Genomic DNA, 40606 nt, shown 5'->3' with positions numbered 1-40606 from the left:
GGTCTGGACGGTGAGGAAGCGGGGGGTGGGGAGGGCCTGGACGTGGGTGGGCTTGGTGGTCCACTCGCAGCCGCCGGCCTCGTGGCGGAGGTAGACGAGCCCGGCGAGGGTGTCCATGTAGACGGCTTCGAGGGGCTTGCCGGAGGTGTCCAGGTGCGCGAGGTCGCGCACGATCTCCCCGACGGCGGGCTTGTACACGGGAATGAGGGGGTGCGAGGGCATGTTGGCTCCATTGGTTGCGCAGGGTCCCGGATCTCTCACGGGGTGTAGCCATCGTGCCCCCCCTGTGCTTACGATGGCCAGGGTCTGAACGTTGACCAATCGGGCGTGTGAAAGGTGCCGACGTTCATGGATGAGCCTGTAATTGACGAGATGTCATCTCCGGCTGTGCGCTTCGGCCAGGAACTTGCCAGGCTGCGGGAGGCGCGGGGCTGGTCGCAGGTCCGGCTGGGGAAGCGCATGGGGTACTCCAACACCCTGATCTCGTACATCGAACGAGCGAAGCGTCCTCCAACAAAAAACTTCGCTGTTAAAGCCGATGTGGTGTTCGAAACCGGAGGTACGTTCTACGAACTCTGGTGCAGGCACGCGAAAGAGGGCCTGTTGGAGGGCTTTGAGGAGTTCGCCGACGAGGAGGCGAAGTGCCGGCGCTTGCGTGAGTTCGCGCTGACCATCGTCACCGGCCTGTTCCAGACCCAGGAGTACGCCGAGGCGCTGGCATTTGCGGCGGTCGCGCGTGGGGCGATCAGCCAGTCCGAGGCCGAGCAGCGTGTCGAGTTCGTGCTGGCTCGTCAGCGTGTGCTCGATCGGAAGAAGCCGCCGCGGATCCATGTCGTGCTCGATGAGGACTGCCTGGTGCGCACGGTCGGCGGACGGGCCGTGATGCTTGGGCAACTGGACCACATCGTGGAGCTGGCTGCCCGCCCCAGCATCACCATCCAGGTGGCGCCGTTCTCTTTGGGGGAGAACCTGCCGTTCACGATGCCGCTCACCCTGCTGGACCTGCCGGACGGGGCGGTCGTCGGCTATGCCGAATCGCATGCCCGTGGGCACCTTGAACGAAGGCGTGAAATCGTCTCGGTATGGGAGAGGGAGTACGATCAGTTGGTGGTGGAAGCCCTGCCCAAGGCGGCATCCCTGGCACTGGTCCACAAGGCTCGAAGGGAGCTCACTCCATGACCTCGAACACGTCTGGTGCGTCCTGGTTCAAGTCGTCGTACTCCAACAACGGCGGTCAGTGCGTGGAGGTTTCCGCGAGCTTCCCGGGCGCTGTCCCCGTCCGCGACTCCAAGGACCCCGAGGGCCCGGCCCTCGTCTTCCCGGCCGACGCCTGGAGCGCGTTCGTCGCTGGTGTGCAGGCGGGCGAGTTCGGCACCGTCTGACTCGAACTGACCGTGGGCCCCGACCGGATTCCCGGTCGGGGCCCAGGCGTTGAGGCTGCCGCGCTACCGTGGGCGGTATGACCCCTGCGAACTGGCGCAAGAGTTCCTACAGCGACAACGGTGGCCAGTGCGTCGAGGTTGCCCCCGACGTCCCCGGTCTCGTCCCGGTCCGTGATTCCAAGGACCCGTCCGGCCCCGCTCTCCTCTTCGCCTCCGATGCTTGGCGATCCTTCGTCAGCGCCATCCAGGCCGACGAGTTCGGCGCGGTCTGACTTGATGTCGTCGTGGGTCCCCGGCCGGATTTCCGGTTGAGGTCCAGGTGCTGGGAGGCGGCGCTACCGTGGGTGGCATGACCTCTGTGAGCTGGCGCAAGAGTTCCTACAGCGACAACGGCGGCGAATGCGTCGAGGTGGCACCTGACGTCCCCGGTCTCGTTCCTGTCCGCGATTCCAAGGACCCCTCCGGTCCCGTCCTGCCCTTCCCCGCCGACGCCTGGAACGCGTTCGTCGCCGCCGTGCAGGCGGGCGAGTTCGGCACCGTCTGACCCGTCACAGGGCCGACACCGCCCGCCGCTCCCGCCGGTACGCCCCGGGCGGGGCGCCGAAGTGCCGCTTGAACGCCTTCGCGAACGCGAACTCCGAGGTGTAGCCGGCGTTCTCGGCCACATCACTCAACGACGCGCCCGTCTCGCGCAGCATCCGCGCCGCGATCGCCATCCGCCACGTCGTCAAATAGCTCAGCGGCGGCTCGCCGACCACCGCGGTGAACCGGCGGGCGAACGCCGCCCGCGACAGTCCGGCCCGGCCGCCCAACAGCTCGACGGTCCACGGATGTGCCGGGGCGTCGTGGATCGCCTTCAGCGCGGGCGCGATCAACGGATCGTTCAGCGCGGACGCCCAGCCCTGTGTCTGCTCCCTCGGCAACTCGGCGTACCAGGACCGCAGGATGTACAGCAGCAGCAGATCGACGAGCGCCGTGACCACCGAGTCCGAACCCGGTTGCGGCCGGTGGATCTCGGCGCAGAGCTGGTCGACCGCCGAGCGCAGCGCCGGATGGCGGCCAGGACTGGCCGGGAGGTGGATGACCTCCGGGAGGTCGCCGAGCAGCGGATGCGGCCGGTCGATGTCGAGGTGGTAGGCCCCGCACACCAGCACGCTGCGAGCGCCGCCGTCCCCGACGGTGAAGGACCCGATGGGCGAGGAGTTGTCGACGCGGTCGGGTTCGAAGGCCACCAACTCGCTCGCGACCGCGTCACAGATGGCGTGATCGGTGCCGCGCCGCAGGAACACCACATCGCCGGGACCGAGGGCGATCGGATCGCCGCCGACCGGCAGCAGAAAACAGCGTCCTTCGACGACGACATGGAACCCGGCTCCCGCGATGGGCTGGAAGCGCACACCCCACGGCGCCCGCGCCTCGGTGCGGACGACGGACGGACGCCCGGTGCGCAGGGCGGCGAGCGTGTCGCTGAGGATGTCCATGAGCTCATCTTAGTGCGCCATCGCCGAGACGATCGGACAGAGAATCGAGACTTCATGTCATTCACTGTCTCGACCAGCGACCCGTAGCGTCCTCGTCATGAACAACACAGCGGACACCCAGCGTGTCGTCGTCATCGGTGGCACCTCCGGCGTCGGATTCGCCGTCGCGCAAGCCGCAGCGGCCCAGGGCTCGAACGTGGTCGTCGCCTCCAGCAAGCAGGACCGGGTCGACCTGGCGGTGAAGAAGCTCGGCGCGCCGGCCGAGGGCATCCTGTTGGACGTCGCCGACGAGGCCGCGCTCGCCGCCTTCTTCGACCGGGTCGGCGAGTTCGACCACCTCGTCTACACGGCGGGCGAGCCCCTGCTGCTGAAGCCGCTCGCCGACCTCGGCGCCGAGGAGTCGCGGGTGTTCTTCGAACGCCGCTTCTGGGGCGCCCTGCTCGCCGCGAAGTACGCGACGCCGAAGCTCCGTTCCGGCGGCTCGATCACCTTCACCTCCGGGGCCTTCGCCACCCGGCCCGTCCCCGGGGCCCTGCTCGGCGCGAGCATCACCGCAGCCGTCGAGGGCGCGACGCGGGCCCTGGCCCTGGAACTCGCCCCGCTGCGGGTCAACGCCGTCCGCCTCGGCGCGGTCCGCACCGAGCTCTGGGACAGCACCGTGCCGGACCCGGAGGCCTTCCTCCAGGCGCAGGGCAGCGGCCTTCCCGTGCAGCGCGTCGGCACCCCCGAGGAGGCCGCGGTGGCCTACCTCTACCTCCTGAACAACGGCTACGCGACCGGCACCGTGCTCACTCTCGACGGGGGAGCGGCGCTGTCCTGACCTCCGTGGTTGTCGGACCGGCAGGCCCGGTCCGACAACCACGGGCCCGGTGTGCGGCGGACAGCGCGCCACCACCGGGGGTCACGTCACCCGATCGGCCGCTGCGCGTATCCCATGGCCAAGAAGCCGCGTTGGTATGGCACCGAGTGGCAGGGCGGTGCTCAACCGCTCCCGACGGCATCTGATCACGACAGCAGCAAAAGAGGGCAGCATGCTCCAGATCTCAGTCGAGGACTCCGAGATCGGCCCAGGTGAGGCCCACCGGTGGCATCTTGTCCCGCTGACCGGTGCCGAGGGACCCGCCCCGCGCCGGATGACCGGCTACAACCAGGCGAAACATTTCACCGTTGCCCAGTACGCGCAGAGCGTCGACGATCCGATCCGGTCGTACGTGGCAGCGAGCTTCGAACTCACCGGACAGGTGGACCTGGACGCTCTGGCCGCGGCGCTGCTCCACCTGGTGCAGCGGCACGAGGTGCTGCGGGCGATCTACCAGCCGCTGGCGGGGGACCTCGGCTGCGAGGTCCTCACCCCGGACGAGGTGGCTCTCAAGCACGTCTACGGCGGCCCGTTGGAGACACCGGCGCAGGTCACCCGGCACCTCCAGGAGGCGTTCCAGGAGGTGGACACCCTCTCCTGGCCGCTGATCACGATGGGTGCGGTGGTGCGCGCCGAGTCCACCACCGTGTGGTTCTCCTGCGACCACCTGGTGACCGACGGCCTCTCCAGCGCGATCGCCATCAACGACATCAACACGGCGTACCGGAACCTCACGTCTGCGGCCGAGCCCACACCGCCGACCGACCCCGCCGTCCCCGCGGCCACCCCGGGTACGGCCCGGCAGCCGGGGAGCTACCTGGAGTTCAGCCGCACCCAGCGCCGCGCCAACCGGGCGATGCGTGCCGACGACGCCCGGCTGGACCACTGGCGGGCGTTCCGCGACCGAAACGGCGGACTCTTCCCGCCCTTTCCGCTCGACCTCGGGGTCCGGCCCGGGCAGCTGTACGCGCCGGTGGCCAGCACCGAAAGGTTGCTGACCACCCACCAGGTCGAGGAGTTCGGCACCGTCTGCCGGGAGTTGGGCGGGAGGCTGTCCATGGGGCTGCTCGCGGGCCTCGCGCTCGCGCTCCGGCAGCTGGGCGGGCCGGCGGTGTACCGCGGACTGATGCCGTTCAACGAACGCGGCCGGGGCGACTACGCGGAGTCGATGGGGTGGTTCATCAACACCCTGCCGATCGAGTTCCCAGTCGGGTCGGGGGCCGGCCTCGGTGACGTGCTCGCCGACGCCCAGGACGCCTACGCGCAGGTGCAGGCCCATTCCGCGGTGCACTTCGTCAAGGCGTGGAAGCTGCTCGCCCCGGTCGAGTACGCGTCACTGCGCTACTGGCCGTACGCGGTGAACTTCTTCTCCTACATCGACTGCCGCAGGCTGCCCGGCGCGGACCGGCACGTCGCCCAACAGGCCCGGATGCATGTGTGGGTGTCCGGCTGCAACGGGATCCTGCACTGGCTGCACCGCACCGACGAGGGCCTGTTCGTCAACACCATCCATGCCGACACGCCGCAGGCCCAGGCGGTCAACCGGGCTCTGCTGGAAGGTTTCGCCCAGGTGCTCACCGAGCCGCTTGCGATGTGACGCCCCAGGCCGGACGGGCCGGTCCGGAACCCGCACCGGCCCGTTCGGGACCGCACCGGCCCGGCCGGAGCGCCCGCAGTCAGCTGTCGACGCGGACGACGGCCGGGGGCGCGTAGCGGCCGGTGAGGATGTCGGGGGTGGGCAGGTACTGGCGCAGGATGAGGCGGAACAGGACGCCCGCTTCGGTGGTGGGCAGCCAGTTGCTCTCCTTGTCGGGGCCGGGGTTCTCGCGCTGGAGGTAGAGGGTCAGGGAGCCGTCGGGTCCGTGGAAGAGGTCCTTGGTGAGGCTGCCGAGGTGGTAGCGGCCGATCGGGTTCTCGACCAGGAAGCCCTGCGGGTTGAGGTACATGGTGACCGACCAGAAGGCGTCGACGGGCGGGAAGTCGTCGGGGCCGAAACGCAGTTCGTAGCGGTGCTCGCCGGAGAGCGGGTTGCCGTCGCCGTCGAGGACGGCGCCGATGTAGTAGGCCTCCTTCGCGCTGTTGGCGAGCAGGCCGAGCTGGGCGATCTCCAGGCGGGAGAAGTAGTCGGTGCCCCAGTCGCCGATGGTGTCGACGTCGACCATCACCCAGCCGTTGCGGGACGGGCCGGCGAACGGCATGTCCGCGTACAGGTCGTGCAGTCCGTCGGCGACGGCCCGCCGCAGTCCGTCGACGGCCGCGGGGTGCAGGCCGGAGGGGTCGAAGGACCGGTGCGGGGCGATGCCGATGCGGGCGAGCAGGCCGAGGACGCCGGCGTCGGCGGCCGGCGGGGGGCTCGCGCTCAGGCAGTCGGCGAGCATGCGGTAGAAGTCCAGCGGGTCGCCGTCGGCCGATCGCCAGTCGCGGGCCCGGGGGTTGGCCGAGGGGTCGGGCTTGGCGGTGGCCGGGTCGGCGGGGCGCAGGGCGATCCGCTGCTGGAGGGCGACGGCGGCGGGGACGTCGTCGTCGAGGATCGTGACCCGGGCGAGCAGGCAGACGAGGGGTGTGGGGGTGGTGATCACCCGGGTGATGCCGTCGGGGACGGTGCCGCGCCAGCCGGGTCCGGCCAGCAGGTAGTCGCCGCCGGTGGTGTCGCCGGTACGGGTGCCGACGTAGGCGAAGCTGTTGGTGTACATGTCCAGGAGCTGGACGGTGAAGTAGCGGTCGGCGACGGGCGGGACGGTGAGGACGACCGCGTCACCGGACAGGTCCACGAAGGTCCGGGAGTACGGGGCGTCGACGATCGGCGTGACGAAGTAGGTGTCCCTCGGCTCCGCCCGACGCGGTGTGTGGTGGATCTCGTTGATCGCGCCGAGGTGCGTGGGCGCGGAGGTGTCGACGTGCCACTCCCACAGGCTGCGGTGCATCTCCAGGAGCGGGAAGCCGTAGCGGAAGGCCGCCATGCCCAGCCAGTGGCCCTCGTCGGCCCGGGCCTTCTCGTGGGCGGTGGCGATCTGCTGCTTCAACGTCTGCGCGTCCATGCGGACTCCGATCGGGTGCACGGGGACGTGGGTCCTCCCACGGTCATCGCTGCCGGACCGGCCCGCAACCGCGCTCCTCGGGCCCGGACGCCGGCCGCGGTGTGTTCACCCGTTCGGCCGGGCCCTCGTTGCGGTCGCCCGGGCGAGTGGGAAGGCTCGGGGTCACCGCCTGCCCGGCGGGGGTGGACCGGTCCGGTGCCGAGGAGGCAGCGATGGGCGACGCCGTCGGACAGATGCTGGCGTCGGCGGTGGGCATCGCCATCAGCCCGCTGCCGCTGATCGCCGTGGTGCTGATGCTGGCGACCCCGCGCGGCAAGGTCAACGGCACGGCGTTCACGCTGGGCTGGATGGTCACACTCGGGGTGATCACCACCGCGGTCGTCCTGGCCAGCTCGGGTGCCGGCGCGGACGACGCGGGCACGCCCGCCCGCTGGACCTACTGGCTCAAGCTCGCGCTCGGCGTGCTCTTCCTGCTCATGGGCGCCAAGCAGTGGAAGGACCGGCCCTGGGAGGGGCAGGACCACGCGCTGCCCGGCTGGATGCGGGCGATCGACCACTTCACCCCGGTCCGGGCCGCCGGGCTGGCGGCCCTGCTGTCCGGGGCCAACCCGAAGAACCTCGTCCTGGCGATCGGCGGCGCGGCCTCCATCGCGAGCAGCACGGCGAGCGGCGGCGGCAAGGCGGTGGCGGGCGTCCTGTTCGTGGTCGTCGGCTCCGCGTGCGTCCTGCTGCCGCTGCTCGTGTTCGTCTTCGGGGGCAGTCGGTCGGCCGCGGTGCTCGGCGGCTGGAAGACCTGGATGGGCGAGCACAACAGCGCCATCATGACGGTGGTGCTCGCCGTCCTGGGCGCCAAGTACCTGGGGGACGCGATCAGCGGACTCACCTCGTGAGGTCCGGGGCCGCGCGGGCCCGGCCGCGGCTCCGGTTGCGGGCCGGGTTGCGGGCCGGGTCGCGAGCCCGGTTGTGGGCCCGGCTGCGGGCACTCGGCAGGCCGAAGGGCTCGGACGTGTCCGCCGGCCTCGTGACCGGCCTCTTCTCCATCCCGGAGGGCATGGCCTACGCGGCCATCGGCGGCTTCAACCCGGTCGCCGGCATCTACGCCGGCGTCGTCCCCACCCTCCTGGGCTCCCTCTTCGCCCGCACCGTCCTGATGGTCACCACCCTCACCTCGGCCCTCGCCCTGACCTCGCAGAGCGTCGTCAAGGAGGCCGGACTCGACGCCCTGGAGCCGGGCAACGTCGCCACCCTGGCCGTGCTGGCCGGAGCGGTCATGCTGCTCCTCGGCGTGCTGAGGCTCGGGGTGGTCATGTCGTTCGTCTCCAACGCCGTGATGACCGGCTTCTCCACCGGCATCGCCCTGCAGATCATCACCGGCTCCCTCAAGGACGCCACCGGCTACAAGCCGGCCGGCCACAACAAGCTCTTCCAGCTCGGCGACTGGATCGCCCACATCGGCGACTGGAAGCCCGCGGCCGTCCTCACCGCCCTCGCCGCGGTCGCCGTCTGGGCGCTGGTGCGGCTGATCGAGCGGCTGAAGCCGGTCGCCGTCCTGGTCGCCCTGCTCGTGGTCAGCGTGGCCGTCGGCGTTCTCGGCACACACGTGGAACTCGCCGGCGACATCGCCCCGATCCCCGGCGCCCTGCCCGCCTTCACCGCCCCCGACCTGTCGGCCGTCGGCGCGCTGCTGCCCGGTGCCTTCGCCGTCGCCCTCGTCGGACTCGCCCAGGCCGCCTCCATCGGGCCCAGCGTGCCCAACCCCGACGGCACCAGGTCCTCCGTCAACGGCGACTTCGTCGCCCAGGGCCTCGGCAACATCGGCGGCGGCCTGTTCGGGGCACTGCCCACCGGCGGCTCGATGTCCCGCACGGGCGTCGCCGTCAGTGCGGGCGCCCGCACCCGATGGACCGGCGTCTTCGCCGCACTGTGGCTCGCGCTGCTCGTCCTCACCCTCGGTTCGCTCGCCGAACGCATCCCGATGCCCGTGATCGGCGGCCTGATCATCGTGATCGGCTGCGAACTGATCGTGGGCCGCCTTCCGGACATCGCCCTCGTCCTGCGCACCTCCCCGCTGTCGGCCACCGCGATGATCGCCACCTTCCTGGCCACCACCCAGCTCCCGCTGCAGCAGGCCATCGTCATCGGGGCGGTCCTCTCGCTCCTCCTGTACTGCGTCCAGGCGGCCCGGCAGAGCCGGCTCCACCAGCTGGAGGAGGACGGCGACGGCCGGTGGCGGATCTCCGACGTCCCGGACCGGATCGAACCCGGCACCCTCACCGTCCTCCACTACGACGGCGTCTCGCTGTTCGCCGAGACGCCCCGGATCGACGAACAGTGGCCCGACACCACCGACGCGCGCGGCGCGGCCGTGGTCCTGGGCCTGCGCGGAGTGCCCGACGTGCCCTCCTCCGCCGTACTGAAACTGCTGCGACGCTACGCGCGCGACCTGCGGGCCCGGGGCGGCCGGCTCTACCTCGCAGGCGTCGAACCCCGGCTCCGGACCGTCCTCCGGCGGACCGGCCTCACCGCGGAACTGGGCGAGGACGCCGTCCTGCCCCCCACCAGCGAGATCTTCGGCGCTCAGCGGGAAGCCGCTGCCCGGGCCAGGCAGTGGATCGAGGAAGCCGCACGCAGGACACCGGAGGCGTGATCGGCGAGTCGACGGTGACGATCCGGCCGACGCCGCCGTCGGTGCCCGCCGTCGGGGTACCCGAGTCCGTCCGGTGATCGGGAGCCTCCCCGTCTCGCCGTCCCCCCGCCTCGCTAGGCTCCGCATCTCCGACACCCCACCAGGGGCAAGGTCGGACGGGCGGACGACGAGAGGGTCATGGACGTGACGATCACCGCGGGGCAGCTCAACCGGGCCACCCTCGAACGGCAGTTGCTGGTGCGGCGGGAGGAGATCGGCGTCGCCGAGGCGGTGCGGCGGGTGGTCGCGCTCCAGGCGCAGCAGACGGCCTCGCCCTACCTCGCGCTGTGGAACCGGGTGGCCGGCTTCGACCCCGCCGAGCTCGACCGGGCCTTCGCGGAGCTGGGGATCGTGCGGTCCACGCTGATGCGGATCACCCTGCACGCCGTGCACGTCGACGACTTCGCGACGTTCCGGGAGGCCGTCCATCCAACGGTGCGGGGCGCCCGGCTGGGCGACGACCGGTTCACGGCCTCCGGCCTGACCGCCGCGGACGGGGACGCGCTGGTCGCGGACGTGCTGGACTTCGGCGACCGGCCGCGCGCCGCACCGGAGTTCGAGCGCCGGCTCGCCGAGCGGCTCGGCGCCGAGGCGGCGGCGCCGGCCTGGTGGGGCCTGCGGCAGGTGGCGCCGCTGCTGCGCGCGCCGGGGGAGGGGCACTGGTCGTTCGGCCACCGGCTCTCCTACGTCGCGCCGCCGGTCCGCCCGGTGCTCGGCGATCCGGAGGTGTACGCGGCCTCGCTGCGCACGCTCGTGCGGCGCTACCTCGCCGGCTTCGGACCGGCCTCGGTGGCGGACGTGGCGCAGTTCGCACTGGTGCAGCGGGGCCGGGCCAAGGAGGCCCTGCGGGGGTTGGCGGCCGGGGGCGAGGTCGAGCGCCTGGAGGGGCCGGGCGGCGTGGAGCTGTTCGACCTCGCGGGGGCGCCGCTGCCGGACGAGGACCTGCCGGTGCCGGCCCGGCTGATGGCGATGTGGGACAGCGTCCTGCTGGCCTACGCCGACCGGAGCCGGATCATCCCGCCCGAGTACCGCGCCCTGGTGATCAAGCGCAACGGCGATGTGCTGCCGACCCTGCTCGTGGACGGCCGGGTGGCCGGGGTGTGGCGCACGGTCGAGGGCGGCGTCGAGGCGACGGCGTTCCACCCGCTGCCGGACGCGGCATGGGAGCAGCTCGCCGCCGAGGCCCGTTCGCTGACGGCGCTGCTCGCCGACCGCGAACCGCACGTCTACCGCCGCTACGACCACTGGTGGAGCAAGCCGGGCGCGCGGTCGGACGGCGCCGAGGTCCGGCTGCTCGCCGGGGCCTGAAAAGGGTCGCGAAGACGGCCGCGCGACGGAACGATCAAGGAATGCGAAGCCCGACGACGATGGATTCCGGCTCAGGCGAACGCCGCGACGGCGGCGATCAGTGCGATCCAGGCGACGAGGGGGACGCCCAGGGTGACGGCGAGCGGAAGCGGCAGCTGCAGCAGCATGGAGCCGCCGACGAAGGCGAGCAAGCCGATCCCGGGGCCGGAGAGCAGGCCGGCGTCACTGTGGCGCGACCGGACCAGGCCGTGCACCATCAGGGCCGACCCCACGGCGACCAGGGCCGCCACCTCCAGGGCGGGCAGGTGGGGGTCCTGGAGGCTGTCGGCGTGGTGCCCGCGCTCGGAGATCTCGACCGCTCGCGCGTGGAAGAGCGTCACCCGCACGTTCGTACCGATCTGCACGTCGTCGTAGAAGTCCTGGTCGACGTTGTAGGTCTCCGTGGGTGCCGTTTCGCGCGCCACGGTCAGCCGGTACTCGCCGTCGTTCTTCCGCGCCGTCACCCTGCCGGTCTCGTAACGGTTGCAGTCCGCTCCCGGTCCGGCGGCCGTGTCGCAGGCCGGTGCGGTTCGGCAGCCGTGCATCTCGTCGTGGGCGTCGAGGAACAGCCCGAAGCCGAGCGCGGTGACGGCCAGTCCCGCCAGGACGAGCACCCACTGGATCAGGGGAGCACCCGTCAACAGGGAGGCCCGCCGGCTGCAGCCGGATGCCCCCGGGTCCCTCGTCCACGTCCGTCACTCCACGAAGCCGCTCAATTGCCCAACACTTTCCGAGCCGCCCCGCCCGCCCGCCGCTCGGAGTGGAATGTCGACGGCGCCGACTTTCCACTCCGCGGGGCCGGCGCGGCGAGGTGCCGCCCAAATGACGCCCAGTCACCGAAGGATCACGTTATTCGGTAATTGAGGTGTACCTGCGGCTGTTCGCGGACCAATTCCTACGGGCGCAGTGCCGTGGCCGGTTCATCACGCTTCGCGTTCGTCCGGTCCGGATTTCCGGAACGAGAACGGATCAGAAGGCGAACCGGACGACGGATCGGACGGCGGCTCAGACGTCGAGCGAGGTCTCGATGCGCTTGAGGCCGTGCCGGGCGAGCGCCAGGTTCGCGCGCGAGCGGTCAAGCGCCAGGTAGAGGAAGAGCGAGCCGTGGCTGCGCGCGAGCGGGCGGATCAGGTGGTACTGGGTGCCCAGGGTGATCAGGATGTCCTCGATGACGTCATCGATCGACAGCGCGGCCAGCGCCCGCACCTTGGCCCGCACGACCTCGGTGTTGGCGGCCGCCGCGACCTCCAGGTCCAGCTGCTGCCCCCCACCGAGGAATCCGAGTGACATACCGCTCTCGTAGTCGGCCACGGCGACGCCGATCGCGCCCTCGATGGCCATCGCGTCCTTGAGTGCGTCGTCAATGTTCATGCGCTGTTCGTCCTTTGCGTAACTGCGGGGCAGAACTCCCGTGTGCGGGAACAAAGTAGCAAGAAGTCCCCCTCGTCGGCCCCGACGCGGAAATGATGGAATAAAGTACGCTGCCAACAGTTCAGAACACGAAGGGGTACCGGTGCGCGCACTCGAAGCCTCCCTCTCCGATGTGCTCGGCTCTCCCGGCGTGGTCGGCGCCGCGCTCGTCGACGCCGCCACCGGCCTCACCTACGCTGCCGGCGGGGACCAGCGGCTGCTCGGCCCCGGGGCCGAACTCGCGGACCTGGCCGCCCTGATCGGCGACCGACTGTGCGAGGCCGGGGCGGATGGGGAGCTGGAGAGCGTCGTCGTCACCAGCACCCGGCACCACGAGGTGGTCCAGGTGCTGCCCCGTCAGGGCGATCCGCTGCTGCTCGCCACCGTGCTGGACCGGACGCGGGTCAATCTGGCACTGGCGCTGCGCCAGACCGCCGACAGTGCCCGGGGCTTCGTGGCATGAGCCCCGACACCCGCGGCCCCGCCCACGACCTCGCTCAGAACGGTGGGCGTCCGGCCCGCAATGTGCCCGCGCTGCTACTGGCACTGCGGGAGGAGGACTTCACCGGCTCGGTCGTCGTCTCCAGCGCACCGGGCGGCACGATCCACCTGGAACGCGGCCTGATCACGGCGATCGAGACCCCCGGCGCCCCGACCGCCGAGACCCTGCTGCTCAAGTCGGGGCGGATCGGCCAGCCGGACTGGGCGGCGGCGGAGACGGCCGCCTCCTCCGCCGGAGCAGCCGCGTCCACCGCCGGCGACCTCGGCGCGGCCCTGGTCGCCCGGGGCTCGATCGGCGCGGCCGAACTCGAAGCGGTCTGCGCCTCCGCCGTCTTCGACGGTGCCTTCGCCCTGGTGCTGAGCCCGCCCGGGGACTGGGAGGCCGTCGAAGCGGCCCCGCCCGCGGGGCTCGCGGTGCGGCCCGGGATCGAGCCGAAGCGGCTGTTCGAGGAGACCGCCCGCCGGACGGCCCTGCTGACCCGCCGCTGGGGCCCGCCCGGCGAACTGGCGCGCACCCGGATCCGGCCCGCCGCCGCGCCGGCCGGGGGCGCTGGGCCCGCCGCCGCCGGGATCCCGGCCCGCCACCGGGAGATCCTGGCCGCCGCGACCGGCCGCCGCACCGCGCGCGACATCGGCTTCGCGCTGGGGCGGGGCGTGTTCGCGGTGCTGCTCGACCTCGTCCGGATGGACGCCCGGCAGCTGCTCCACCGGGAACGGGCCGACACCGTCCCGATGGCGCCGAGCGTCGCGCCCCGGACGGCGCCGGGCGAACCGCTTCCGGCCGACACCGGGCAGCCCCTGCCGCGCCGCGTCCCCGGCGCACGGACCCCGGGCGGAGCGGTGACCGGGGGAGCGGTGACCGGGGGAGCCGCGACCGCTCCCAGTGGTCCACCGCGCGCCGAACATGCCGACCGCACCGAGCGCGCCGCAACGACAGAGCCGACCGACACGACCGTGACGACCGAGAAGAGCACACCATGAGCAGCCAGACGCCGACCGCCGTGCTGGTCGACGAGTTGAAGTCCCTCCGCGAACGCGTCATGGGCATCTCGGAGAGCGTCGTCTCCACCGCCGACGGCCTGCTCGTGGCCGCCGACACGGCCGCCGTCCACCCCGAGTCGGCCGCCGCCCTGTCGGCCGCCATGCTCGGCCTCGGCCGCCGCACCGCCGCCGAGGTCGGCGTGGGCGGACTGCGGGACGTGGTCACCCGCTGCGACGGCGGCTACGTCGTGGTGCTGGCGATCGGGGACCGGGCGCTGCTGATGGTCCTCGGCGACGAGGGCCTCGACCTCGCCGGACTGCACCGCGAGTCGCCCGCCACGGTGCGTCGGCTGGGCGAGCTGCTCGGGATGGTCCCGGTGGCCTGAGTCGCCGACCCTCCTCCTCCGCACCCCGGCCGGAAGCACCCGGCCGGGCGTGCGCGGGCCTGCCTCGGTGCTGGTGGGCTCCCGTACTCAAGTGCCGCGGGTTCGGGACGAGTGCAAGGAGTGCTGGTCGCTGTCCGTTCCGGCCGGCCGTCGGCGGCGGATCAGTGGCCACGACTCGGGGACGACGACTCGGCGATGACGATGTAGAACGTCACCGCCGCGAGGAAGGGTCCGGTGGAGAGGTGCTCCAGCCAGCGTCGTGCCGCTTCCTCGGTGAGGTGTCCGGCGGCGACGGCGCGCCGGGTGGTGCGTTCCAGGCCAAGGATCTTGTCGGCTTCCTGGGCATCCCGGAAGACGGGGGTGATCGGGACGATCGAGGGCACCGTGTATCCGGCCGCTGCCGCCAGTCGGGGAAGTTCCCTGCCGATGCGGGCGTTGCGGACGACCTTGTCCGTGACGTACCGGGTGTAGGCGCGCGAAAGCTCGCTGTCCGGATGGTCGACGGCCAGGGTGTCCCAGTCCGGCTCGCCCATGACGAGTCGCCCGCCGGGCCGTAGCACGCGGTGGAACTCCCGGAGCGCCCGGGCGGGATCGGCGACGTGCTGCAGTACCCGGTCGGTACGGGCACGGTCGGCGGCGTGGTCCGGCAGCGGCAGGTCGTGGATGTCGCCGAGCCGCACGGTGACGGTGTGCCGGTCGGCCGTGCGCGCCCTGGCGGTCTCGACCGCGGCCGGGTCGTGGTCGACTCCGATCACCGTGCCCGTCCCGGTGACAGCTCGGGCGAGCGAGGTGAGATCGGTGCCGGGGCCACAGCCCAGATCGAGCACCGTCTGGCCCGGGCGGATGTCGAGCTCGTCGAGCATGCGCGCTTTGTAGGACCGGCCGAGGTCGGTCGCGGCCACCCGGTCGAGGTAGACGATCGGGTCGGGGGCGGCGGTCTCGAATTCCGTTGACGTCATGGAAGCAGTCAATCAACTCCCGCAAGCCCGGCGGTTCTTCGGAGGCCCCGCCCGGTGCACCCGCCTGGGCTTCCGCGAACCTTTCCACCGGAATCGCCGACTGTCCCGGTGAGACGACGGGAAGACGGAGAGCGGAGGCGCGATGGGCGGCGGAGGTGCTGGCGGACGTGCCGGTGGAGGTGCCGGCGGACGTGCCGGTGGTGACCGGCGGCGCGATGCGCTGTTGGTGGTGCGCTGCCAGCTCGGCGAGCGGGAGGCGTTCGGCGAGCTGGTGGACGTCTGGCACGCGCCGCTGCGACGCTACCTGCGGGGTGTGGCCGGGGGATCCCCGGACCTGGCCGACGACCTCGCCCAGGAGACGTGGGTCGCCGTGGTGCGCGGGCTGCCCGGGCTCCGGCATCCGGAGCGGTTCGCGCCGTGGCTGTTCACCATCGCCCGGCGCGCGCTCACCAATCACCTCCGGCAGGCGTACCAGGCGCCGGAGACCTCGCCGCGAGCCGCCAGGACCAGGACCGGGACCGGGATCGGTGCCGGTGCCGCAGCGGACGTCGAGGCCGAGGCCGGGGCCGGTCCTGAGGCCGATCACGCGCTCGACGACGTCCTCACCACGATGCAGGTGGAGGCAGGACTCAACGACCTCCCGCCGCAGGAGCGCGAGGTGCTGATCCTCTTCCACCTGGAGGACCTGCCCCTGGCCGTGTGCGCCCAAGTCCTCGGCGTTCCGACCGGCACCGTCAAGAGCAGGCTGCACCGGGCCCGCCGCATGCTGCGGAGCGCCCTCGTCGAGAAGGGGTACGGAGCATGAGCGAGCGGAACGCCGCCGACCGACGGGCCGGTGTGCCGGAGGGGCTGGAACGCGCGCTCGCGGCGGAGGTCTCGCTGGCCGCCCGGGTGCGGAACCTGGCCGTGGGCCTGGCGGGCGGTGGCGCGGCGGCCCTGGTCGCGGTGCTGTGGGCCACCGAGCCGCAGCCGTTGCCGGTCCGCACCCGGATCGCGTTCGCCGGACTGATCGCCGTCGGCCTGGCCTGGGCGGCCTTCGCGGCCTGGACGCTGACCAGGAGGCGGCCGCTGTACGCCCGGGACCGGGTGCTGGCCGGCCGGCTCGCGCTGGCGGCGGCCACGGCGACCGCCGGGGCGGGGACGGTACTGGCCGTGATCCGCGGCACCCCGGTGGAGGTGCTGGCCACGGCCGTGACCGGCCTCGCCCTCGTCGCCGCAGCCGGGATCGCGCTGGGGCGCGCGCGAGCCCGCCACCGCGAACTGCTGCGCCTGCGCGATGCCCTGCGGCAGGAGATCCTGTGATCCGGAGTCAGCCCCCGTGGACCACCTCCTGCTCCCAGTCCGCGCGCGGCTGGGTGTGCAGCCGCCAGTAGTGCTCCGCGATGTCGTCCGGGTCGAAGGCGGTGCCGGGGGCGACCGCACCGGCCACCGTCACGCTGGCCGCGTGCACGCCCGCGGCGCCGTAGGTCTGGTCCAGCAGTGTGACGAGTGCGCGCACGCCCGCCTTGCCGAGGGACAGGCTGACGTACTCCGGCTTCGGCTCGGGCATGCCGCCGGTCACCAGGACGGTGCCCTGCCCGCGCTCCGCCATCCCCGGTGCGATGTGCGCGGCGGCGGTCAGCGCGCCCACCACATTGACCGCCCAGGCGTCCAGCTGATCACGGGCGGACGTCTCCCCGACGGCGTCCGGCCGGATCAGGGCCGCGTTGTAGACCAGGACGTCCGGCTGCCCCAGCTCCTCCGCCAGCCCGTCGAGCGCGGCCCGCAGCGCCTGCTCGTCCGTGCTGTCGGCGGTGCGCACCGCGACCTTGCCGCCGATCCGCCGGACGGCCCCGGCCACCGCCTCGGCCGTCGCCCCGCTCCGCGCGACCAGGCCGACCGGCAGGCCCTCCCGCGCGAACCGCAGCGCCACCGCCTGTCCGATGCCCGGCCCCGCTCCGACGATCACTGCTCCGGCCATGCCGTCCTCCCCGTTCGTACGATCCTTGACACCGCCAACACCCCGGAGTCCCAGGCGCATTCCCCCGCCCCGGGAGTTCACTCGTGCGAGTGGCCCGAGCCGGACCGGGAACCATTCGGACGGCCGACGGCGCAGGTGGGAGCGGTGCCGGGCCCGGGCGTCCGCCGCTGTCCACGGCTGTCCATCGCTGTCCGCAGTTGTCCGGACCTGTCCGTCCCGGGGGTCGTCGAACGGTTCGTCCGCACCCCCGGAACAGGCAAGGTACGAACCATCCTTGGCACCTGAACTCGCAGGTCGTGCCGCTCGGGCTTCGGGTTATAGTGCCCACGTCAAACGCCCGGGGGAGGGCCGGCCGAGGGCTGCCGTCCCCACGGCGGACCCGACCGGACCCGACCGGTTCCGCCCGGGTTCCGCCCCGGGACCGCCCCGGCACCGCCCCGAGACAGGAACCGACGACGTTGCCCCGAGAGCGAGTTGCCGGCACGGCCGCGACCCGGAGCCCAGCGCTCCGAGGCCGGGTCGCGCCGTGCGGAGCCCCGGGCCGTCGTCGTCCACGTCCGCCCGCGGCCTCCGGCCGGCCCGGCCGCCGGAGATCCTCGTTCCCCCTGACGCCGGCCTGAGTGCCCCGCCGGCGGATCCCGCCGCCGGCCCCACGCCCGCCGCTTCCCTGAGCGTCGCCCACCAGCACCCGAGCACACGTCACCCGCACCCGAGCTCACGTCACCCGAGCTCACGTCACCGACGCTCGGCGCAGCCAGAGTTCGCCGCCCCCCGATCTCACGTCACCGACGACGCCGGTCGTCCCCCAAGCACCTCGTCGTCCCCACACTCCCCGGCCGCCCGTTCCCCCGAGAGGTCCGCCCCGCCCATGGCCGAGTCCCGCTTCAGCATCCTGTCCGAGGAGTTCGCCGCCGCCCCCGAGCGGTACTTCGGCCGGCTGCGCGAGCACGCACCGGTGCACCACGAGCCCGCCGCCGACGCCTGGTTCCTCTCCCGCCACCGCGACGTCCGCCGCGTGCTGACGGACCATGAGGCATTCAGCACCGAGACGCTCCAGGTCCGTGCCGAGCCGGTGATGCGCGGCCCGGTGCTGGCGCAGATGACGGGGGCCGAGCACACCGCGAAGCGGAGGATCGTCGTGCGGGCGTTCACCGGCCCGGCGCTCCAGGAGCAGGTCCGCACCCTCCGCGCCAACGCCGTCGAACTCCTCGCGCCCCTGCTCGCCCGGGGCCGGATGGACCTCGTCAACGAGTTCGGCAAGCCCTTCGCCGTCCGCGCCGCGCTGGACGTGCTCGGCCTGGACCGCGAGGACTGGCGGCGGGTCGCCGGATGGCTCGCCGGGGTCGGCGAGTTCGTCACCACCGTCACCCTCACCGAGGAACGCCGCCGGGTCTGCCTGGAGCTCGCCGGGGAGCTGGAGGCCCACCTCGCCCCGATCGTCGAACAGCGCCGCCGCCACCCCGGCGCCGACCTGATATCCGCGCTCTGCACGGCCGAGTTCGACGGCGTGGCGATGAGCACCCGCGAGGTGGTCGCCCTGATCGTCAACGTCCTGGTGGCCGCCGTCGAGCCCGCCGACAAGACCCTCGGCCTCCTCCTCAAGCACCTGATCGACCACCCGGAGCAGCTCGCGGACGTCCGCCGGGACCCGTCGCTGCTGCCCGCCGCCATCGCCGAGACCCTGCGGTTCACCCCGCCCGTCCAGCTGGTGCCCCGGCAGGCGGAGCGCGACGCCGAGTTCGCCGGCACCGTCGTCCCGGCCGGCGCCACCGTCTTCTGCCTGATCGGCGCGGCCAACCGCGACCCCGAGGTCTTCACCGACCCGGACCGCTTCGACCTCCACCGCCCCGACCTCGGCGCCGCCCGCTCGTTCACCGCCGCCGCCCAGCACCTCGCCTTCGGCACCGGCCTGCACCAGTGCGTCGGCGCGGCCTTCGCCCGCGCGGAGATCGAGACGGTGGCCGCGCTGCTGCTGCCGCTGCTGGACGAGGTCCGCCCCACCCCCGGCTCCACCTACCGGGAGACCGGCCTCTACACCCGGGGCCCCGCCGCGCTGTCCCTGGACTTCACCCCCGTCCGCACCCCGGCAGCCCTCGTGCACCACCACTGATCCCCCGCCCCCGACCCTCCTGGAGGAACACCCAGATGACCGCCACCGACATCACCCGGGCGCTCGACGACCTGCTGTTCGCCCCGGACCCGGACCTCCCGCTCGACGAAGCGGTGGCCCGGCACTTCACCCCCGACTACCGCCAGCGCACCAACGGCGTGTGGAGCGACCGGGCGGGCTTCGTCGAGCACATCGCCAAGCTGCGCTCCCTGGTCCGCGAGGGCCGGGTCGAGGTCCACGACGAACTCCGCGACGGCACCCGCTACGCCGACCGCCACACCGTCACCGTCACCAAGCACGACGGCCACACCTCCCGCATCGAGGTGTACCTCTTCGCCGAACTCGCCGCCGACGGGCGGTTCGAGCGCGTCGAGGAGACCACCCTGCTCCTCTCCGGCGACGAGGACGACCGCAACCTGGGCTCGATCAGGTGAGCCCGCGCGGATCGGACCACGACGACAGGACGCGGGGCCCCGCGACGGCAGCGGCGGCGGCCGCGGCCCGGCGCCGGCACGAGGGGAGGGGAGCCGTCATATGGCCTCCGTCAAGCAGAGACTGAGCAGCGCGCGGGTCCAGTCCTTCGTCGGCCGCGACGAGGAGTTCGACGGCTTCGCCCGGGCGCTGGCCGGCGACCCGAAGGCGCCGTTCGCGTTCTACCTGGTCGGCCCGGGCGGCATCGGCAAGTCGACCCTGCTGCGCCGCCTCGCCGACCACGCCAGGTCGACCGGCCGGCTGCTGCTGGAACTGGACGGCCGCTTCGTCGGCCGCGACCCGGCCGACTTCGAACGCGCCGCCGCGCCGTTCCTCGACATCCCCGGCACGGTCCTGTTCGTCGACTCCTTCGAGCACTGCCAGTGGCTGGAGAGCTGGCTCTGGCAGCGCTTCCTGCCCCGCGCGGCCGACGACACCCTGGTGGTGCTGGCCGGGCGGCTCGCCCCGCAGCCCCAGTGGACCGCCGACCCCGCCTGGTCCGGGCTGCTGCGGGTGCTCGAACTGGGACCGTTCTCCGAGACGCAGGCCCGCAGCCTGCTGAGCACCGCCCGGGTGCCGCCCCAACTGCGGGAACGCGTCCTGCGGTTCGCCGGCGGCAACCCGCTGGCGCTCTCCCTCGCGGCCGCCGCCAGGGAGGACGACTGGAGCCGCGAGGGCGTCTGGGCCCCCTCCGCCGACGTCCTGCGCACCCTGCTGTCCGGCCTGGTCGGCGAGGTGCCGACCGCCGCCCACCGCCGGGCCCTGGAAGTGGCGGCGCAGGCCCGGTCGACCTCCGAGGAACTGCTCGCCACCGTCCTGCCCGAGGAGGACGCCCACCTGCTCTTCGGGTGGCTCCGGAGCCTGCCGTTCATGGAGTCGAGCCACCGGGGCCTGTACCCGCACGACGCCGCCCGCGAGACCCTGGCCGCCGACCTGCGCTGGCGGGCCCCCAACGCCTTCGTCGAGATGCGCCGACGGCTGGCCGAGGAGTACCTGCGGCTGCTGCGCGAGGGCCCCGAGGAACAGGTCTGGACCGTCACCGACGAGCTCTTCCACCTGTTCCGGGACGGCGAGCTGGTGGCCCGGCTGCGCACCTGGTCGCGCGAGGACGAGGTGCACGACCGGCCGCTGCACCCCGAGGACCTCGACACGGTGCTGCGGATGGCCACCGAGACCGAGGGGCCGGAATCCGCCGAACTGGTCCGCTACTGGGCCCGGCGCCAGCCGCAGGCGTTCAGCGTCTACCGGCTGGTGAACACGGGCCGGGTGGTGGCGTTCACGGCCCGGCTCGCCCTGCCCGCGCCCGCCGACCCCGAGGACCTCGCCACCGACCCGGTGGTGGCCGCCGCCTGGGCGTACACCGAGGCCACCGCGCCGGTGCGGCCCGGCGAGCACATCGGCGTCAGCCGGTTCACCGTCTACCCCGAGCGCTACCAGGTGCCCTCGCGCGTGATCGACCTCAGCTCCTCCCGGGCCCAGGCCGAGTCCGCCCGCGCCCGGGCCCGCGCCTACGGCTTCGCGGTCTGGCGCGACGCCGACACCTGGGCCGCCCGGGTCAGGGGCAGCCTCACCGACACCGGCGCCCGGCCCCGGGTCGGCGCGCACACCTACGGCGTGTTCGGCGTCGACTGGCGGCAGCTGCCGGTCGAGACCTGGCTGCGCCACCTCATGACCTCGACGCCCGTACCCGCCCAGGCCGGTCCGTCCGGGGTCTCCCGGACCACGTTCGACCAGGCGGTGCGGGAGGCGTTCACGCACTGGCGCGACCCGGGCGCGTTCGCCGCCTGCGCCCTGCTGCGCACCCGGCTCGCGGCCGACCTGGACGAGCCGGTCGAGGAGTTGCGGGCGCTGCTGCGCCAGGCCGTGGACGACCTCGCGCAGGACCCGCGCGGCGCCCGCGCCCGCGAGGCCCTGACGGCGGGCTACTTCTCCGGCGCGCCGACCCAGGAGGGCGCGGCCCGCCGGCTGGGGCTGCCGTACGGGACGTACCGGCGCCACCTGCGGCAGGGGCTGGACCTGCTGTGCGAGGCGCTGTGGGAGCAGGAGCTGCACGGCTCGCGCTGACGGGCGCGGCCTCGGGCCCCGTACCTCCGGGTGCGGGGCCCTGCGTCATCCTGGGGGCCGCGTCGTCCGGCGGGCCGGGCGGTGGACAGTCGTGGACAGCGGTGGACAGTCCCCGGACCCCGTCGGGCCTGGCAACTGGACAGCGAGCGGCCCGAATCTGTGGCCATGAACGTTGCACCGACACCACAGGCACCGATACCCGAAGCACCAGTACCGGAAGCAGCGGCCGCCGGCCGCCCCCGCTCCCCGGGAGCGGCACTCGCGGCGCTCGCCGGGGCCCAGTTCACCGTCATGCTCGCCACCTCGATCGTCAATGTGGCGCTCCCGCAGATCCGGGCCGGGACCGGCCTCTCCGACGGCGCCGTCACCTGGGTGGTCAACGCCTACGGCCTGGCGTTCGGGGCGCTGCTCCCGGCCGGCGGGCGGGCGGCCGACCTGCTCGGCCGCCGCCGGGTCCTGGCCGCCGGGGTCGCGCTGTTCGCGGCGGCCTCGCTGGCGGCGGGCCTGGCCACCGCCCCGGCGCCGCTGATCGCCGCCCGGGCGGTCCAGGGCCTCGCGGCGGCGGCGATCGCCCCGGCGGCGCTGGCGCTGGCGATGACGCAGTTCCCCGGCGGGCCCGGGCGCGGCAGGGCGCTGGGCGTGTGGGGCGCGGTCTCCGGCGCGGGCGGGGCGGGCGGCGTCCTGCTGGGCGGAGTGCTCACCCAGGCCTGGGGCTGGCCGTGGATCTTCCACTCGGTCGCGCTGGGCTCGGCGCTGGTGCTCGCGGCGGTGGTGGTCCTGGTGCCGCCGGAGGCCGCCCGGCCGTCGCTCCGGAAGACGGCTTCCGGGCCCGGGCAGCGGGCCGCGGGAGTCGGCGGAGGGTTCGACCTGCCCGGCACCGTGACCGTCACCCTCGCCCTGACCTGCCTGGTCTGGGGCCTGACCACCGCACGCGGCGCCGGCTGGGGCGACGGCGGCGTGCTCGTCGCCCTGGCCGCCGCCGTCGTCCTGCTCGCCGCCTTCGTCGCGATCGAGCGCCGCCGCCCGGACGCGCTGGTCCCGCCCGGGCTGCTCGCCACCGGCCGGGTGGCCGCCGGCAACGTGCTGATGGCGCTGCTGGGCTCGGTCTGGATCGCCCTGTTCTTCTTCCTCCCGCTCTACCAGCAGCAGGTCCTCGGCTCGGGACCGCTGGCCACCGGGGCGGGCCAACTCCCGCTCGCCGCCGCCAATATGCTCGGCGCCACGCTGGCGCCGCGACTGGCCCGGCGGGTCGGTCCCACCGCGACCGCGGTCGCCGCCCTGCTGACCGAGGCGCTCGGCCTGCTGTGGCTGTCCCGGATCGACGCCGACGGCGGCTACCTCACGGACATCCTCGGCCCGAGCCTGCTGGTCGGACTCGGCCTCGGCATCGCGTTCGTCCAGCTCACCGCGCTCGCCGTGGACGGCGTCCCGGCGCGGCAGGCCGGGCTGGCCGGCGGACTGGTGAACACCACCCGGCAGGTCGGCGGCGCGATCGGGCTCGCCGTCCTGACCACCCTGGCCGGCTCCGTGACCGGTGGCGCCGCCGCTCACGGGTCCCACCTGGAGGCGCTGACCGCCGGTTACCGCGCCGCCTTCGCGGTCTCCGCCGCCGTCCTGGCGGGCACCGCGGTCCTCGCGGTCCTGCTGGCCCGCTGCACCGGCCGCCGGAAGGTCGCCGCCGCGCCGGGGGCCGTCCGTACCGAACCCGCCGTCTGACGGCAACCCGCCGTCTGACGGCGCACCACGAACCACTCGTCACCTCATCCCCACCGAAAGGAACATGTCATGAACACCCCCAAGAAGCCCCCGTACCTGACCGGCCACTTCACCCCCGTCGTCGACGAGGTCACCGCCACCGAGCTGACCGTCGAGGGCACCCTGCCGCCCGAGCTGAGCGGCCGGCTGCTGCGCAACGGCCACAACCCCAAGCCGGGCGTCACCCCCACCCACTGGTTCAAGGGCAGCGGCATGGTGCACGGCATCCAGCTGCGCGCGGGCCGCGCCGAGTGGTACCGCAACCGCTGGGTGAAGACCCCGGCCCTGGACGGCGCCCCGTACATGACCGAGCGCGGCCCCGACCTGACCGCCTCCGCCGCCGGCACCCACGTCATCGAGCACGCCGGCCGGCTGCTCGCCCTGTGCGAGGCCAACCTGCCGTTCGAGCTCACCCGGGAGCTGGACACGGTCGGCGCCTACGACTTCGAGGGCAAGCTGCGGACCGCGATGACCGCCCACCCGAAGGAGGACCCGCTCACCGGCGAGCTCCACTTCTTCGCCTCCTCGCCTCTCCCGCCGTTCCTCACCCACTACGTCGCCGACGCCTCCGGCACGATCGTCCACAGCGCCGAGGTCCCGGACGCGACCGGTGCGCTCAAGCACGATTTCGCGATCACCCGCAACCACGTGGTCTTCGTCGAGGGCAACGTCACCTTCGACCCCACCGACCACTCCGGCATCCCCTACGGCTGGAACGACGAGCACCCCGCCCGGATCGGCGTCATGCCGCGCGGTGCGGACGGCGCCGCGCGGATCCGCTGGTTCTCGATCGAGCCGGGCAACATGCTGCACGTCTCGAACGCCTACGAGGACGAGCGGGGCCGCATCGTCCTGGAGGGTCCGACGGTGGACCGGGAGGGCTTCCGGCTCTCCTGGAACTGGTGGATCGGCGCGCCCGGCCGCGGTTCCGAGCCAGTCTCCCACTCCTACACCCGGCGCTGGGTGGTCGACCTGGCGACCGGCAGCGTGGACGAGCGGATCGTCGACGACCTGCCGGTGGAGTTCCCGAGCCTCAACGAGGCGTACCTGGGCGCCGAGAACCGCTACCAGTACGCGGTGGCCTTCCCCGACCAGCAGGGCTTCGGCAGCTACGGCATCGTCAAGTACGACCGGGTCACCGGCGCCCGCCGGATCCGCCGGGTCGGCGACGCCCGGATGCCGAGCGAGGCCCTGTTCGTGCCCGCCGCCGGATCCACCGGCGAGGACGAGGGCTACCTGCTCACCGTGGTCTCCGACCTCAAGCAGGACGCCTCGCAGCTGCTGGTCCTCGACGCGGCCGGGCTCGACACCGTCGCCACCGTCCACCTGCCCCACCGGGTGGCCGCCGGCCTGCACGGCTCCTGGATCGCCGACGCCGACGCCGACGCCGGCACCGACACCGGCATCGGCACCGACATCGGCGCCGACCGTGGCTGAGCCCCTTCCCTCCGAACCGTCACGTCCCGAGGAGCCCACGATGTCCCGTGTCACCCGCGCCGCGATCCCGCTGATCGCCGCAGCAGCCCTCTCCGGCGCCCCCGCGGTCACCGCCGCCGCCTCCGCGGCCACCGTCTCCGCGGCCACCGCGTCGCACACCCAGCCGTGCCCGCCGAGGATCGTCGCCGACTGGGCCCGCGCCTGGAACGGCACCGACCCCCGAGCGCTCGGCGCCCTGTTCACCGCCCGCGGCGTCTACACCGACCTGGGCGTGGGCGTCACCTTCCACGGCCGGGAGGAGATCTCGGGCTGGAAGGCCCGCGCGGACCGGCTGATCGACGGCGTCCACGTCACCGTGCGCGCCACGCACCGCGACGGCGGCCGGATCACCGTCGAGACCGTCTACGCCGGCCACCTCAAGGGGGCGCCGGAGGCGTTCGCGGTGCCGATGACGACCCTGCTCGACCTCGACGGCCACGGCCGGATCGCCTCGGACCAGGACCACTACAGCCTGGCCGAGGTGCTCACCCAGTCCGGCCTGCCCGCCGACTGGACCCCGCCCGCCTCCTGATCGCGTCATCCCGGTCCCACCCCGGCCGGCGGCAGCTCCCCTGCCGCCGGCCGTTGGCGCGCCCGCTTCCCCGGCCCCACTCCGCCGCGCCTCACCGACAAGAATTCTTTCCTTGACAATTTTTCTTGTCGGCACGATCCTTGAACCATGTTGGACGTCGCCGTGATCGAAGAACCCGCAGCGGCCGAGGCGTCGCTGGACCCGATCCGGCGCCGCATCCTCGCCGCCCTCGCCGAGCCCGGCTCGGCCGCCGCGCTGGCCGCCCGGCTTGGGCTGGCGCGGCAGAAGGTCAACTACCACCTGAAGGAGCTGGAGCGGCACGGCCTGGTCGAACTCGCCGAGGAACGGCGTAAGGGCAACGTCACCGAACGGGTGTACCGGGCCACCGCCGCCTCCTACGTGATCTCGCCCGCCGTCCTGGCCGCCGTGAGCCCGGACCCGTCCCGCTCGCCGGACCAGCTCTCCGCCCGCTGGCTGCTGGCCCTCGGCTCCCGGCTGGTGCAGGAGGTCGGCACGCTGCTGACCGGCGCCGCCCGGGCGCAGCGGCGGGTCGCCAGCTTCGGCATCGACGCGGAGGTGCGGTTCGCCTCGGCGGCCGACCGCACGGCCTTCGCCGACGAACTCGCCGAGGCGGTCGCCACCCTGGTCGCCCGCTACCACGACGAGTCCGCCCCCGGCGGGCGCAGCCACCGGGTGGTGGTCGGTCTGCACCAGATTCCCGCCGCCCCCGCCCCCGCTGCCAGTCCCGCTCCCGATTCCGATACCGATACCGGTTCCGCCCCCGACGCCGTCCCCGATTCCGGGCCGGGACAGGAGAACGCACGATGACCCACCCGTTCGAGATCGAGCTGGAGACGGTGCTGCCGGCGAGCCCGGACGAGGTCTGGGCGGCGATCGCCACCGGACCGGGCATCGACTCCTGGTTCATGGGCCGCAACGAGCTGGACCCGCGCGAGGGCGGCACCGCCGCGATGGAGATCGGCGGCCACCGCGAGGACGCGCTGATCACCGCCTACGAGCCCGGCAAGCGCCTGGCGACCCGGACCGCCACCGCCGAGAACGGCCGCTTCATGGCCTTCGAGTACCTCGTCGAGGGCCGGGAGGGCTCCGCCACCGTGCTGCGCGTCGTCCACAGCGGCCTGCTGGGCGACGACTGGGAGGACGAGTACGACGCGCTGCGGCGCGGCTGGCCGTTCCACCTCCACACGCTCGTCGAGTACCTCACCCACTTCCGGGGCCGTACCGGAGCACCCGTCTTCGGTATCGCGGCGGTGCCCGGCCGGCCGGCGGCGGAGCTCCGGGGCGTGCTGGCGGGCGCGCTCGCGCTGCCCTCCCCGCCCACCACCGGCACCGGGGTGGCGGCCCGCCCGGCGGGACTGCCGCCACTGGACGGCGAGGTGGTGTGGGCGGACGACGAGCGCTTCGCGATCCGCACCGGCGACGGCCTGTACGGCTTCCACCACAGCGCCGGCCTGGTGCTGATGTTCCATCACCTCTTCGGACCGGACGCCGAGGGTGCCGAGACCGCCTGGCAGCAGTGGCTGACCGGCGTCCTCGCCTGACCCCGTCCCCGGACAACTCCCTCAGACAGCCCGCACACCCGAACACCCGCACACCCGCACACGCACCCCGAGGAACCATCATGCGCACGCTGATCAGCACCGCCTTCGTCTCCCTCGACGGCGTCGTCGAGGCCCCGGGCGGCGAGTCCGGCTACCGCAACGCGGGCTGGACCTTCAAGGACATCGATTTCCTCCCCGAGGCCTTCGAGATCAAGGGCCGCGAGCAGGAGGAGGCCACGGCGATGCTGCTGGGCCGGGTCAGCTACCAGGCCTTCAGCCCGGTCTGGCCGGACATGGCGGACTTCGCCCACTACAAGACCCTGCCGAAGTACGTGGTCTCCACCACCCTCGCCGAGGGCGACCTGGTGTCGAACTGGGGCGAGACCACCATCCTGCGCTCGCTCGACGAGGTCGCGGCCCTGAAGGAGACCGAGGGCGGCCCGATCATCGTCCACGGCAGCGCGTCCCTCAACCGGGCCCTCTCCGACGCCGGTCTGATCGACCGCTACCACCTGCTGGTCTTCCCGCTGCTGCTCGGCGCGGGCAAGCGCCTCTTCAGCGAGACCGACAAGGACGCCCAGAAGCTGAAGCTGGTCGAGTACGCCGCCTACGCCAACGGCCTCCAGAAGCAGGTCTTCGACGTCGTCCGCTGACGCCCGGTCCGCTCCCGTCCCACGCGGTCACGGTCCGCACAGCCCCCGGGTGGCCCGGGCGCCCGCCACCAGCTTGGTGACGGCCGCCCGGGCCTCGTCCTCCCGGCGCAGTGGGAGGACCGCCGGGACGGCCTCGTCCATCCACGCGCGGTCGCCGAGCAGAGCGGCCTCCCCGGCGTCCACGGCGACGCCGAGCAGCACGCCCAGGGCCACCAGCCCGCGCGGCGCGTACTGCACGCCCCGGTGATGGCTGAACCGGCCGGTCCAGTACGTGTACGGGTGCCGGACCGTCGCCGCCAGGTGCGGACCGGTCAGCCCGAGCGGGGCCATCTGGCCGAGCGACAGCAGGGCCGTCCGCCGGGACCCCATCCACCGGTGGGTCGTGACGGAGAGACCGAGGGTCATGAAACGGGCCCACGGCACGAGCCCACCCGCCTGCCCGTCCGCGTGCGGGACGACGCCCTCGGGGGTGAACTCCAGGTGAGACCGGTCCCGGTGGTCACCCAGCAGCCACCGCCCGTCGACCCGCACCAGCGGTACCGGCGGTACCGGCAGGTGCGCCGGTCCGTCGCCGTCCGTTCCAGGCCCGTTCGGGAGAGTGTTCACGCGTCCTCCTCGGGACCGCCGGCCCCGCCGCAGGCGGACCTTGGCATGATGCGGGAATGAGTGATGATCAGATCAGCATATTCAGCACGGTCGTCCCGCTGGAGGAGTACAGCCACACCGAGATCCTCGGCGACGGGCCGGACCCCTTCCAGGTCGCCGAGCACGGGATGGTCTGGCGACCCAAGGACATCCACTTCGGCATCCGCACCGAGCCGGACGGCCGGCTCGTCGCGCACGCCGGGCTGGTGGTCCTGCCGGTGTCGATCGACGGGACCCCGACCGAAATCATCGGGCTCGGCGGCGTGGCCGTCGCCGCCGACCGGCGCGGGCACGGTCTCGCCCGGACGGTGGTGGACGGCGCCCTCGCCCACGCCCGCACCCTCGGGCCGCGCTTCGCCGTCCTGTTCTGCCGCCCGGACAAGGCCGAGCTCTACGCCCGCCTCGGCTGGCAGCCACTGGCGGGCCCGGTCGAGGTCGAACAGCCCACCGGCCCGGCGACGATGCCGCTGCGCACGATGTGGTTCCCGCTGCACGACGGTGCCCAGTGGCCCGGAGGGGCCCTCCGGTTGCACTCGTTGCCGATGTGAGGCGTGTGAGGCGTGGGAGGCTGGCCCCATGAAGTTCGATTTCGAGGCCGAGCTCTGGATCTGGGAAGCCCGGCGCGCCGACAGCTGGACCTTCGTCAGGCTGCCCGTCGACGCCTCCGAGGAGATCCACGACCTGACCGCCGCCGGGCCGCGGCGCGGGTTCGGCTCGCTGCGGGTGCGGGTCACGATCGGCGCCAGCAGCTGGCAGACCTCGATCTTCCCGGCCGCCGACGGCGCCTACGTCCTCCCCGTCAAGCGCGCCGTCCGCAAGGCCGAGGACCTCGACGCCGGTGACACCACCGCCGTCACCGTCGAGCTCCTCGACCTCTGACGGCCCGCTCCGTCCCGACGGGCCTGCTACAGCACCCGCTGGTACTGGTGGCTCTCGTGCGTCGGCCGGTACCCGAGGGCCTCGTTGACCCTCCGCATCGCGGTGTTGTCCTCGGCGGTGTCGGTCAGCAGGCCACCGAGCGCGGGGTGCCGGCGGCGGGTCAGGGCGATCGCCTCGGCCTTCATCCGCCGGGCGAGGCCGTGCCCGCGGTGGGCGGGCAGGACGGCGGTGCCGTAGTGCTGGCCGTCGCCGGTGCCGTCGGCCGGGACCACCAGCTCGGTGAAGCCGACCATCGAGCCGTCGGACGCGGCCACCGCCGCCACCGTGTGCAGGTGCTCGCCGCGTTCCTCGACCGCCCGGGCCACCGCCCGGAGCCGGTCGACGTCCCAGCTCACCGTGCCGTGGTCGACCTCGCCCATCGGCATGTCGTCCATCGCGCGGCGGGCGGCGGCGTACGAGGCGGCGAGCTCGTCGGGGACGGTGCCGTCCCAGGCCACCAGCCGGTAGGGGTGCTCCGTTCCCCCGAACGTCCCCACCTCGGCCGACCCGGTCAGATCGAGCCTGGCGTGATGAAGCGTCAGTGCCTTCCGGAACCCCTGCGCCGCGAGGAACTCCTCAGCCGGCGTCCCGTCGTCGACCGCCACCACCACGGCCCGCCGCCCGTCGGCGCGGGCCGCCGCCACCGCGGCGTCCACCAGCCGGGCCCCGACCCCCCGGCGCCGCTCCGCGGGGTGCACCCGCACGGCCAGTTCGGCCAGGTGCGCCTGCCCCGGGTCGGTGAACAGCCGCAGCGAGGCCGTCCCGACCGGATTCCCCTCCCCGTCCGCCGCCAGCCACACCAGCCGTCGACTGTGGGGGCCGTGATCGGGATCGGTCAGCGTAGTGATGCGAATCGACAAATCTTCTCCATGAACCGGGATCGAATGCGCTCGAAGCGACAAGTCGCAGGACGCTACCCGCCCTCACGGTTCATCCGCAACGAGGTTTCCCCGTCCTGATCGGAGACGTCCGGGATGTTCTCCCACTGGACGCTCACCGACATCACCGGGGCAACAGAAGCAGTCCTGACCGGGCGGGGGTGTACCTGGATACACCCCCGCCGGGCAGTTGGACGCAATGTCCGGCCGTCCGCGTCCCGGAAGAGTCGTTGTCGACGGAACCACGCGAACGAGCGGACCGGAGGCGCACGACATGAGGACCGGACAGGACCTGGGCACGGGTACGGGTACGGGCACGGGCACGAAGGGGCACGACCGGAGGGTGCCGTGGAAGGCCGAGGCAGGGGTGTTCCTCGCCGTCGCCCTCCTCGGGGCCGGGGCGCTGGGCGCCGTCCAGCCGGCCACCGGCGTCCCGACCGAGGTGGTGCAGCTGACCCAGTTCGGGCCCGCCGCAGGGGTGTTGGCGGTCGCCCTGCTGTGGCCGGACCGGATCCGCGCGCGGCTCGCAGGTACCGTCCGCTCGGAGCGCGACACCGCCCGGGCGGGCGGTGCCCGGCTGTGGCTGCTGCTCACCGCGCCGCTGATCATCGCCCTCGCCGCCGGCGCCTACGCGCTGCTCGACGGCGACGCGCGGCTGACCGATCCCCGCTCCCTCGCCCACCCGTTCGCGCTGATCGTGCTCGCCCAGCTGATCGGCGCCTGCGGCGAGGAGATCGGCTGGCGGTGCTTCCTGCAGCCGCTGCTGCGCACCCGTTTCGGGCCGCTCGCCGCCCCGGTCGCGGTGGGGCTGCTCTGGGGCGGCTGGCACGTCCAGGTGTTCGCCCAGCGCCCCGCGTACGCGGCCGGGTTCCTGCTGGGAACGGTCGCGCTGTCGGTCGTGCTCGGGCTCGGCCTGGAGGGGGTGCGGGCCCACCGGCTGCTGCTCGCGGGCGGCTTCCACACCCTGGTGAATCTCGGGATGCTGCTGACGATGGACGAGGAGGACGGCACGGTGCTGCCGATGCTGCTGTTCGGCGGCGCCTGCCTGCTGGCGGCCGTGCCGTGGGTGCTGCGGGCCCGGCGGGACGCGCGGCCGGGCACCTGTGGGCGGACGGCGCCGGGTAGGATCCCGGCGGCGCCGCACGGGGTGCGCTGAGGTGACGGAACGACGGGCGGGCGGGGGAGTGGACGGCACGGTCCGGGCGCTGCTCCGCTGCCAGTTGCTCTCCCTCGCCGCCTTCGCCGTGACCGCGCTCGGCGCCCTCGTGGTGGGCGCGCTGCTGCTGCTCCCGGTCGGCGTCGGCCGGTCGCTGCTGCCGGGCGCGGCCACGCGCCTGCGCCGGCTGTCCGACCGCTACCGCTCCTGGGCGACCCGCTGGACGGGCACCCGGATCAGCCCGCCCGACCCGCTGCCGGAGGGGGAGGGCCGACAGCGGGCGGGCCGGATCCTCGCGGACGAGGGCTTCTGGCAGGACGTCCGCTGGTCCTGGCTGGAGCCGTGGGTGGGCGGGCTGCTGGTCGCCCTCCCACCGACGCTGGCCGGCTTCGGACTGTTCGGCGCGCTGGTCCAGCCCTTCGTGTGGCGCCTGCTCGGGCCCGACAACTGGTACGCCTTCGTGCTCGTCGACTCGACCCCCTCGATGCTGGCCGCCGCCGTGCTCGGCCTGCTGTTCGTCGCGGCCGGGCTGCGACTGGCGCCCACGGTGCTCGGGCTGCACGCCCGGTGGACCCGACGAGTCCTCGCCGCGCCGTACACCACCGAGCTGCTGCGCCGGGTCGAGCACCTCACCGGCACCCGGGCCGAGGCCCTGGACGCGCAGGCGGCCGAACTGCGGCGGATCGAACGCGATCTGCACGACGGCGCGCAGGCCCGGCTGGTCGCCCTCGGCATGACCCTGGACGCGGCGACCCGGCTGCTGGACTCCGACCCGGCCGCCGCCCGCGACCTGCTGCGGGAGGTGCGGGCGAGCTCGGCACGGGCCCTCCAGGACCTCCGGGACCTCGTGCACGGCATCCACCCGCCGATCCTCACCGACCGCGGCCTCGGCGACGCCGTCCGGTCCCTCGCGCTGGACAGCTTCCTGGACGTGCACGTGACCGTCGAACTGCCGGGGCGCTTCCCGGCGCCGGTCGAGGCGGCGGCCTACTTCGCGGTCGCCGAGCTGCTCGCCAACGCGGCCAAGCACGGCGGCGGCCGGGAGGTGACGATCCGGCTGGCGCACGCGGGCGGGACCCTGACCGCCCTCGTCACGGACGACGGCCGCGGCGGCGCGGACCCCGGCCGGGGCGGCGGGCTGCGCGGGGTGGCGCGCCGGCTGAGTACCGTCGACGGAACCCTCGCCCTGCACAGCCCGCCGGGCGGCCCGACCACCGTGACCCTGGAGATACCGTGCGCGTCGTCCTCGCCGAAGACCTCTTCCTGCTCCGGGACGGGCTGATCCGGACACTGCAGGAGCACGGCTTCGAGGTGGTCGCGGCCGTGGACAACGGCCCCGACCTGCGGCGCGCGCTGCACGAGCAGGAGCCGGACGTCGCGGTGGTGGACGTCCGGCTGCCGCCGTCCTTCACCGACGAGGGGCTGCGGGCGGCGCTGGAGGCGCGCCGCTCCCGCCCGGGCCTGCCGGTGCTGGTCCTCTCCCAGTACGTGGACCGGCTGTACGCGCGGGAGCTGCTGGCCGACGGCCGGGGCGCGATCGGCTATCTGCTCAAGGACCGGGTCACCCGCACCGAGCAGTTCGTGGACGCGGTGCGGACGGTCGCGGGCGGCGGCACGGTGATGGACCCGCAGGTGATCGCGAAGCTGCTGGCGCGCGGCGACGCCCGGGGCAGCACCGCCGAGCTGACGCCGCGCGAGCACGAGGTGCTGCGGCTGATGGCCGAGGGCCGCTCCAACGCGGCGATCACGCGTACCCTGCACATCAGCGAGAGCGCCGTGGCCAAGCACACCGCGAGCATCTTCGCCAAGCTGCGGATCGAGCCCTCGGCCGACGACAACCGCCGGGTCCTCGCCGTCCTGGCCCACCTGGAACGCTGATCCGCGCGTGAAACACCGATCCGCGTGAGTCACTTGACCTTCACACCGGTGTGAAGGTTGATGATGGCCCCCATGACGACCTTCGATCCCCGTGCCCTGCTCGACGCCGCCCGCCTCGGTGTGCTGGCCACGATCAAGTCCGACGGGCGGCCCCAGCTGTCGCCGGTCATGCCGTTCTACGACCGCGCCGCCGAGCGGCTGTACGTCTCGATCACCGAGGGCCGGGCCAAGACGGCCAATCTGCGCCGCGACCCGCGCGCCGCCCTGGAGGTCACCCGGGCCGACGGCCGGGCCTGGGCCACCGCCGAGGGCACCGTCACCCTGATCGGGCCCGGCACCGACCCGAAGGGCCCCGAGGTGGAGGCCCTGGTCGACTACTACCGCCGGGCGGCCGGCGAGCACCCGGACTGGGACGAGTACCGGGCCGCGATGGTCGCCGACCGGAGGGTCCTGATGGTGCTCGCCGTGGACCACGTCTACGGCGAACAGCTGGGCTGACCCGGACGGTTCCGGCGGGCGCCCGCGACCCGGACGGTTCCGGCGGGCGCCCGCGACCCGGAGAGGCCCGGCGGGCGCCCACCGCTCAGGCGCGGCCGGCCGCCCGCTGGGTGCGGCGGGCGAGGGAGTCGACGACCACGGCCGCGAGCAGCACCGCACCGGTGATCATGAACTGGATGGCGTTGCTCAGCCCCTGGATGTTCATCCCGGACTGGATCGAGCCGATCACCAGTGCACCGAGCAGCGCCGACCAGGTCGAGCCGCGTCCGCCGAACAGGCTGGTGCCGCCGATGACGCCGGCCGCGATGGCGTTCATCAGCAGGTTGCCGCCGCCCGAGGTCTGGCTGGCCGACTGGATCTGCGCGGCCAGGAACAGGCCGCCGACGGCCGCCATGGTGGAGCAGATGGTGAACACGCTGATCCGGATCCACGACACGTTGATACCGGCCCGTCGGGCGCCCTCGATGTTGCCGCCGAGCGCGAACACCTGTCGGCCGTAGGTGGTGCGCCGCAGCACGAAGTCCAGCACCACGATGAAGACCAGGAAGATCAGCAGGGCCAGCGGCAGGCCCTTGTACTGGTTGAGCGTGTAGGCGGCCAGGAAGGCGATGACCGCGATCGCCGCGGTGCGCAGCGCGATGTCCAGCACGGGTCGGGACGGCACCCCGGCGGCCTGCCGTCGCCGGGCGTCCAGCACCGAGGCGCCGAGGAAGAGCAGCACGCCGATCAGGGCCACGCCGTAGGCGGCGGCCTGTTCGCTGTAGATGGTGCTGTAGAGCCGGGAGACGATGTCCTTGCCGGAGAGGTTGACGGTGCCGTTGGCGCCCAGGATCTGGAGCATCAGGCCGTTCCAGCCGAGGTTGCCGGCCAGGGTGACGACGAAGGCCGGCACGCCGACCTTGGCGAAGAACAGGCCCTGGATCAGGCCGACCACGGCGCCCCCGACCAGGGCGGAGAGCAGGGCCACCCACTGGTTGACGCCGTGGGTGACGTTCAGCACGGCGAAGATCGCCGCGCACAGGCCGCTCACCGAGCCGACCGAGAGGTCGATCTCGCCGAGCAGCAGTACGAACACCACGCCGATCGCGATCATGCCGGTGCCGACGATCTGCTGCGAGAGGTTGGAGAGGTTCTGGGCGGACAGGAAGGAGCTGTTCAGGCTGCCGAAGACGGCCCAGATCACGATCAGCGCCAGCACCACCGGGAGCGAGCCCAGCTCGCCGCTGGTGACGCGGCGGCGGAACTCGCCCAGGTAGCCCTTGACGCCCTCCTGCCGCACGATCAGCCGCGGGTCGACGGCCGGGGTGGCCTCGGCGGCGACCGGCACGGGGGCGTTGACACCCCCCTTGGGCATGTTGTCCTCGGGGAGCGGGACATGGCGGTGCCTGTCGCCGCCGGGGGTCTGCTCGGTCATGGGGAGCCCTCCGTGCCGCGGGCCTCCCGGCGGGTCACCGCGTTGTCCGTGGCGCCGGTGATGGCCGAGATGATCTCTTCCTGGCTGGTCCGGCGCTTGTCGAAGACGCCGTTGTTCCGGCCGAGCCGCAGCACCGCGACGGTGTCCGCGACGGCCATCACGTCGGCCATGTTGTGGCTGATCAGGATGACGCCGAGACCCTGGTCGCGGAGCCGCTCGACCAGGTCGAGCACCTGGGCGGTCTGCTCCACGCCGAGGGCGGCGGTCGGCTCGTCGAGCATCACGACCTTCGGCGAGCCGACCAGCGCGCGGGCGATCGCCACCACCTGGCGCTGACCGCCGGACAGCGAGGCGACCGGGATCCGCACGCTGGGGATGCGGATGGAGAGGGTGTCCAGCAGCGAGCGGGACCGCTTCTCCATCGCGACCTCGTCGAGGACGGCGAAGCGCCGGATCTCCCGGCCGAGGAAGAGGTTGCCGACGACATCGAGGTTGTCGCAGAGCGCCAGGTCCTGGTAGACCGTGGCGATGCCCAACTGCTGTGCGTCCTGCGGCCGGTGGACGCTGACCGGGCGGCCCTGCCACTCGATCGTGCCCTCGTCCGGCTGGTGCACCCCGGCGATGGACTTGACCAGGGTGGACTTGCCGGCGCCGTTGTCGCCGACCAGGGCGAGCACTTCACCGGCGCGGACCTCCAACTCGATGTCGGTGAGCGCCTGGACGGCGCCGAACCGCTTGGAGACCCCGCGCAGGGCCAGGACGGTCTCACCCGTCACGGTGACCAACTCCCTCGACCGGGTTCACGGGCACGGTTACTGGAGGCCCGCGGCCTTGCAGGCGTCCGCGTAGTCCGGGGTGCAGATCTGGGGCACGGTGTAGAGGCCGTCGGCCACCACGGTGGTCTTGATGTTGTCCTTGGTCAGCACGACCGGGGTGATCAGGTTCGCCGGGACCTGGTTGCCGCTGCCGTTGGTGACCGTGACCGGCACCAGTGCCGAGTCCAGCGGCTTGCCCTGGGCGAAGGTCACCGCCATCTGTGCCGCCACATCGGTCTCAGGCTTGAACGGCTTGTAGATCGACATCGTCTGGGTGCCCGCCAGGATCCGCTGCACGCCGTCCAGCTGGGCGTCCTGGCCGGTGAGCGGCACGCTGAGGCCGGCCGCCTTGAGGGCGGTGGCGATGCCGGCGGCCATGCCGTCGTTGGCCGAGTAGACGCCGACCACATTGGGTCCGCCGATCGCGGTGATCGCGGCGGAGGCCTCCTGGTTGGCGTTGTTCGGGTCCCAGTTGGGGGTGTCGTACTCCTTGCCGATCTTCAGCTTGCCGTCGATCGCGCTGTGCGCGCCGGCCTTGAAGTCGGCCGCGTTGGGGTCGGTCGGCGAGCCGTTGATCATGATGATCGACCCGGAGCCGGCCTTGTCGCCGACGGCGGCGACCAGGGCCTCGCCCTGGAGCTGGCCGACCTTCTTGTTGTCGAAGGAGACGTAGGCGTCGACCGGTCCCTGCGCCAGGCGGTCGTAGGCGATCACCTTGACGCCGGCGTCGTGCGCCTTCTGGACGGAGGACTGGATCGACTTCGCGTCCACGGCGTCCAGGATCAGCACCTTGTCGCCCTTGGTGAGCGCGGTGTCGACCTGGGTCTGCTGGGTCGTGGCGTTCTCGTTCGCGTTGTAGTAGTCGATCTGGGCCTGCGGTGCCAGCTCCTTGATCTTCTGCTCGATCAGCGGCCGGTCGAACTGCTCGTAGCGGGTGGTCTTGGTCTCGGGCAGCAGCAGCCCGATCCGGACCGCGCCGACCGTGCTCCCGCCGCCGGCGGAACCGCTCGCGGAGCCGGACGAGCCGCCTCCGGAGGACTCCTTGGCGCTGCCGCACGAGGCCAGCGCGAGACCGAGGGAAACCACTGCGGCGGCCGCGAGCGTGCGGCGAAGCCCGTTGTTCATGAGGATGCCTCTTCCGGTTGGACCCGCCCCGTTCTTCGGTCCCCCGCGTCCGAGTCTGCGAACTGCGGGCCGCCCGCACGATCGGAGCTGGGCCGAACGGGTAGGCGGCCACCGGTCCGCAGGGGCCGACGGCCGCCTTGGCGGGTGGCGGACGGGGCGGGTGGCGGACGGGGTCCTCGTTCCCCGTCGCCGTCGCCGTCCTCGTCCCCGGGTCCTCAGCCGAAGTCGAGCGACCCCGTCCGGGTGCGCTTGAGCTCGAAGAACGCCTTGTGCCCGGCCAGCAGCCGGACACCGTCGAAGACCTGGACAGCCTCTTCTCCGCGCGGAATCGCGTTCAGCACCGGCCCGAAGAACGCGGTGCCGTCGACGTGGATGGTCGGGGTGCCGACCTCCTCGCCGACCGGGTCCATGCCCGCGTGGTGGCTGCGGCGCAGCGCCTCGTCCCACTCGGTGCTGTGCGCGGCCTCGGCGAGCTCCTCCGGCAGACCGGCCTCGGCCAGCGCCTCGCGCAGGAGCTTGTCGTCGACCTCCCGGTCCTCGACGTGCAGTCGGGTGCCGAGCGCGGTGTAGAGGTCGCGCAGCACCCCGACGCCGTGCTGCTCGGCGGCGGCGATGCAGACCCGGACCGGGCCCCAGCCGGTGGTGAGCAGCCGCTCGTAGCGCTCGGGCAGGCCCTCGCGGCCCTCGTTGAGCACGGACAGGCTCATCACCCGGAAGGTCAGGTCGAGGTCCCGGTGCTTCTCCACCTCCAGGATCCAGCGGGAGGTGATCCAGGCGAACGGGCAGATCGGGTCGAAGTAGAAGTCCACGGTGTTGGTCACGGTGGTGTTGGCATCGGCAGCGGTAGTGGTCACACGGCCGAGCCTAGGGGCGCGCCGGACCGCTCGGAAGGGCCGGTCCGGCGCGGTTTTCCTGGGCCACTCGCGGATCCGGTCGGCGCGACCCGCCCGGGCCGCTCCTTCACTCCAGCAGGTGAAGGGCCGTCATTGTCCTTGCCCGGCAGCTTGATCCAGGACGGTGAAACACGACCGCCGTTCGGGTGAAGGAGTGGCTCCGGGTGTTTCCGATCTTGGGCCGATATGCTGCCGCCCCGTCAGGCCCTCGCGAAGCCCTCGCGACGGGCGGTACGGGACGAGGGCGGGAGCCGAGAAGATGATGGGACCAGCGCATTCGCTGTCCGGCGCGGCAGCGTGGCTGGGCGCGGGAGCGATCGCGGCGGCGATGGGCGAACCGATGCCCTGGCCGGTGCTGCTGGCGGGGACGCTGATCTGTGCGGGCGCCGCGCTGGCGCCGGACCTCGACCACAAGGCGGCCACCATATCCCGGGCGTTCGGCCCGGTCTCGCGGATCCTCTGCGAGGTGATCGACAGCCTCTCCTACGCCGTCTACAAGGCGACCCGCAGCAAGCGGGACCCGCGCCGCACCGGCGGCCACCGCACGCTGACCCACACCTGGGTCTGGGCGGCGCTGTGCGGCGCGGGCGCCTCGGCCATCGCGGTCCACGGCGGACGGTGGGGCGTGCTCGGGGTGCTCTTCGTGCACATGGTGCTGGCGATCGAGGGACTGCTCTGGCGCCAGGCCCGGGTCTCCAGTGACGTCCTGGTCTGGCTGCTCGGTGCGGCCGGCGCCTGGATGCTGACGGCCGTCCTGGACAAGCCGGGCAACGGCGCGCTCTGGCTGTTCGACCAGCCGGGGCAGGAGTACCTGTGGATCGGCCTGCCGATCACCCTCGGCGCGCTGGTGCACTGCCTGGGCGACGCGCTCACCGTCTCCGGCTGCCCGGTGCTGTGGCCGATCCCGATCGGCCGCAAGCGCTGGTACCCGATCGGCCCGCCGAAGGGGATGCGCTTCCGGGCCGGCAGCTGGGTGGAGCTCAAGGTGCTGATGCCGGTCTTCATGGGCGCCGGCGGCCTGTGCGCGGTGGGGGCGCTGGGCTACTTCGGCTGATCCGCCGCGCGAACGCGCGACCGCGCGGCCGCGCGAACGCGCAGGTGGCAGGGCCCCGTACCGGGGGAGTGGCTCCGGTGCGGGGCCCTGTCGCGTCCGCGCCTGCGTCTGCGCTGCGGGCGGCAGTGCTTGCGGCGGATACCCCCCAGGGGTATAAATGAGCCCATCGCGCAGAGATACCCACTGGGGGTATCAGGAACTGTCGCCGACACCACCGGAGGAATCCCATGTCCTGCTGCTCCACCGAAGGCGCCTGCTCGACCGGCGCCGAGGCTGTCGATGTCGTCGTGGACGGCGAGGTCGACGCCGACACCGCCGTTGCCGAGGCCGACCGCGTTCCCGCCCAGCGGGCCTGAAATCCCGGCGGGCCCGGGGTTCGAACCCCCAGGGGGTATCGACCCCGGGCCCGAATCCGACCGAAAACGAGCACGAGGAGCCCAGATGATCACCCAGGCACCCGCCTCCACCGAGGTGGAACTCCGGATCGGCGGCATGACCTGCGCCTCGTGCGCCGCCCGGATCGAGAAGAAGCTCAACCGCATGGACGGGGTCACCGCCACCGTCAACTACGCCACCGAGAAGGCCAGGGTCGCGTTCGGACCGGACGTGAGTGTCGCCGACCTCGTCGCCACCGTCGAGGCCACCGGTTACACCGCCGCCCCGCCCCGGCCGGAGGTCACCGCCCCCGCCGAAGGCCCGACGGGCCCGGTCGGCGACTCCGCCGCCGCCCCCGCCGACGAGCTCGCCCCGCTGCGGCAGCGGCTGATCACCGCAGTCGTCCTGGCCGTCCCCGTCGTCGCCATGGCGATGGTCCCCGCCCTCCAGTTCGACAACTGGCAGTGGCTCTCGCTCACCCTCGCCGCGCCCGTGGTCACCTACGCCGCCTGGCCCTTCCACCGGGCCGCGTGGACCAACCTCAAGCACGGCGCCGCGACCATGGACACCCTGGTCTCGCTCGGTACCGGCGCCGCGTTCCTCTGGTCCCTGTGGGCGCTGTTCCTCGGCCACGCGGGCATGCCCGGGATGCGGCACGGCTTCGAGTTCACCGTCGCCCGGGGCGACGGCTCGTCCAGCATCTACTTGGAGGCCGCCGCCGGGGTCACCGCCTTCATCCTGGCCGGGCGCTGGTTCGAGGCCCGCTCCAAGCGCCGCGCCGGGGCCGCGCTGCACGCCCTGCTGGAACTCGGCGCCAAGGACGTCGCCGTCCTGCGCGACGGCACCGAGGTACGCGTCCCGATCGGCGGGCTGACCGTCGGCGACCGGTTCGTGGTCCGTCCCGGGGAGAAGATCGCCACCGACGGCATGGTGGTCGAGGGCGCCTCAGCCGTGGACGCCTCGATGCTGACCGGTGAGTCCGTGCCGGTCGAGGTCGCGGTCGGCGACCCGGTCACCGGTGCCACCGTCAACGCCGGCGGACGGCTGGTGGTCCGGGCGACCCGGGTCGGCGCGGACACCCGGCTCGCCCGGATGGCCCGGCTGGTCGAGGACGCCCAGAACGGCAAGGCCGCCGCCCAGCGCCTGGCCGACAAGATCTCCGCCGTCTTCGTGCCGATCGTGATCACTCTGGCCCTCGCCACCCTCGGCTACTGGCTCGCCACCGGGGAGGGCTGGACGGCCGCTTTCACCGCCGCCGTGGCGGTGCTGATCATCGCCTGCCCGTGCGCCCTCGGCCTGGCCACCCCGACCGCCCTGATGGTCGGCACCGGCCGCGGCGCCCAG

Annotated in this window: 45 protein-coding genes; 32 read left to right on the top strand and 13 right to left on the bottom strand. The window is 73.1% G+C overall.

The genetic code is table 11. The features are described 5' to 3' along the window. Nucleotides 1–222 (bottom strand): hypothetical protein (locus ADK60_RS35305; RefSeq protein ID WP_159400707.1); only part of this gene is annotated, 222 nt, incomplete at its 3' end. 126 nt (nt 223–348) lie between these two features. On the opposite strand from ADK60_RS35305, the gene ADK60_RS35300 reads away from it, so the two are divergent. The 4 genes from ADK60_RS35300 to ADK60_RS35285 all read left to right on the top strand — a co-directional run bounded on the left by ADK60_RS35300 (nt 349) and on the right by ADK60_RS35285 (nt 1926). After that, nucleotides 349–1179, top strand: coding sequence for a helix-turn-helix domain-containing protein (locus ADK60_RS35300; RefSeq protein ID WP_053650937.1), 831 nt, complete (start codon nt 349–351; stop codon nt 1177–1179). Continuing rightward, complete coding sequence (locus ADK60_RS35295; protein ID WP_053650936.1) at nt 1176–1382, top strand: DUF397 domain-containing protein; 207 nt, start codon at nt 1176–1178, stop codon at nt 1380–1382. Before ADK60_RS35300 ends, ADK60_RS35295 begins: the two co-directional genes overlap by 4 nt. 77 nt (nt 1383–1459) lie before the next feature. Next, entirely contained in the window at nt 1460–1654 is a 195-nt protein-coding gene (locus ADK60_RS35290) for a DUF397 domain-containing protein (RefSeq protein ID WP_053650935.1), read from the top strand. A gap of 77 nt (nt 1655–1731) precedes the next feature. Beyond that, a complete protein-coding gene (locus ADK60_RS35285; RefSeq protein WP_053650934.1) occupies nt 1732–1926 on the top strand; it encodes a DUF397 domain-containing protein in 195 nt (64 codons plus the stop codon). A gap of 4 nt (nt 1927–1930) precedes the next feature. Here ADK60_RS35285 and ADK60_RS35280 read toward each other — a convergent pair whose 3' ends face one another. Further along, a complete protein-coding gene (locus ADK60_RS35280) occupies nt 1931–2863 on the bottom strand; it encodes an AraC family transcriptional regulator (protein ID WP_053650933.1) in 933 nt (310 codons plus the stop codon). Between the two features lie 97 nt (nt 2864–2960). On the opposite strand from ADK60_RS35280, the gene ADK60_RS35275 reads away from it, so the two are divergent. Both ADK60_RS35275 and ADK60_RS35270 read left to right on the top strand, forming a co-directional pair. Further along, nucleotides 2961–3683, top strand: a complete 723-nt coding sequence (locus ADK60_RS35275) for an SDR family oxidoreductase (protein WP_053650932.1) — start codon at nt 2961–2963, stop codon at nt 3681–3683. A 211-nt stretch (nt 3684–3894) separates the two neighbouring features. Then, nucleotides 3895–5319 (top strand): condensation domain-containing protein, encoded by a 1425-nt coding sequence (locus tag ADK60_RS35270; RefSeq protein ID WP_063783362.1) that lies wholly within the window; start codon nt 3895–3897, stop codon nt 5317–5319. A gap of 79 nt (nt 5320–5398) precedes the next feature. Here ADK60_RS35270 and ADK60_RS35265 read toward each other — a convergent pair whose 3' ends face one another. After that, nucleotides 5399–6760: a DUF1254 domain-containing protein gene (locus tag ADK60_RS35265; RefSeq protein ID WP_053650931.1), complete on the bottom strand. Its 1362-nt coding sequence runs from the start codon at nt 6758–6760 to the stop codon at nt 5399–5401. Nucleotides 6761–6972: 212 nt separating this feature from the next. On the opposite strand from ADK60_RS35265, the gene ADK60_RS35260 reads away from it, so the two are divergent. The 3 genes from ADK60_RS35260 to ADK60_RS35250 all read left to right on the top strand — a co-directional run bounded on the left by ADK60_RS35260 (nt 6973) and on the right by ADK60_RS35250 (nt 10754). After that, nucleotides 6973–7650 carry a GAP family protein gene (locus ADK60_RS35260; RefSeq protein ID WP_053650930.1) on the top strand — a complete coding sequence of 226 codons (678 nt, stop codon included), beginning with the start codon at nt 6973–6975 and terminating at the stop codon, nt 7648–7650. 116 nt (nt 7651–7766) lie between these two features. Continuing rightward, nucleotides 7767–9407, top strand: coding sequence for a SulP family inorganic anion transporter (locus ADK60_RS35255; protein WP_079008953.1), 1641 nt, complete (start codon nt 7767–7769; stop codon nt 9405–9407). 183 nt (nt 9408–9590) lie between these two features. Further along, nucleotides 9591–10754, top strand: coding sequence for a winged helix DNA-binding domain-containing protein (locus ADK60_RS35250; RefSeq protein WP_053650945.1), 1164 nt, complete (start codon nt 9591–9593; stop codon nt 10752–10754). Nucleotides 10755–10825: 71 nt separating this feature from the next. Here the strand turns inward: ADK60_RS35250 and ADK60_RS35245 are convergent, their stop codons facing one another. Both ADK60_RS35245 and ADK60_RS35240 read right to left on the bottom strand, forming a co-directional pair. After that, a complete protein-coding gene (locus tag ADK60_RS35245; protein ID WP_159400706.1) occupies nt 10826–11434 on the bottom strand; it encodes a hypothetical protein in 609 nt (202 codons plus the stop codon). Between the two features lie 364 nt (nt 11435–11798). Beyond that, the gene (locus ADK60_RS35240; RefSeq protein ID WP_045940181.1) at nt 11799–12164 is read right to left on the bottom strand and encodes a hypothetical protein; all 366 of its coding nucleotides are present in this window, start codon (nt 12162–12164) and stop codon (nt 11799–11801) included. A 142-nt stretch (nt 12165–12306) separates the two neighbouring features. Here ADK60_RS35240 and ADK60_RS35235 point away from each other — a divergent pair, with 142 nt between their 5' ends. The 3 genes from ADK60_RS35235 to ADK60_RS35225 are packed head-to-tail and all read left to right on the top strand — an operon-like array spanning nt 12307 to nt 14071. Beyond that, the gene (locus tag ADK60_RS35235; RefSeq protein WP_053650928.1) at nt 12307–12666 is read left to right on the top strand and encodes a hypothetical protein; all 360 of its coding nucleotides are present in this window, start codon (nt 12307–12309) and stop codon (nt 12664–12666) included. Further along, the gene (locus tag ADK60_RS35230; protein WP_234371438.1) at nt 12663–13685 is read left to right on the top strand and encodes a hypothetical protein; all 1023 of its coding nucleotides are present in this window, start codon (nt 12663–12665) and stop codon (nt 13683–13685) included. Before ADK60_RS35235 ends, ADK60_RS35230 begins: the two co-directional genes overlap by 4 nt. Further along, the gene (locus tag ADK60_RS35225) at nt 13682–14071 is read left to right on the top strand and encodes a roadblock/LC7 domain-containing protein (protein ID WP_053650927.1); all 390 of its coding nucleotides are present in this window, start codon (nt 13682–13684) and stop codon (nt 14069–14071) included. The genes ADK60_RS35230 and ADK60_RS35225 overlap by 4 nt, the downstream gene beginning before the upstream one ends. 161 nt (nt 14072–14232) lie before the next feature. Here ADK60_RS35225 and ADK60_RS35220 read toward each other — a convergent pair whose 3' ends face one another. Beyond that, complete coding sequence (locus tag ADK60_RS35220) at nt 14233–15030, bottom strand: methyltransferase domain-containing protein (protein ID WP_053650926.1); 798 nt, start codon at nt 15028–15030, stop codon at nt 14233–14235. Between the two features lie 229 nt (nt 15031–15259). Here ADK60_RS35220 and ADK60_RS35215 point away from each other — a divergent pair, with 229 nt between their 5' ends. Further along, nucleotides 15260–15835, top strand: coding sequence for an RNA polymerase sigma factor (locus ADK60_RS35215; RefSeq protein WP_234371437.1), 576 nt, complete (start codon nt 15260–15262; stop codon nt 15833–15835). Beyond that, on the top strand, nt 15832–16332 hold the full coding sequence (locus ADK60_RS35210) for a hypothetical protein (protein ID WP_053650925.1): 501 nt from the start codon (nt 15832–15834) through the stop codon (nt 16330–16332). The genes ADK60_RS35215 and ADK60_RS35210 overlap by 4 nt, the downstream gene beginning before the upstream one ends. Nucleotides 16333–16339: 7 nt before the next feature. Here ADK60_RS35210 and ADK60_RS35205 read toward each other — a convergent pair whose 3' ends face one another. Continuing rightward, nucleotides 16340–16990, bottom strand: coding sequence for an SDR family NAD(P)-dependent oxidoreductase (locus ADK60_RS35205; RefSeq protein WP_053650924.1), 651 nt, complete (start codon nt 16988–16990; stop codon nt 16340–16342). A gap of 868 nt (nt 16991–17858) precedes the next feature. Here ADK60_RS35205 and ADK60_RS35200 point away from each other — a divergent pair. The 9 genes from ADK60_RS35200 to ADK60_RS35160 all read left to right on the top strand — a co-directional run bounded on the left by ADK60_RS35200 (nt 17859) and on the right by ADK60_RS35160 (nt 27613). Beyond that, nucleotides 17859–19100, top strand: a complete 1242-nt coding sequence (locus tag ADK60_RS35200; protein WP_053650923.1) for a cytochrome P450 — start codon at nt 17859–17861, stop codon at nt 19098–19100. Nucleotides 19101–19135: 35 nt separating this feature from the next. Next, nucleotides 19136–19534, top strand: a complete 399-nt coding sequence (locus tag ADK60_RS35195; protein WP_045940187.1) for a nuclear transport factor 2 family protein — start codon at nt 19136–19138, stop codon at nt 19532–19534. Between the two features lie 100 nt (nt 19535–19634). After that, the gene (locus ADK60_RS35190; RefSeq protein WP_053650922.1) at nt 19635–21635 is read left to right on the top strand and encodes an ATP-binding protein; all 2001 of its coding nucleotides are present in this window, start codon (nt 19635–19637) and stop codon (nt 21633–21635) included. A gap of 165 nt (nt 21636–21800) precedes the next feature. Beyond that, the gene (locus ADK60_RS35185; protein WP_079008949.1) at nt 21801–23351 is read left to right on the top strand and encodes an MFS transporter; all 1551 of its coding nucleotides are present in this window, start codon (nt 21801–21803) and stop codon (nt 23349–23351) included. A 69-nt stretch (nt 23352–23420) separates the two neighbouring features. Further along, nucleotides 23421–24827 (top strand): carotenoid oxygenase family protein, encoded by a 1407-nt coding sequence (locus ADK60_RS35180; RefSeq protein ID WP_053650920.1) that lies wholly within the window; start codon nt 23421–23423, stop codon nt 24825–24827. Nucleotides 24828–24867: 40 nt separating this feature from the next. Then, nucleotides 24868–25398, top strand: a complete 531-nt coding sequence (locus tag ADK60_RS35175) for a nuclear transport factor 2 family protein (protein ID WP_079008948.1) — start codon at nt 24868–24870, stop codon at nt 25396–25398. Between the two features lie 147 nt (nt 25399–25545). Next, entirely contained in the window at nt 25546–26226 is a 681-nt protein-coding gene (locus tag ADK60_RS35170; protein ID WP_079008947.1) for an ArsR/SmtB family transcription factor, read from the top strand. Beyond that, nucleotides 26223–26960 (top strand): SRPBCC family protein, encoded by a 738-nt coding sequence (locus ADK60_RS35165; RefSeq protein ID WP_053650919.1) that lies wholly within the window; start codon nt 26223–26225, stop codon nt 26958–26960. Before ADK60_RS35170 ends, ADK60_RS35165 begins: the two co-directional genes overlap by 4 nt. An 80-nt stretch (nt 26961–27040) precedes the next feature. After that, nucleotides 27041–27613 carry a dihydrofolate reductase family protein gene (locus ADK60_RS35160; RefSeq protein WP_053650918.1) on the top strand — a complete coding sequence of 191 codons (573 nt, stop codon included), beginning with the start codon at nt 27041–27043 and terminating at the stop codon, nt 27611–27613. Between the two features lie 27 nt (nt 27614–27640). Here the strand turns inward: ADK60_RS35160 and ADK60_RS35155 are convergent, their stop codons facing one another. Further along, nucleotides 27641–28219, bottom strand: coding sequence for a hypothetical protein (locus ADK60_RS35155; protein WP_053650917.1), 579 nt, complete (start codon nt 28217–28219; stop codon nt 27641–27643). Nucleotides 28220–28275: 56 nt separating this feature from the next. On the opposite strand from ADK60_RS35155, the gene ADK60_RS35150 reads away from it, so the two are divergent. Both ADK60_RS35150 and ADK60_RS35145 read left to right on the top strand, forming a co-directional pair. Then, on the top strand, nt 28276–28806 hold the full coding sequence (locus ADK60_RS35150; RefSeq protein ID WP_053650916.1) for a GNAT family N-acetyltransferase: 531 nt from the start codon (nt 28276–28278) through the stop codon (nt 28804–28806). 28 nt (nt 28807–28834) lie between these two features. Continuing rightward, nucleotides 28835–29137 (top strand): DUF1905 domain-containing protein, encoded by a 303-nt coding sequence (locus ADK60_RS35145; protein ID WP_053650915.1) that lies wholly within the window; start codon nt 28835–28837, stop codon nt 29135–29137. A gap of 26 nt (nt 29138–29163) precedes the next feature. Here the strand turns inward: ADK60_RS35145 and ADK60_RS35140 are convergent, their stop codons facing one another. Then, nucleotides 29164–30036: a GNAT family N-acetyltransferase gene (locus ADK60_RS35140; protein ID WP_053650914.1), complete on the bottom strand. Its 873-nt coding sequence runs from the start codon at nt 30034–30036 to the stop codon at nt 29164–29166. Between the two features lie 292 nt (nt 30037–30328). Between ADK60_RS35140 and ADK60_RS35135 the strand changes: the two genes are divergently transcribed. From ADK60_RS35135 to ADK60_RS35120, 4 genes are all read left to right on the top strand, one after another. Then, nucleotides 30329–31210: a CPBP family intramembrane glutamic endopeptidase gene (locus tag ADK60_RS35135; protein WP_079008946.1), complete on the top strand. Its 882-nt coding sequence runs from the start codon at nt 30329–30331 to the stop codon at nt 31208–31210. 1 nt (nt 31211) lies between these two features. Continuing rightward, a complete protein-coding gene (locus ADK60_RS35130) occupies nt 31212–32492 on the top strand; it encodes a sensor histidine kinase (protein WP_234371436.1) in 1281 nt (426 codons plus the stop codon). Then, the gene (locus ADK60_RS35125) at nt 32444–33088 is read left to right on the top strand and encodes a response regulator transcription factor (protein WP_053650913.1); all 645 of its coding nucleotides are present in this window, start codon (nt 32444–32446) and stop codon (nt 33086–33088) included. Before ADK60_RS35130 ends, ADK60_RS35125 begins: the two co-directional genes overlap by 49 nt. 72 nt (nt 33089–33160) lie before the next feature. Then, the gene (locus ADK60_RS35120; RefSeq protein WP_199839823.1) at nt 33161–33586 is read left to right on the top strand and encodes a PPOX class F420-dependent oxidoreductase; all 426 of its coding nucleotides are present in this window, start codon (nt 33161–33163) and stop codon (nt 33584–33586) included. 85 nt (nt 33587–33671) lie between these two features. Here the strand turns inward: ADK60_RS35120 and ADK60_RS35115 are convergent, their stop codons facing one another. The 4 genes from ADK60_RS35115 to ADK60_RS35100 all read right to left on the bottom strand — a co-directional run bounded on the left by ADK60_RS35115 (nt 33672) and on the right by ADK60_RS35100 (nt 37794). Next, the gene (locus ADK60_RS35115) at nt 33672–34940 is read right to left on the bottom strand and encodes a sugar ABC transporter permease (protein ID WP_053650940.1); all 1269 of its coding nucleotides are present in this window, start codon (nt 34938–34940) and stop codon (nt 33672–33674) included. A gap of 56 nt (nt 34941–34996) precedes the next feature. After that, complete coding sequence (locus ADK60_RS35110; protein ID WP_078880721.1) at nt 34997–35776, bottom strand: ATP-binding cassette domain-containing protein; 780 nt, start codon at nt 35774–35776, stop codon at nt 34997–34999. Between the two features lie 36 nt (nt 35777–35812). After that, nucleotides 35813–36940: a sugar ABC transporter substrate-binding protein gene (locus ADK60_RS35105; RefSeq protein WP_045940206.1), complete on the bottom strand. Its 1128-nt coding sequence runs from the start codon at nt 36938–36940 to the stop codon at nt 35813–35815. Between the two features lie 215 nt (nt 36941–37155). Next, entirely contained in the window at nt 37156–37794 is a 639-nt protein-coding gene (locus ADK60_RS35100) for a mycothiol-dependent nitroreductase Rv2466c family protein (protein WP_286185322.1), read from the bottom strand. Between the two features lie 298 nt (nt 37795–38092). Between ADK60_RS35100 and ADK60_RS35095 the strand changes: the two genes are divergently transcribed. From ADK60_RS35095 to ADK60_RS35090, 3 genes are all read left to right on the top strand, one after another. Continuing rightward, nucleotides 38093–38887 carry a metal-dependent hydrolase gene (locus ADK60_RS35095; RefSeq protein ID WP_053650911.1) on the top strand — a complete coding sequence of 265 codons (795 nt, stop codon included), beginning with the start codon at nt 38093–38095 and terminating at the stop codon, nt 38885–38887. 227 nt (nt 38888–39114) lie between these two features. Beyond that, nucleotides 39115–39243 (top strand): hypothetical protein, encoded by a 129-nt coding sequence (locus ADK60_RS47930; RefSeq protein WP_286185321.1) that lies wholly within the window; start codon nt 39115–39117, stop codon nt 39241–39243. 85 nt (nt 39244–39328) lie between these two features. Further along, nucleotides 39329–40606 (top strand): heavy metal translocating P-type ATPase (locus ADK60_RS35090; RefSeq protein WP_159400705.1); only part of this gene is annotated, 1278 nt, incomplete at its 3' end.

The sequence above is a fragment of the Streptomyces sp. XY431 genome, from assembly GCF_001279805.1.
GTDB classification, from domain to species: Bacteria; Actinomycetota; Actinomycetes; order Streptomycetales; family Streptomycetaceae; genus Kitasatospora; species Kitasatospora purpeofusca.
Note: the sequence above shows the minus strand (reverse complement) of the source record. Positions and strands in the feature narration are given on the sequence as shown.

Bases quoted from the DNA above. Each gene is read 5' to 3' on its own strand.
- ADK60_RS35300 (WP_053650937.1), top strand. From the start codon at position 349: ATGGATGAGCCTGTAATTGACGAGATGTCATCTCCGGCTGTGCGCTTC.
- ADK60_RS35295 (WP_053650936.1), top strand. From the start codon at position 1,176: ATGACCTCGAACACGTCTGGTGCGTCCTGGTTCAAGTCGTCGTACTCC.
- ADK60_RS35290 (WP_053650935.1), top strand. From the start codon at position 1,460: ATGACCCCTGCGAACTGGCGCAAGAGTTCCTACAGCGACAACGGTGGC.
- ADK60_RS35285 (WP_053650934.1), top strand. From the start codon at position 1,732: ATGACCTCTGTGAGCTGGCGCAAGAGTTCCTACAGCGACAACGGCGGC.
- ADK60_RS35280 (WP_053650933.1), bottom strand. From the start codon at position 2,863: ATGGACATCCTCAGCGACACGCTCGCCGCCCTGCGCACCGGGCGTCCG.
- ADK60_RS35275 (WP_053650932.1), top strand. From the start codon at position 2,961: ATGAACAACACAGCGGACACCCAGCGTGTCGTCGTCATCGGTGGCACC.
- ADK60_RS35270 (WP_063783362.1), top strand. From the start codon at position 3,895: ATGCTCCAGATCTCAGTCGAGGACTCCGAGATCGGCCCAGGTGAGGCC.
- ADK60_RS35265 (WP_053650931.1), bottom strand. From the start codon at position 6,760: ATGGACGCGCAGACGTTGAAGCAGCAGATCGCCACCGCCCACGAGAAG.
- ADK60_RS35260 (WP_053650930.1), top strand. From the start codon at position 6,973: ATGGGCGACGCCGTCGGACAGATGCTGGCGTCGGCGGTGGGCATCGCC.
- ADK60_RS35240 (WP_045940181.1), bottom strand. From the start codon at position 12,164: ATGAACATTGACGACGCACTCAAGGACGCGATGGCCATCGAGGGCGCG.
- ADK60_RS35230 (WP_234371438.1), top strand. From the start codon at position 12,663: ATGAGCCCCGACACCCGCGGCCCCGCCCACGACCTCGCTCAGAACGGT.
- ADK60_RS35225 (WP_053650927.1), top strand. From the start codon at position 13,682: ATGAGCAGCCAGACGCCGACCGCCGTGCTGGTCGACGAGTTGAAGTCC.
- ADK60_RS35220 (WP_053650926.1), bottom strand. From the start codon at position 15,030: ATGACGTCAACGGAATTCGAGACCGCCGCCCCCGACCCGATCGTCTAC.
- ADK60_RS35210 (WP_053650925.1), top strand. From the start codon at position 15,832: ATGAGCGAGCGGAACGCCGCCGACCGACGGGCCGGTGTGCCGGAGGGG.
- ADK60_RS35205 (WP_053650924.1), bottom strand. From the start codon at position 16,990: ATGGCCGGAGCAGTGATCGTCGGAGCGGGGCCGGGCATCGGACAGGCG.
- ADK60_RS35200 (WP_053650923.1), top strand. From the start codon at position 17,859: ATGGCCGAGTCCCGCTTCAGCATCCTGTCCGAGGAGTTCGCCGCCGCC.
- ADK60_RS35195 (WP_045940187.1), top strand. From the start codon at position 19,136: ATGACCGCCACCGACATCACCCGGGCGCTCGACGACCTGCTGTTCGCC.
- ADK60_RS35190 (WP_053650922.1), top strand. From the start codon at position 19,635: ATGGCCTCCGTCAAGCAGAGACTGAGCAGCGCGCGGGTCCAGTCCTTC.
- ADK60_RS35185 (WP_079008949.1), top strand. From the start codon at position 21,801: ATGAACGTTGCACCGACACCACAGGCACCGATACCCGAAGCACCAGTA.
- ADK60_RS35180 (WP_053650920.1), top strand. From the start codon at position 23,421: ATGAACACCCCCAAGAAGCCCCCGTACCTGACCGGCCACTTCACCCCC.
- ADK60_RS35175 (WP_079008948.1), top strand. From the start codon at position 24,868: ATGTCCCGTGTCACCCGCGCCGCGATCCCGCTGATCGCCGCAGCAGCC.
- ADK60_RS35170 (WP_079008947.1), top strand. From the start codon at position 25,546: ATGTTGGACGTCGCCGTGATCGAAGAACCCGCAGCGGCCGAGGCGTCG.
- ADK60_RS35165 (WP_053650919.1), top strand. From the start codon at position 26,223: ATGACCCACCCGTTCGAGATCGAGCTGGAGACGGTGCTGCCGGCGAGC.
- ADK60_RS35160 (WP_053650918.1), top strand. From the start codon at position 27,041: ATGCGCACGCTGATCAGCACCGCCTTCGTCTCCCTCGACGGCGTCGTC.
- ADK60_RS35150 (WP_053650916.1), top strand. From the start codon at position 28,276: ATGAGTGATGATCAGATCAGCATATTCAGCACGGTCGTCCCGCTGGAG.
- ADK60_RS35145 (WP_053650915.1), top strand. From the start codon at position 28,835: ATGAAGTTCGATTTCGAGGCCGAGCTCTGGATCTGGGAAGCCCGGCGC.
- ADK60_RS35135 (WP_079008946.1), top strand. From the start codon at position 30,329: ATGAGGACCGGACAGGACCTGGGCACGGGTACGGGTACGGGCACGGGC.
- ADK60_RS35120 (WP_199839823.1), top strand. From the start codon at position 33,161: ATGACGACCTTCGATCCCCGTGCCCTGCTCGACGCCGCCCGCCTCGGT.
- ADK60_RS35115 (WP_053650940.1), bottom strand. From the start codon at position 34,940: ATGCCCAAGGGGGGTGTCAACGCCCCCGTGCCGGTCGCCGCCGAGGCC.
- ADK60_RS35105 (WP_045940206.1), bottom strand. From the start codon at position 36,940: ATGAACAACGGGCTTCGCCGCACGCTCGCGGCCGCCGCAGTGGTTTCC.
- ADK60_RS35095 (WP_053650911.1), top strand. From the start codon at position 38,093: ATGATGGGACCAGCGCATTCGCTGTCCGGCGCGGCAGCGTGGCTGGGC.
- ADK60_RS47930 (WP_286185321.1), top strand. From the start codon at position 39,115: ATGTCCTGCTGCTCCACCGAAGGCGCCTGCTCGACCGGCGCCGAGGCT.